Origin of the sequence: Streptomyces sp. NBC_01635, assembly GCF_045209715.1 — a bacterium.
Classification (GTDB): Bacteria; Actinomycetota; Actinomycetes; order Streptomycetales; family Streptomycetaceae; genus Streptomyces; species Streptomyces hirsutus.
Map to the genome: position 1 here is coordinate 7,761,820 of NZ_CP109277.1, position 57,671 is coordinate 7,819,490.

Genomic DNA, 57,671 nt, shown 5'->3' on the forward strand with positions numbered 1-57,671 from the left:
CCACCAGGGTCACGTTCTTGGTGACGCCCAGCTGCTGGAGCCCCGACTCGAGGTCGCTGACGGCGCTCTCGACCTTCCACGGACCGGGCACCACGTCGCTCTTGCCGAGTCCGGCCCGGTCGTAGGTGATGACGGTGGCGCCGGTGGCCGCGTGAAGCCTGGGGACGAGGTCCTTCCAGTAAGAGGAGTCCTCGCCGCCGCCCGAGTCCAGGACGATGGTGGAGCCGTGGCCCCGCGTGACGTGGAAGGCCAGACGGTGACCGCCGTTGTCGATCATGTGCAGCTTCGCTTCGTCCGCCCGGCTGGTTCCCGGCGAGGCGGACGAGGGGGCGGACGGCGAGGGCGGGTGCTTGGAGGCGGAGTCGTGGTCGCTGCAGGCCGTGACGGTGCCAGCCGTCAAGGTCAGCAGGGCGAGGGCCGATAAGGCCCGGTGTGCGGACCGGCGGTCGGGCGTGGTGCGGGACATGGCTGATCCTTTGGACTACGGGTGCTGTGGAGACTGCGATATCCATCATTCGGTGAACTGGTTGACCGCAGAATCCGGCTGGCACGCGTGTCGGTGGTGCAGCTGAGGCGAGTGTGCGCGGTGGGGTTGTCCCCCGCAAGCGATCACTGGTCCGGTGCCTCCGGGCGCTGCCCGCGTAAGTGCCTGTCTGCGCCGCCGGCCTCGTTGGTGAGGCCTTCACCGCCTGGTCACCGAGGCCGGCGGAACCTGGAGCAGATACGTTCCTGGGGATCACGCTCGGTGAGGATCAGCCCCTGACGGACCGTGCGATGCGAAAGCCCACGTCGTCGACCTGGAAGGTCGGGTGGCTACGGCGGCGCACGGAGGCCCGGCAGCTCCAGTGTTCGTCGAACCAGCCACCGCCGCGCAGCACCCGGTAGGCGCCATAGGCCTCGGCGTCGTAGATGTCCCAGCACCACTCCCAGACGTTGCCGAGCATGTCGTACAGGCTCCACGGGTTCGGCCGCTTGCCGCCCACGTCATGCACTCGTTCCTGCGAGTTGCCTCGATACCAGGCGGCCTCGTCGAGCGGCCCGTAACGCGGTCCGGTCGTCCCGGCACGGCAGGCGTGTTCCCACTCGGCCTCGGTCGGCAGCCGGTACCCATCGGCGGACGGGTCCCACGCGATGCCCTCACCCTCGGCGGGGAAGCGGTAGGCGAGTGTGAACCCGTCACGCTGCGACAGAGCGTTGCAGAACCGGACCGCGTCCCACCAGGAAACACCCTCCACGGGTAACCGGTCCCCCTGAGAGGTTCCCGGCCGCTTCCCGGTGATCTGTGCGTACAGCGACTGAGTCACCTGGAACGCCGCCAATTGGTAAGGCGCGAGCTCGACCGACCAACTGCGTTCTGTCCGCCGGTCCGAGAGCGTCACCTGCCCCGGCGGGACGGCGATCATTTCGCTTCCTGCGCCCGTGTCCATGAGCAGGTAATCCTAATCCCGCCCACTGGCGGCCCGCACGGCCCCTCGCCATGCGGTCCGGCCGCTCGACACTCACCGTGATGAAGGCGGCGCGCCGCCTGCCGACTACGCGCCACCTCGACATGCGAGCTCATCAGTCCCACACCCGTGTATGGCGCGGTGCGTGCGCGGACAAGAGGATCAGATCACTGTAACCATCTGCAACGAGTGCAAATGCGACGTCGCCGAGTAGGGGGTGCGGGGGACCGTGGCCGCCACCGGCGGTCAGGGTGTGCCGCTTTGATCGATCGGGCCACTGCGGTGGTAGACGGGCGGGTTCGCTTCCTCAGTCATGTTCCATGGGCAACTACCGCCGTTCGGGCTGCCTCAATCGTGTTGATCATCATGCTGTGGTGTTCGTTCGCTTGAGCTACGTTCTCTGAGTGATCGACTCTCAACTCCCCAGTGAGTACAGCCGTTCGTCCGCGCTCCAGACCGTTCTCTTCGGCACGCAGGCCGAGCAGCTCCATGGGCCATGGCGCGAGCTGTTCAGCTCCGCTCCCTTCGCCTTCCAGGAAGGGCTGACACATCGAGAGCGCACCGAACTGTCCTACCAGCGACTCCACTTGGTCAATGAGGCTGTTCCCGATGCTCGGGCTCTGGTTGCCGACGCCGCTTCCCTGACCGCGTTGCACGAATGGGCAGGGGCCGCCGATGCCGGCATGGCGACGATCGCGAGCATCCACTTCAATCTGTTCCTCGGCAGCCTCCTGGATCACGACCACGAGGACCGGGACCTGACGCCCTACCTCCGGATGGAGCGTCTGGGGACCTTCCTGTGCACCGAGCAGGCGCACGGCAATGACGCTGCACAGCTGGAAACCACCGCCACGTTCGATCGGGCGTCAGGCGGCTTCGTGCTCGACACCCCGTCCGACGGCGCCCGAAAGTTCATGCCCAACACAAGCTCTGTAGGGGGTGCGAAGGACGCACTCGTCGCGGCCCGGCTGATCGTTGACGGGGAGGACAGGGGCGTGTTCCTGTTCCTGACCCCTCTCAGTGACAAGAGCGGGCGGCATCTGCCGGGTGTTGAGGTCCGGGACCTGCCCCAGACCGGAAGCGCTCCCGTGGATCACTGCACCACAGCGTTCCGCGGCGTCCCCCTGCCGTTCACCGCCCTGCTCCAGGGGGACCACGGACGGCTCCGCCCGGACGGCCGGTTCGTCAGCTCCCTGGGCAACAGCCGCAAACGGTTCCTCCACTCCATCGGGCGCGTGACCATGGGCAAACTCTGCATGAGCGCCTACAGCCTGGGAGTGACCCGGCACGCCTTGGGCATCGCCGTGCGGCACGCCCACAACCGGCAGACAGCAGGAATGACCAAGGGGCAGCGAGTGCCCTTGATGTCACATCGGAGCCACCACACACCGCTCCTGGACGCCCTTGCCTCGACTTACGCAGCCACGTTGCTGCACCGGTCCGTCGTCCGGCAGTGGAGCCGGTCCACGGAGGCCGACCGTGAGGACTGCGAACGGCTGATAGCCGTCGCCAAGGGGTGGATCACCTGGCGGGCCCGGACCGTCATGACGGAGTGCCGCGAGAGGTGTGGCGCGCAAGGGCTCGCCCTGGCCAACGGCATAACGTTCCAACTGGCCGCCAACGAGGGAACGATCACCGCCGAGGGAGACAATCTCGTCATCTGGACCAAGGCGGCAGGGGAGATGCTTCTGGGGGGCCTCACCCCGAAACCGGCCAATGAGACACTGCCCGAAGAGCGCTCGCTGCGCGATCCGCAGCACTTGCAGGACCTCCTGGCGGACGTAGAGCGAATATGGCACGAGCGGGCGCGTACGCGGCTGCGCACCAAGGGGGCTCGCTCACCCCTGGAGCGATGGAACGCAACGGTCACCTCGGCCCTGAAGCTCGTCGACGCGCATGCCCACCGTCTGGCCGCCGAGGCTCTGCTGAGTGCGTCCGCCCAAGCCGCATCAGCGCATGCCCGGTCGCTGCTCGTGGACCTGCACGGCCTCTTCGCCCTTCGAGAAGTGGCTGCTCACAGCGGCGACCTGCTGGCGCAAGGGCGTCTCACTGCGGATCAGGTCCTGGTTCTGCCGGACGTCATCGAGAGTGTCGTCACGGACCTCGCACCTCATGCGCTGGAGATGGTCGAGGCGTTCTCCGTGCCTCATGAGCTTCTGGACCGCCACCCCATACTGCACCTGGACGGTTCAAGCAGCCTCGCCTCGGCCCTGCCGTGACTCCTGCGTACCCGACGGACCTCGCTGCGACTGGTTGAAGCAAGGTTCCCCGCCGTCGACAAAGCCCGTGAGGGCGGTTGCCGTACGTGCCTGACGACCTCTCGGGTATGCGTGAGGCACGTACGGAGGACGGCACTTGCCTCACGCCTCGGCGCATCCCGAGACAACGCGCGGGCGGGCCCTTCGGGCACCGGGTTCAGCAGTACAGTGCGCGGTGGGATGTGTGGGTGAACCCGTCACCGGCGCTCAAGGCGTACACGACGCGTCCGCAGAAGTCCTGGTACTCGGCTTCCTGCGCCGCATCCAGCGTGATGGCCGGCACCGGCCCGGTCCGCACTCCGCGCCCCATGGCCTTGAGCAGGCCGGGCGGCGCCTTGAACTCCATCACATCCAGCACGCGTCCGAAGTTGTCGACGAGACACCGTATGTCCGTCTCCTCCGCCAGCTCGTCGAGTGCCTCGGTGAGCCGGCCGGTTCCCTGCTCCGCTCGGGCGAGCATGGTGTGGCAGGCCCGCAGGGTGTGCAGATGCTCCGCCGGAATGTCCACGGAGTACAGGCACGTCAGCTGCCGGCCCCGCGAGTCGTGCAGGGCATAGCCTTTCCGGCCCTCCTGCCCTCGGGCCGCCGGGACCAAGGCCTGCCAATGGAGTTGGGACGGAAAACACTGCTGGATTTCGCTCCACTTGTCATATGCGGTGCGGATCAACAGGTCCTGTCCCTCACTCAGATCGTTCCGGTAGAAGTAATACAGGTTGTACAGCAAAGGCTGTTCGATCCCGATGAACATACCGAGGAACACCGGATCGTCCGGGACCAGGAACCGCATCGAAATCCTCCTTTCTGACATGGGTGGTACTACTGGGCGGCGGGCTCGAAGAGGATGGTCAGGACGCTCATCCCGGCGGCACGGCCGGCCATGAACCGAGCCGTTCCCTCACCGCGCATCGGATGGCGCAGGGGGTACGCCCGGTCGTTCAGGCCCCGACTCGGCTCGGCAGTGATCTGCTGCGGATCCGGGTCACGGACGGCGTCCGCATACAGAGCCCCCGCACCGTTTCGTCGGCGGGAAACCGGTAGCGAGTCAGTCTCGACTCGGTGATCGGGTCCGGCGCTAGGTCGGTTCCCGCTGGAGGTCCCGATGGAGTCCTCCGGCGGCCGCGTGGGTCTGCACCATGAACTTCACGGTGGACAGCAGCGCTCCGGTGCGCGGGTGGCATGCGGTGAGTCCTGTTGCCGAGAACGCGCCGTCGTGGATGCGCAGGGTGAGGCGGTCCTGGTGCGGGACGTCCCGCACGTCGAGAATGTGCCGCGTACCTCGCGTACCTCGCACAAGGCGGAACATCTCGGAGACGTGCACGGTGTCGCCCGGCCGCGCGTACGTGAGCAACTCGCCGGACTTCATGCGCTGGAGCGGGTGGAGGCGGCTGGAGGCGCCGGCCTCGGCAAGAACGAGGTTCTGACGGTAGGTCGACTGCTGGTCGGTCGACACCCGCTTGTAGGCCGGATCGGCCATGCTGCTCCCCGCTCCTGTGGACGGATCCGACCCCAGCCGTCGTCGAACGATGGCGAACTCAAGTGGTCGGCGCGTCACCGCTGTTCAGGAGATCAGCGTAGACCTCTGCCGGAGTGCGACGTCCATGGGTCTTTCGCGGACGATGGTTGAGCTCATGGGCGAGGGAGTCCAGGTCGGCCTGGCTGAACGTGCGGAGGTCCGCGCCCTTGGCGAGGTACTGCCGCAGCAGCCGGTTGTGTTCTCGTCGGTGCCACGCTGCCATGGGCTGCGCGGCTTGCAGAGGTAGGGCTGAGCCTGTCCAACGCTCACCGGCCGGTGACCTGCCGCGATTTGCTCCCGCCCTCGTGAGCGCCGCGGCGGGATCGGAGCGCTCACGAGGGCGGGGTCGCGCACGATCACGGCCGTGGCCCGGTTCCGGTTACCGTCTCGGTCCCGCGACGGCGTAGGCCGCGGTGCCGGCGACTGTGAGGACCAGGGCCGTCCAGGTGCCCGCCGCCGTGCCGGGTGGCAGCAGCATCCAGGTCGCCACCTGCATCGGCACACTCGTCGGGGGCGGGGCGAAGAACGAGAACGAAAGCCAGGCGAACGGCAGCGTCCACGCGTACGGGCCGCCCGAGAGCGCCGCGCCCAGGGCGACCAGTCCCATCAGGCCCGCGCTGTCCCGGACGACGAACGCGATGGTGGCCATGTCCTCGCCCATGGTCTGCACGGTCAGCAGGACCGTGCCGACGACCGCGCCGGCGAGCAGCACGTGCGCCGCTCTGCGGGGCACCCAGCGGATCGCGGCCGTCCGGTCCAGCGCGAGGTCCTGTCCGCCGAGCCCGATCGACACCGCCATGGCCCCCGCGGCGAGGACGAGCACGGGCAGCCGCAGATCACCGGGCTCCTCGCCCCCGCTCCGGGAGAGCGCCCACGCCGCCACCGCGCTGATCACCACCGCGGCGAGCGACGCGGGCACCTGACGCGAGCGCGCGTACAGCGTCAGCCACCTCACCGGGACGCACCGCCGGACAGGGCGTCGAAGGCGTCGCCCCTGCCCTCGCAGGAGAGCGCGGCGGCGCGCATCGCGTTGATCCGCGAGAGCTGCTCGGCCCGCGGCAGCGCCGTGAGATCCTTCCACACCGGACGGGTCTCGGCTTCGACCTCGCTGCGCAGCCTCGCCGACTCCGTGCCGGGAAGCGGCCTGAGGTCCCCGAGGACCCAGCCCACCGCGACGGCCTGCGCGAAATCCTCGCTCCCCCAACTGCTCCAGCCCACAGGGGTGCACCCCGGCACCATGGCTTCGGCGATCAGGGCCCGGGTCAGCTCCTCGCCCTTCGCGGCGGCGATGACGCCGTCGTCGAAGTCGAAGAGCACGGTCTGGGCGGACCACTGCGGCATGGCGCCGTCCGGCAGGACGGCGGTGTTCTCCCGGACCGAGACCGGTGCCCGGTCGCCCAGGGCGCCGTGCAGCAGGCGCAGTGCTTCCTTACCGGGCCCCGCGAGGTCGGCGAGTCGTGCCCGGTGCGTCCTGGTCACGCACACCGGGCCGTCGCACACCAGCTCCGCGGCGGCCTCGTCCAGGACGTACATCCGGCGCGGGTCGGAGGGGAGGACGAGCAGGGCGAGTACCGCGCCCGCCAGGACGGGCGTCAGGGCGACCAGCCGGGCGCGCCGGGTCGTGGCGACCAGCAGCGCGAAGCCGGTCGCGGCCAGGCCGAGCAGCCAGATCGTCTGCCCGACGTGCACGGAGGCAGAGAGCGTGACGAGCACATCGCGCACCTCCTCCACCGCCGGTGACAGCAGGGAGACCCGGTTCGGCTCCGTGCTTGAAACCCCCGCCGCGGTGGTCGTCTCCGTCCGGCCCAACGACATGTGCATGAGGGCCGTGAACACGAAGGCGCCCATGGCCAGCGCGGGCGGGGTGAGTACGGACGGCAGGGCCCGCCCGGCCCCCATGCCCAGCACCGCACCCGCGACGAGGAAGAGCGCCCCCACCAGCGAGATCGGCAGCCATCCGAGGTGCGTGTACTCGGTGCGGGCGAGCACCTGGACGCCGCCCACGAGGATGAGGAGCGCGAAGGCCGAGGCCAGGGTGATCGCCGTCGTGCCCGCCAGCATGGCCGCGCGGTGCCAGGCGGGCCGTGGCGTGGTCGTCAGGAGCTCCGGCATCCTCGAGCGGTGGTCGCGCAGGCCCTGCAGCGCCCCGAGCCCCACGGCCAGCGGCCACAGGTAGAACAGCAGGCTGCGGGTCCACATCGCCAGGGACGTCCACTGGGCCGTCCACGCCGTGGTGCCCCTCCACCACGAGGCGTCCACCAGGTACAGGAACGCCAGCGCGCTCGTGACGACCACGGCGCCGGCCCACGGGGCGACGGAGCGCCTCAGCTCGATGCGCAGAACGCGGAGGTTCACCAGGTGCCCCTTTCCCGGTCGGAATCCTGCAGCAGCGCCGAGTAGCCGCGCTCCAGGGGGCTGTCGCCCACGTGCTCGGGGCCGCCCGCCGCGGCCAGTTCGTCCGGGGTGCCCTGGAAGACCAGCCGGCCCTCGGCGAGGAGCACCACGTCGGTGCAGGCGGCGGCGACGTCCTCCACCAGATGGGTCGAGACGAGCACGCAGGTGTCCGTACCCAGCTCCTGCAGCAGCTCGCGGAAGCGCAGCCGCTGCGCCGGGTCCAGGCCGACCGTCGGCTCGTCCAGCAGCAGGATCGTCGGGTCGTTGACGATGGCCTGGGCGATGCCGACCCTGCGCACCATGCCGCCCGAGAGGGCCTTCAGCTTCTCGTCGGCGCGGTCCGCCAGACCCACCCGCTCCACGGCGCGCTGCACCGCCGCGGGGATCTCCGCCTTCGGCACCTCCTTCAGCCACGCCATGTACTCGACGAACTCGCGCACAGTGAAGCGCTTGTAGTAGCCGAACTCCTGCGGCAGGTAACCGATCCGGCGGCGCAGCGCACGGTGCTCGCCCATGCCGCCCACGGACTCGCCGAGCATCTCCAGGGTGCCCTCGGTGGGGCGCAGCACGGTGGCCAGGGTCCGGATGAGGGTGGTCTTGCCCGCCCCGTTGGGGCCGAGGAGTCCGTGTACGCCGGTGCCCAGCGACAGGTCGAGGCCGTCGACGGCCATGCGTTTCCTGCCGACCCTGACCTTCAGCCCGGTGGCCCGGATCTCCCAGGCGTAGGCCGTCGGTGCGATGTCGGCCGCGCTCACGGCGGACTTCATGCGGTGTTCCTTTCCGATGGTCATCGATGGACTCCCAGCACGGAGTACGCGCCTCTGCGGGCGATCACGACCCCGATACCGAGTGCGAGGAGCAGCCCCCACGCGGGCAGACCGCCCGTCTGCAGGGCGAAGGTCGTACGGCTGGTGGCCAGGGTCGGCGCCACGACCACGGCGGCCCACACGGCGGCCAGCACGACGGCGGCACGGGTCACACCCACGACACCGCCGAGTGCCAGCGTCGCCGCCGTGAAGGCCAGACAGGGCAGCAGCCACTGAGCCACCATCACCCCCGTCGCCCATCCGCCCACCAGCAGCGCGGGGACGACCACGCCGAGCACGGACGCGGTGCGCCGCAGCACCAGAGGGAGCCCGGCCCTGGGCACCGAGGCCGTCAGTTCGTACGCCGGGTCCAGACCGCGCGACCAGGACGCCGCGACGCCGAGCACGGGCAGGACCGGCGCGAACAGCAGCACCAGCGACACCTCGCCCGAACCGGTGTCGCCCAGGTCGAGCAGCAGGGCCAGCAGCGTCACACTCACGACCATGGCCAGCCACGGCACCATCGTGGGTGTCATCCACCTCGACAGCCGCGCCGGCCGGCGCCGTCCGCGCGGCATCGTGGCGGTGACCGCCAGCCGGGGTTCGAGGCCGGACCACACGGCGTCGACCAGCGACGCCACGGCGGGCACCTCGGCACCGACAGCGGCAGACAGCCGGTCACGGCACACCCGGCACGCCTCCAGATGGGCCTCGACGGCCCACACCTCGTCGGCGGCGAGGTCCGTGCCGCCGCGGGCGTACCCCTCGATGATCCGCATCGACGCATGTTCCACATTCACGCCAGCGCCCTCCGCATCGCGATCCGGGCCCGGCGGGCACGGGTCTTGACCGTGCCCTCGGGCAGTCCGAGCAGGACCGCGGTCTCCCGGACGGACAGCCCGTCGAGCACCATGGCCTGCAGTACCTGTCTCAGTTCCGGCGCGAGGCACCGCAGTGCGTCCCCGACATCACCGCCGACGGTCGCCGCGAGCGCCTCCTCCTCGGCGGCGGGCGCCGCGTCGGGCACGGCGGCGGCCGGCGGCGGCTCCGCATGGTGAGCCCTGCGCCGGAACGCGTCGACCAGGCGGCGCGCCGCAATCGCCCACAGCCAACCAGCGGCCGTCCCTTGGACCGCGGCCCCGGCGAACGCCCCCGCCGCGCGCCACACCGCCAAGTAGGTCTCCTGCATGACCTCCGCGACGATCTGCTCGTCCGCGCACCGGCGGCGCAGCCGCACCGCCAGCCACGGCGACGTACGCCGGTACAACTCCTCGAACGCGGCACGGTCGCCCTTTGCCACCAGCCGGACGAGACGCTCCTCGTCCACCTCGTGCAACGCTGCTCTGACTGATCTCACACCCGCTAGACGCCCGAGCCGGGCCGCAGGTTTTCCCCCCGACGTGACCCCCGACACATGGGGGAGAGCCCGCGGGTTCCACTCGACTGAGGTTTCGCCGTCACGCAACGGTGGCTTCGCCGGTCCGGACGGTCTCGCCGAAGAGGGCGGGTGCGGCAGGACCTGCTGCGCCGGGAGCCGTCGCTCGCGGACCGGACGCCGGCCTCGTCCCTCGTGAAAAGCCGTGGCTCCACCCGCCCACCCCTCCCTACACTCGGCAACGAGCAGGAGCTGCCTCGATGGGGGGTTGCGCGTGCGAGACCGTGAGGGGAGTCCGGCCATGCGTGACCACACCGCCGCAGCAGCTCTCCGGACCCGGTCCGTCCGCTCCGAGGTGCTCCTCGTGTCCTCGGCCGTCCGGTGCCCGCTGCGCGGCCGGTACCGGATGCCGTGACGGGACAGGGTTATTGACGACCAGTCAATTCACGTGGTGACGACGGTTCTCGGACGCTCATGTGTCCCCGTTGTCGACCGTGGGTCTCGTCCGGGAATCGCGCTGCCCTGTCACAGAGCACCGAAAGGCCACGGGCCATGCGCAACCTCCGGCACGCCAACCCCCTCGCCGCCGTCCGCAACCTCGGCATCCTCGCCCACGTCGACGCCGGCAAGACCACCGTCACCGAGCGGATCCTGTACGCGACCGGCACCACGCACAAGCGGGGCGAGGTCCACGACGGCACCACCGTCACCGACTTCGACCCGCAGGAGCGCGACCGGGGCATCACGATCTTCGCCGCCGCCGTCAGCTGCGCCTGGGACGGTCACCGGATCAACCTGATCGACACCCCCGGGCACGTCGACTTCGCCGACGAGGTCGAGCGCTCGCTGCGTGTCCTCGACGGCGCGGTCGCGGTGTTCGACGCGGTCGCCGGAGTGGAGCCGCAGAGCGAGTCGGTGTGGCGGCAGGCCGACCGGCACGGTGTGCCGCGCATCGCGTTCGTCAACAAGATGGACCGTGCCGGTGCCGAGCTGGACGCCGCCGTCGCCTCGATCCGTGAACGGCTGCACCCGGTGCCGTTGGTCGTGCAGTCGCCCATCGGTGCCGAGGACGCTTTCACCGGCGTCGTCGACCTGGTGCGCCTGCGTGCCCTGACCTGGACCGACGACGACACCGACGACGACACTGCCGCGGCCGCCCACGAAGGCCCTGTGCCGGACGACCTGCGAGAGGAGGCGAACCGTCGGCGCCGGCTCCTCGAGGAGGCCGTGTCCGAGCTGCATCCGGCCGCACTGGAGGAGTTCTGCGCCGCGGGTTCGCTCGGCGCCGGCACGCTCACGGCCGCCCTGCGCGACCTCACCCGCAGCGGTGAGGGCGTCGTCGTGCTGTGCGGCTCGGCCTACCGCAACCGCGGGGTCGAACCGCTGCTGGACGCCGTCCTCGCCTACCTGCCGTCGCCGCTCGACGTGCCGCCCGTGCGCGGGACGCACGACGACGGCGGTGAGCGGGAACGGGCCGCCGACCCGGAGGCACCCCTGGCCGCCCTCGCGTTCAAGGTGAACGCCACGGCCACCGGACGGCTGACCTACCTGCGCCTGTACTCGGGAACGATCGAGAAGGGAGACACCGTGTGGGATGCGACCGCACGCCGCACCGAACGCATCGGCCGCATCCTGCGGGTCCGGGCCGACCGGCACGCCCCGCTGGACCGGGCGGTCGCCGGGGACATCGTCGCCGTCGTCGGGCTGAAGTCGGCGCGTGCCGGCTCCACCCTGTGCACGCCGTCCGCCCCACTGGTCCTCGAACCTCCCGGTGTCGCCGAGCCCGTCGTCTCCGTGGCGGTCGAGGCGCTCCGGGGCACGGACACCGGGCGACTGGCGTCGGCACTCGCGCGGCTCGTCGAGGAGGACCCCTCACTGGTGGTGCGGACCGACCGGGAGACCGGCCAGACGGTGCTGTCCGGCATGGGTGAACTGCACCTGGAGGTCGCGGTGGAGAAGATCCGGCGCGACCAAGGACTGGCCGTCGACGTGGGCCGTCCCCGGGTGAGTTACCGGGAGACCGTCGGACGTGAGGTGTCCGGCTTCGTGTACCGGCACGTCAAACAGGACGGCGGGGCGGGACAGTTCGCCCACGTCGTACTCGACGTCGAGCCGCTGGACACCCCGGACTCCGGGTTCGAGTTCCGCTCGGCCGTCGTCGGCGGGCGCGTGCCGCAGGAGTACGTCCGTGCGGTCGAGGCCGGCTGCCGGGACGCCCTGGCCGAGGGGCCGCTGGGCGGTCATCCGGTGACCGGTCTGCGCGTCACGCTCACCGACGGGGCCACCCATGTGAAGGACTCGTCGGACACCGCGTTCCGCACGGCGGGCCGGTTCGGTCTGCGGGACGCCCTGCGGGCCTGCGCGACGGTGCTGCTGGAACCGGTGGTCGAGGTCACCGTCACCGTGCCCGAGGACGCGGTGGGCGGGGTGCTCGGCGATCTGGCCGCCCGCCGCGGCCGGGTCACCGGTTCGGACACCCGGACGGGCGGCACGGCCGTCACCGCGACGGTCACCGCCACCGTGCCGCTGGCCGAACTGTTCGGCTACGCGACCCGGTTGCGCAGCCGCACCCAGGGCCGCGGCACCTTCACCGCCCGCCCCACCGGGTACGCCCCGGCGCCGGCACCGGCGTCGAAGCCCTCGCCCGCGTCCGCGCGGTAGCCGGTACATCCGGTAGCCGGTACGTGCGGTGCGTACGGACGGCGGGCCCTCCCGGTCACTCATCCGGGAGGGCCCGCCACCGGCGTGGTACCGGTGCCCGCCGCGACCGCCGGCGCCGGTCGGAGCGGGCACCGGGCACCGGACGCCGGGATCAGGGGTAGGACACCACCTTCGACGGCACGGTGTTCGTGCCCGACGTGGGCGCGCCGGTGTCGTTGATGACGCACTCGTACTGCCCGTTGCCGCTGAGCGACACGACCAGCAGGTGGTGGAAACGGACACCCGGGCGGTTCGGGGCGGCGAAGCCGTGGTGCTGCACGATCGTCGGGTTGACGTTGTAGTAGCAGTAACTCCCCATGCCCCAGCCCTCGTGGGTGGTGACACGGTCGCCGACCTTGTACGCGGCGTAGCCCTTGAGCGGGCCGTTCTGGATGGCGGCCTGGTTCGGCGCGTCGTACGCCTTCTCGTTCTGGAAGAAGATCGTGCGCCCGCGTTCGCCGTTCCACTGCACGTCGTACTTGTTGAAGTGTTCCACGAACAGACCGGTCGCCAGGACGTCGTGGCCGTTGACGACGACGCCGTAGTCGCAGCGGTTGGTCTCCCAGCCGACGCCCTCGCCGTGGTCGGCACGCCAGATCCAGGTGTGGTCGACGATGGTGTGCCGGGCGTTGATCACCATGCTGGTGGTCGCCTTGCCGGGGCCCGCGCCGCCGATCCGGATGAACACGTCCTGGACGGTGATCGGGTCGGCGGAGTGGTCGCGGGAAGCTCCGTTCGGGCCGATCTCCACCAGGGTGCGGGAGTTGACCGGTCCGGCGTCGACGAGGAAGCCCGCCAGACGTACGCCGTCGACGTCGGCCACCTGGAGGGCGGTGGCGCCGTTGTCGGGGATCAGGGTGGCGTAGCCGAGACCGAGGACGACGGTGCCCGCCCGGTTGACGCGGATCGGCTGGTCGATGTGGTAAATGCCCGGTGTCAGCAGCAGGTTGAGGCCCTGGCCGAGCGCCTGGTTGAGGGTGGCCGCGGAGTCGCCGGGCTTCGCCACGTAGAAACGGTCCAGGGGCAGTGAGGTGCCGCGCGGAGTACCGCTGCCCCAGGTGACGCCGCGTGCGTCGCGGCGCAGCGCGGGCAGGAACACGCGGTAGCCGGCGCCGTCCAGGTACAGGAACGGCTTCTCGCGGGAGATCGGTGTCCGGGCGAGCGTGGTGTACGGCGGCTCCGGGAAGCTCTGCGCGGGGGCGCCCTCGACACCCGAGAACACCATGTTCCACACGGCGTTGGTCCATCCGCCGACCGAACTGTCCCGGGTGTACCACTGCTGCTGCGAGTACGGGCCGACCACGCCGTCGATCCGGCTGTCGGCGATGTAACCGCCGCTGGCCCAGCCGTAGCCGGCGGGCGCCAGGTTGAGGCCGCCGCGGATGTGCATCCGGCGGAACGGGGCGGCCTGGGCGACCGCCCAGCGGTTGGTGCCGTTGACCGGGACGAGGGCCAGGTTCTCCGCCGAACGCCAGAAGTTCTGCGTGGCGTTGCCGTCGAACCAACCGGCGTCGACCGTCACGTCGCCGTTGATGGTGGTGTCGTCGGGGGAGAGTCCGAGGCCCGAGATCGAGGTGTAGAAGCCCAGTTGGGCGTTGAGCCCGTGGTAGGTGCCCGGCTTGAAGAAGAACTGGTAGCGACCCGGGCCGAACTGGTCCGCCTCCTGCCGGGCGAAGACCTCGTCCAGCTTCGCCTGGATGCCCGGGGTCGACGGGTCGAAGACGATCACGTTCGGGCCGAGATCGCCGCCGGCCTGCAGCCGGCTCTGCTTCCCGCGCTTCTTCGCGGCGTCAGGGGCGGCCGGCGCGGTGGGGGCGGTCTGCGCGGCGGAGGCGGTGGTGGTCAGTGCGGCCAGTACGGGTACGGCGGCTGCGGCTCCGAGCACGGCCCGGCGGCGGACGGCGGCGCGGGGGCCGTCGGCGGGCGGCTGGGCGGAGGGGGAGTCGGAGGTCATGGGCGGCTCTCCTGGTTCAGGAAGTGAACGGTGTGGGGGAGGTGGGAGCGCTCTCTCGCCGCTGATGGTTCATCCGTGGAACAGATGAGTCAAGAGGTGCGGCGAGAGTTGGGCGACTCCGTCCAAACCCTTGACGCCGCCCCTTCGGAGGGTTTAACTCACGTCCTAAATTAAGTCATGAGTCGCCTCCCCGGCGTCCCCCTGAGTCCTCCTTGCGTCTCCGTTGCACTCTCCTCGCACCTCTGCCCTCGCGGAAAGGCACACCAGAAGCCATGCGCAGCATCCGAGCCGCGGCCACAGGCGCCGTCATCCTGTCTCTCGCACTCACCGCCACGGCCTGCGGCGGCGGATCCACCACGGACGGCGGGTCCAACGACTCGCCCAAGGAGCTCACTTACTGGGCCTCCAACCAGGGCGCCAGCGTCGAGATCGACAAGAAGGTGCTCCAGCCCGAGCTGGACAAGTTCGAGAAGCAGACGGGCATCAAGGTCAAGGTGGAGGTGGTGCCCTGGTCCGACCTGCTGAACCGGATCCTCACCGCGGCCACCTCCGGCCAGGGACCGGACGTGCTCAACATCGGCAACACCTGGTCCGCCTCGCTCCAGGCGACCGGCGCCCTGATGCCGTGGGACGCGAAGGCCTTCGACAGGATCGGCGGCAAGGACCGCTTCGTCGACTCCGCCCTCGGCTCCACCGGCACCGAGGGCCAGGACCCGGCCGCGGTACCGCTGTACTCGATGGCGTACGCCCTCTACTACAACAAGCAGATGCTCGCCGACGCCGGTGTCGACGCGCCCCCCGCCACCTGGGACGAGCTGGTCGCCGCCGGCAAGAAGGTCTCCAAGGACGGCAAGTGGGGGATCGGCATGGAGGGTTCGAACCCCTCCGAGAACATCCACCACGCCTTCGTCTTCGCCCAGCAGCACGGCGCCGACTTCTTCACCGCCGACGGCGAACCCGACTTCACCAACGACGGTGCCGTCACCGCGGTCAAGCAGTACGTCGACCTCATGGCCAAGGACAAGATCATCGCTCCGGGCAACGCCGAGTACGCCCAGAACCAGTCCGTCAGCGACTTCGCCAAGGGCAAGACGGCGATGCTGCTCTGGCAGTCCGCGTCCGCCAACCTCAAGTCCCAGGGCATGGCCGACGATTCCTACGGCATCGCCTCCGTGCCCGTGCAGTCCGGCACCCCGGGCGCGGGCAAGCAGGTCAACTCGATGGTCGCCGGCATCAACCTCGCCGTCTTCAAGAACAGCGACAACATCGACGGCGCCACCGACTTCGTGAAGTTCATGACCAGCGACGCCGAGCAGAAGATCCTCAACACGGCCTACAGCTCCATACCGCCGGTCAAGGCGGCCCAGGAGGACGCGGCCTTCAACTCCCCTGCCAACTCCGTCCTGAAGGACACCCTCGCCCAGAGCGCCGTCGCCCTCCCGCAGGTCCCCGACGAGTCCCAGTTCGAGACCGCCGTCGGTACGGCCGTCAAGGAGCTGTTCGCCGACGCCGCCAACGGCCGCGAGGTGACCACCGCATCGGTCGAGGCCGCCCTCACCAAGGCCCAGCAGCAGATGCCCAAGAAGTGAGCCCGGACACCGCCATGACCGCCACTGCCCCCGCGGCGGAGGCCGCCGCACGGAAGACCTCCCCCGGTGCGGAGCACGGCCCCCGCCGCCGCACCGGGCGGATCCGCCGCATCGGACTGCCCTACCTGCTCCTCCTGCCCGCCCTCCTCCTCGAACTCCTCGTCCACCTGGTGCCGATGGTGATCGGCATCGTGATGAGCTTCAAGGAGCTCACCCAGTTCTACATCCGCGACTGGGGCGCCGCCCCCTGGGCCGGCCTCGACAACTACAAGGTGTCGGTCGACTTCGACGCCCCCGTCGGCCAGGCCCTGCTCCACTCCTTCTTCGTCACCCTCGCCTTCACCGTGCTGTCGGTCGGCCTGTGCTGGCTCATCGGCACCGCCGCCGCGATCTTCATGCAGGACACCTTCCGCGGCCGCGGCCTGCTCCGCGCCCTGTTCCTGGTGCCGTACGCGCTGCCGGTCTACGCCGCCGTCATCACCTGGGTGTTCATGTTCCAGCACGACAACGGCCTGGTGAACCACGTCCTGCACGACCAGCTCGGCCTCACCGACAAGCCGTCCTTCTGGCTGATCGGCGACAACAGCTTCTTCGCCCTGCTGACCGTCTCCGTGTGGAAGGGCTGGCCGTTCGCCTTCCTCATCGTCATGGCCGGCCTGCAGAACATCCCCCGCGAGCTGTACGAGGCCGCCGCCCTCGACGGCGCCGGGATGATCCAGCAGGTCCGCCGCATCACCCTGCCGTCGCTGCGCCCGGTCAACCAGGTACTGGTACTGGTCCTGTTCCTGTGGACGTTCAACGACTTCAACACGCCGTTCGTCCTGTTCGGCAGAACGGCCCCCGAGGCCGCGGACCTCATCTCGGTCCACATCTACCAGGCGTCCTTCGTCACCTGGAACTTCGGTACCGGCTCCGCGATGTCCGTCCTGCTCCTGCTGTTCCTGCTCGTCGTGACGGGCGTGTACCTCGTTTTCACCTCGCGCCGACGGAGGCCGTCACATGGCTAGTTCACCGACGGCGGTCCGAGTGCCGCCGGCGACCTCGACCTCCCCGGCATCGCCCATGGCCCCGCCCCGCTCGTTCCTGTGGTTCCGGCGGATCTTCCTCACCCTGCTCACCGGCTTCGTGATGATCCCGGTGTACGTCATGGTCTCCAGCTCGCTGAAGCCGCTCGCGGACGTCACCGGCACGTTCCGCTGGCTGCCGAGCGAGCTGACGTTCCGCCCGTACATCGACATCTGGTCCACGGTCCCGCTCGCCCGGTACTTCGTGAACTCGCTGATCGTGGCGGGCGCGGCGACCGTCTGCTCGGTGGTGATCGCGGTCTTCTCCGCCTACGCGGTGAGCCGCTACAACTTCCGCGGCAAGCGCGTCTTCACCGTGACCGTGCTGTCGACGCAGATGTTCCCCGGCATCCTCTTCCTCCTCCCGCTGTTCCTCATCTACGTCAACATCGGCAACGCCACGGGCATCGCCCTGTTCGGCTCGCGCGGCGGCCTGATCCTGACGTATCTGACGTTCTCCCTCCCGTTCTCCATCTGGATGCTGATCGGGTACTTCGACTCGGTGCCCCGCGACCTCGACGAGGCCGCGCTGGTCGACGGCTGCGGCCCGCTCGGCGCGCTCTTCCGGGTCGTCGTCCCGGCCGCGGTCCCCGGCATCGTCGCGGTCGCCGTCTACGCCTTCATGACGGCCTGGGGCGAAGTCCTCTTCGCCTCGGTGATGACCAACGACACCACCCGCACCCTCGCCGTGGGACTCCAGGGCTACTCCACCCTCCACGACGTGTACTGGAACCAGATCATGGCGGCCTCGCTCGTGGTGAGCATCCCCGTGGTCGCCGGCTTCCTGCTCCTGCAGCGCTACCTCGTCGCCGGCCTGACGGCGGGAGCCGTCAAGTGACCAGCTTCCCCGCACCCGAAAGGACTTCTGTGGCCATCGACTATGCCGCCCTCCCCGAGGACTTCCTGTGGGGCACGGCCACCTCGGCGTACCAGATCGAGGGAGCTGTGGCCGAGGACGGCCGTTCGCCGTCGATCTGGGACACCTTCGCGCGCGTCCCCGGCACGATCGACAACGGCCACCACGGCGACACCGCCTGCGACCACTACCACCGCTGGCGCGAGGACATCGACCTGATGCGCCGCCTCGGCACCAACGCCTACCGCCTGTCCCTCGCCTGGCCCCGGATCGTCCCCGGCGGCGACGGCCCGGTCAACGTCAAGGGGCTCGACTTCTACGACCGGTTGACCGACGGCCTGCTCGAGGCCGGCATCACCCCGTCCGTCACCCTCTACCACTGGGACCTGCCCCAGGTCCTCCAGGACCGCGGCGGCTGGCCGGAGCGCGACACCGCCGAGCACTTCGCCGCGTACGCCTCGGCGACCGCCGCACGCCTCGGCGACCGCGTGCACCACTGGGCGACCCTCAACGAACCCCTGTGCTCGGCCTGGATCGGCCACCTGGAAGGCACGATGGCGCCCGGTCTGACCGACCTGACGGCGGCCGTCCGCGCCTCCTACCACCTGCTCCTCGGCCACGGCCTCGCCGCGCGGGCCATCCGCGCCGCCGCCCCCGACGCCCAGGTGGGCATCGTCAACAACCTCTCCACGATCCACGCCGCCACCGACAGCCCCGAGGACCTGGCCGCCGCCGCCCGCATGGACGGCCACACCAACCGCTGGTGGCTCGACCCCGTGCACGGCCACGGCTTCCCCGCCGACATGCGCGAGGTCTACGGAGTCGACCTCCCGGAGCGCCCCGGCGACCTGGCGACCATCGCCGCCCCCCTCGACTGGCTCGGCCTCAACTACTACTTCCCCCAGGTGGTGACGGCCGACCCCGACGGCCCGGCCCCCCACGCCGCCACCGTCCGCCGCGCCGACGTGCCGCGCACCGGCATGGACTGGGAGATCGACGCGAGCGGCATCGAGACACTGCTCCTGCGCCTGACGAACGAGTACGGCGCCCGCAAGCTCTACGTCACCGAGAACGGCTCCGCCTTCCCCGACACGGTCCGCCCCGACGGCACGATCGACGACCCGGAGCGCCAGGACTACCTGGAGCAGCACCTCGCCGCCTGCGCCTCCGCCGCCCGCAAGGGCGCCCCGCTCGCCGGCTACTTCGCCTGGTCCCTGCTGGACAACTTCGAGTGGGCCTACGGCTACGACAAACGCTTCGGCCTCGTCCACGTCGACTACGCCACCCAGACCCGCACCATCAAGGGCTCCGGCCACCGGTACGCGGACATCATCCGCGGCCACGGAGACCGGATACGGCGGGCGGCCTGACCATCTGGACTACCACCCACGTCCGGCGTTCCGCCTGCCGCCCAGGGCTGATCTGCTGTGGGATGACGTGAAGTGCTTCTTCGACCCGGACCTGATGGGGTCGCTGCCGGACGCGCGGGTCCCGAATGCCTCGGTGGAGGACTGGCAGGCGGTCCTCGATCTTGTCCTGGAGAAGGGTTGGAAGTGCCGGTACTCCGAGGGGGAAATGGCACCTCCGGTGCCCCGGGCGAAGGCCAGAACGCCCCGGGCCAGCTCCTCATCGTGCCTGCCCCGTTGGTCGGTCTGCAGCAGCCGGGTTCCGTCCGCGGTCAGGGTTCCCGCGAAGTGCGTGTACCGGGTTCAGGCTCCGCTTCCACGCCCGGTCCAGGCCGTCGAGCGGGGCAAGGTCGGGAAAGTCCACGACGGCGGCCCGCGGGGCCGCGGTTCCCCCGGGTGAGCGCCCGCTCCTCATGCATCGACTCCCTGCATCCGGCAGACCCCCGGTGCCCACAGGGACGCCCGCTCCCGCGGTCGTGCGCCGCCCGAGGGACTCCGGCCTCCCGTCTTCTGCCCACCGCTCTCGGGTCGCGGTACGGACCGAGCGGGGTGTCGCTCACGCGCGTGACCCCGCAGACTCACTCCCGGAGTGTCCAGGCCGGCGATCCGGGTGCGGGTACGGGGCGCACCTTCAGCGCGGAGAAATCGATGTCCTCGTCCTCGTCCTCGTCGCCGGAGGGCAGACGGCCCGCCGCGTCCGGGTAGTAGTAGAGGCCGTATGCCCAATACTCCGGGAACTCGTGACACATGAGGTCGGGGTAGGGTGAAATCTCGGCTTTCTCGTAGCGTTCGTTGATTCTCGCCACGGCCTCGGAACGGGATACTCCGAATCGTGACACCATTTCATCCGCGATGTCTCGGAAGTATGCGAGCATTCCTTCGTCGAGACGCATGAGAAATTCTTCTGTCATGATGTCGGGGGGCCCACCCTTCGATGAATCGAGTTGGAGAACAACTCGGCGGCGCGCTCACTGAATATGGCGATCTGGTGGCCTTCGAGAACCGGCGGCTTCCCTCCCCTCAGGAATCCTTGGAGGTTGAGGAGCATCGGTCCCTCCACCATCTCGTGGTTGTGCATGGCCCCTCCCCTGCGATGATGCCGGATGAAGTCGGCCACCTCGTCGCCCGGGCCATTGAATATCTTGCTGCCCAGCTTGTCCAGTTCGGCCTTGGGGACCTTGAAGTGGATTACCGCCGGCACACCACTGTTGCGGTCCGCCAGCTTGTTCGCCCAGTCCAATGCCTGCCGTGGATCATTGGTCACGTAGAAGCCGCCTCGGCCGAAGTCCATCTTCCGGGTCGACGCATGGATGTCGATTCCGTTCGCCATGATGTTGTCGGCGTGCTGGCCCAAGGTGCCGTGGTAGAGGTCCACCGTGCAGGGCGCTTTGAGCCCCAGTGGATCCTTCCACTGCAACGGATTTTTCACGTAGGCGTAGTGGTTGGGCGCGGGCGTCCGCCCCAGGGGATCGGGGCTCAGGTATCGAGCGGTGCCCGGCTCGTAATAGCGGTGATGGTTGTAGTGGAGCCCCGTTTCCTCGTCGAAGTACTGACCGGGAAACCGGAGCGGGCAGTCGGCCGGGTGGTCGCCGGACGGCACGGGTACGCCCCATAGGGTCGAAGACTGTGTCCACGCCAGGTTCCCGCTCGCGTCGATCAGTTCCGTCGGTGTGCCGAGGAGGTCCGTGACGATGGCGTAGAAACGCTCGTCGATCTCGTTCTGCCCCGCGTCCGGCCCCAGGGGGCCGACCGCGCGTTCGCGCTGGCTGACCGGGACCGGGCCGTCGATCCAGTCCCACGAGGTGCTGACGGTTCCGTCCGTCTGTTCGGCGAGCCGGTCACCGTCCCAGAAGAAGGAGACCTGCTCCACGACGCTCGCCCCGTCGTCCGCGAGCAGCTGCTTGGCCACACGCCTGCCCACCGGGTCGTAGACGTAGCGCCAGTGGCGGCCGTCCGGGGTCAGGACGTCGGTGAGCTGATCCTCGGCATTCCACCTGTAGCGCCACTCCCGTCTGCCCCCCGACAGTAGCTTGGTGACCCGGCGGACCACCCGTCCCTGGCCGTCGTGGCGGTAGAAGGTGCGTCCCGCCCGCTCGATGACGGTCCCCGAGTACGTGCGGTCCCCGGGACCCGGCGCGTCGTCGTCCACGGGCCCCGAAGTGGCGAAGGCGGTCAGGTTGCCCAGGACGTCGTAACCGTAGGTCTCGTCCCAGCCCGCTCCGCCCCGAGCGGCCGTCACCCGTCCGGCCCGGTCGACGGCGAAGGTTCGCTCACCGTGCCGGGAGTCCGTCACCGAGGTGAGGGCACCGTCCGGCCGGTGCTGGAAGACCCGCTGCCCGGCCTGGCCCGATCCCGTCGAGAACCGCTGCGTCGTGCGCAGCCGCTCCGCATCCCATTCGTGCGTGAGGCGCGCGACGTCACCGAACACGCGCTCGATCTCGCGGCCCGCGACGTCGTACCGGAAGTCCATGCCGTGGCGGCCGGCCCGCTGCACCAGTGTGCGCCGTTCGAGTTCGTACGACCACCTGGTGACCGCGCCGCTCGGGGTTCTGCGTCCGGTGCGCCGTCCGGCGATGTCGTATTCGGACCGCACTTCCCAGCCGTTCCACGACTCCGCGAGCAGCCGGCCCGTCGCGTCGTGTTCACGCACCAGGTCGACGTCGGCGTTCCGGGCCCGGACGATCCTGCCGAGCAGGTCGTAGTCGTACGTGGTGGTGATGCCGGCTGCCTCCATGGTCACGACGTTGCCGAGGGCGTCGTGGTCGAAGCGCGTGCTCTCACCGGCCCCGTTGGTCCGCTCGACCAACTGGCCGGCCGCGTCGTACCGGTAGGTCGATGTACGACCCTCGAAGTCGGTCTCGGACACCAGCCGGCCGACACCGTCGTAGGTGTAGCTCCAGGTCTGCCCCGCCGCGTTGGCGACGCTGAGCAACCTCAGCTCGGTGTCGTACTCGAAGTGTTCCCGCGTCCCGTCCGCGTCCTCCCGCATCGTGCAGAGATCGAAGTGAGTGTTCTCGTATGTCGTGCGGCGACCGTTCGAGGAGCGGTACTCCAGTGGGTTGCCCTCGGCGTCGTACGACCAGTGCTCCATCGTCCCGTCGGGGCGTCGCCGCCACGAGATCTGGCCCTCGAGGGTCCAGCCCACCCGCGTGGCCCGTCCGAACGTATCGGTGAGCTCGGTGACGCGGCCGAAGGCGTCCCGGACGAGGGTGGTGGTCGCCCCCAGGGCGTCCGTCGTGGCGACCACCAGACCGGAGGCGTTGTTGACGGTGCTCTGCTGAGTACCGCCCAAGGCGTCGGTGATGCCGGTGAGTCCGCCGTGCTCGTCGAAGGTGAAGGACGTCGTGGCACCGAGCGGGTCGACGGCGGCCACACGGTTGCCCCGGTCGTCGTAGACCGACTCCCAGGTGCTGCCGTCCGGTTGCACGACTTTCGTGACCTGGCCGTACTCGTCGTACTCCCGGCGAACGACCCCGCCGTCCGGGCGGACGACCTCGGTGATGTTGTCCTCGGGATCGTGGCCGAAACGCGTGGTGCGGCCGAGCTGGTCGGTGAGCGAGACGAGGAGCCCTCGCTCGTCCCAGCTCCGGGTGACGACGTGTCCCAGGGGGTCGGTCTCCGTGACGGGCAGGTAGTCCTCGTTGAACGTGTACGTGACCGTGTGCCCGAGGGAGTCCGTCGCCGTGGTGGTGCGCGTGTCGTCGTCGTACGTGTACGCGTAGGCGAGCACACCGCCGTCGCCGTCGGCGCGGACGCAACGTCCCCGGTGGTCGTAGGTGTAGCCGTACCGGTACCCGTCCCTGCCACACCAGCCGGTGACACGGTGCCGCTCGTCGTAGTCGTACCGCTGTGCACGGGAGGAGGAATCGACCACTCCGGTGAGGCGACCGTGGTGGTCGTACTCGTACGCCAGAAGCTGTGGTCGGCCGGGGGCGCTGAGGAGAGCGAGGGCGGTCACACGGCCGGACGCGGTCGTGACACCGATGCGGTACCCGCCGTGATGCACCAGTTCGCAGGGGGCTCCGTCCGGGGCGTAGTGCAGATCGATGCTGTTGCCGTGGCGGTCCACGAGGCCGACCAGAGGAAGTTCGGCCTCGCGCGCTCCCGGCACGTGCCGGAAGCGCAGCGTCGTACCGGTTTCGGGCTGGAACACCGTGATGCCGGAAGCCGGTGAACCGTCCCAGGTGAGCGTCCAGTCGGGGCCGACGAGCGGTCTCATCCGTTCTTTCGGCTCCGGAACCGCGTAGTGCAGCACCGTGCCGTCGGCCCCGACGAACCGGATGCCGTCGTCGTCGAGCAGGAGTCGCTGGTCCAGGGTCGACGTCCAGCTCGCCCCGAACCAGCCTCCTGCCGTCACCCCGGTGCGGTGGCTGCGTTCGACGATCAGAGGCAGGACACCCGGCAGTGCCACGTCGGTGATCGACATGACCATCTGGCCGGTGGCCATGTCGATGGGGTCACCACAGGTGAAGAGGCTCTTCATCTGCCGGCCCAGGCCCTTGAGACGCGGGCCGAGCCCTTTGACGCCGAGGGCCATGCCCTTGAGGCCGGTGCTGCCGAGAGCCTTCACTCCCTTGGCAAGACCGCCGAGGGAGGTCAGGCCCTTCATGCCGGGTATGCAGTCCAGCGCCGCCAGCCCCACATCCCATAGCGACGCCTGTCCCTTGGAGTACTTGTAGAGCGTGTCCGCGAGGACGACGAGGGCCGCGATCAGGACGATCGCGCCCAGGATCGGGCCGCCGATGATCAGGGCGACGATGCCGACGACCGCGACGACGACCTTGCAGGCGGCGACGATGGTGTCCCAGTTGTCGGTGAACCAGTCACCGATCTCCCCCCACACCGACCGGTTCTGGATACCGGCGTCCGAGGCCTCGTCGATCTTGCTCTTCGCGTCCCGGGCGGCCTCCTCGCGCATCTTCCGCGCGTCGGCGGCCATCTTCTTCGCCGCGGCCAGCGCGTCCTGCGCGTCCGAGACGTCCGCGCGGGCCGAGGTCTCGGCGGACCTCGCGTTGCGCACGTCCCTCGTCGCGGCCCGCACCTTGGCCTCGTCCGGCCTGTCCGCGTCCGACTTGCTGCCGGTGGGGTCGTCCTTGTACTGGTCGGCCTCCTTCGCCGCCCGGCCCACCCACGACTCCGCCGACGACAGCCGGGACCGCGCCGAGGACAGATCGGCACGCGCCTCACGCGCCTTGACCAGCGCCCGGTCCGCCAGCGCCTGCGCCCGTTCCAGCCTCGGCCAGTAGGCGGCGAGCGCGTCGCCGCACATCCCGTAGGACTTCTCCAGCTTCTTGAGGTTCTTCGGGACGCCGGAGAACTCCTCCTTGAACACGGTCGCCGACTTGCCGGCCCACTGCTCCAGCGTGCCCTCGCCCGCCATGCCCTTGACCAGGCGCAACGCCTCGGAGACATCGTCGGCGAAGTCGTGCAGCACCTTCGCGAGCCTGCGCACCCGCTCCGGGTCACCGGGGGTGGGGTCCCTGTCCAGGTCCAGGACATGCCAATCCGTCGGCCTGTGGCCCGCCATCCCGCAACCCCCGTCACGCGCACATCATCAACCACCGTATGCACACGTGAACTTACAAGGAACAATAGTTCGGGGAAAGTTCGGCTTCCTCAAGCGGCGGTTCGCCGGTCAGCTTCTCCGACGCGCCGTGGGACCGCCCTGCAGGGCACCCGTAGGCGATAGGCCTCGACCCGGACGACTACCGCCTGCACACCGAAGACCGCACGCTCGAGCGGCACTGCTGACCTCTTGTCAGCCGACGGAAATTCTGTCTGTACGGCGCGTCAGCGTACGGGTGTGGCGGGTGGGTTGTACGAGTGTCCTTTGAGTCGCCCCGGGCGTTTCCCCAGAGGGAGCTGGTGTGCGAGTACCTGGAGGTGGGCCTCGAATGACGACCGACCATGTCGAACCGGCGGTGCCGGGCGGGGAGTATGAACGGGAACCGGATCCGTCGGACAGCCTGCGGACGTTCGGGGCCGTCGTCCAAGCGCTGCGCGAGCACACGGGGCTGAGCCGGGCGCAGTTCGGGGAGATCGTTCGCTCACGCCTGCACCGCTTCCACGGGCGGGGCGTCGCGGACCTGCTCGTCCTCTTGGCCGAGACGCAGCCCAAGAAGAGCATCGGGGTGATCGCCGCTTCCAAGCACACCCAGTTCTCCCTGCTCGGCAGCATCCGGAAACGGGCACCGCGGCTCAAGCCCCGACTGTACGCATCGCAGTCGAGGGACGGGCAGTACCGCAACCTCGACCTCGACCTCGGTCGGCCCGGCATCGTGATCGTGCACCGCCGGAGCGCCAAGGGACTGGGGTTCGACACGGTCGTCATCCCCGACACCCATGAGGACGCCGCGACCGACCCGACCTCCGCCGCACTGCGGATGTCCTACTACGTCATGGCCACCCGGGCGCGGCGGGAGCTCCACCTCGGCTACGAGGGGCAGTCCGAACCGCCGCTTCTCGCCCAGGTGAACCGCGGAGATCTGCAACGAGGGTAGACCGGTGCCGGGCAACCCGCCTGGTACGTCGTACAGATGGACGCCCTACGGGGTGCCCCCGCCCGAGGGTGGGTTCCCGGCTCCGGTCAGCAGTCGCAGGAGGTGCGTGCAGGCCGATTCCTCCCGCGTGTGCTGGGTGACGACCTCCCAGATGCCCCGTTCGTAGGCCCCGGTCTCCCACATGCCCGGGGCCGTGCGGGAGCGGCGCAGGTAGAGGAAGTCGGTCGGCAGGGGAGAGGGCTCGTGCACGCCCTCGATGTAGTAGTGGCCGTCCCGCACGCCCAGGGTGCGCAGGACGGTGTGCAGCGTGCCGCGGTCCACCGGCGGGCCCGGGTCAGTCCGCCGCGTGAGCGAGGTAGCCGTGGTCCAGGAGCCACTTGACGTTCAGACGCTCGCCGTCGCCCGGGTTGAGGAGGGTGGGGTCGAGCTTGATCTGCTGGCCGCCGCCGGGCTGTTCGAACCAGGGGGCGATGCCGCCCTGCCAGACGGCGAAGGCCTGCGTGACGGTGTAGCGGTGGTAGTCGCACGGGGAATCCGGCTCGCGGGTGTTGAGGTTCTGCGGCGGCAGCGCCCGTTCGGCGTAGAGGTCGCCGGCGGGGGCGAGGTAGGAGCCGTACTCGGAGCCGAAGCGGTCCAGGTCCTCACCCGGCTCCAGGACCTCCACGTGCTGGTCGACCTCCCCGTTGACCTCCGCGAACCCGTCGTTGGGCGGGTACTTCCACCCCGCCGGTCCCTCAGGGTCCTCGTCCTTCCAGTACTTGGCCAGGAACGCGCTGGGGGAGAGGTCGCCGGTGCGCTGGTAGTTCTTCAGCAGCGGCCCCACCGGGGCCTCCCAGGGACGGGGCAGGGTCTCCGGACCCAGCCGGGCGTCGCCTTGGTACGCGCCGGTGCACGGGGCGGGACGCGGGGCCGTTTGTTCCGTCCGGTGATGCTCCTCGGCTGCGGGGGTCGCGGCGGTCGCGGTCGTCGGGGACAGCGCGGTGGCCAGGAGCAGGGTCAGGGCGGACAGGGCGGCGCGTGAGCGGTTCTTCACGTGTTGCACTCCGGTGCTTTTCGGGGCGCCCTGGCTCGTACGAGGCCACCCGCTGGGGCGCGCAATGGCAAGGTGAAGAGCGGCGGTGGCGCATGCCAGGGCCGCTGTTGTCGGGGCGTTGTCGCCCGGCGTCCGCAGTCAGGAGGTGGCCGTCCCGGCCGGTTCGGCGTTTCGACGTGGAGATCAACGATCGCGTGACGGCAAGGACACGCGGTCTCGTGACCGACGACGCGGAAAAGGCGGACCGGACCGTCGTGGGGTGCTCGTTTCCGCCGCTCAACTGCTCCCGGCGGGCAAGCGGATGAAGCGAAGAGCAGGAGAGACCGGGAGAGACGTCGACAACCGCTCCCACCGGCGGTCGTGCACTGTCGGGCCGTCCGCAGGGATGTCACCATGAGGCGGGGCCACGGTCGACGATCCCGACCGGCAGGCACCGGCCCAGTCCGGTCGCACCGTTCATGCAGTGAGGAACCGAACCGCGGGGAGCCGCCGTGATCGCGCACGTGACCGCCGTCCTGCACCCTCGAGCCGGCCTCCCGGTCGTCCTCGCGGTCCTGCTGCTCGTCGTCCTCGCGCCGACCGCACCGGCGCTCGCCACCGGCGCGCCTGCCCTCGCCGTGGACGGGACCGCCGACACCGCCCGGCCCGCGAAACAGCGTGGCGGGGCCGAGGTCGTCGCGGTCACCCAGGTCGCCGAACGGCAGGTCGATCTGTCGGTCCGTTCACAGGCCCTGGGCGGCCGTACCGTCAAGGTGCGGCTCCTCACCCCCGACGGCTGGGACCCTGGCGACCGGCGTCAGCACTGGCCGACCCTCTGGCTGTTGCACGGGTGCTGCGGCGACTACACCTCGTGGACGAGCCTGACCGATGTCGCCGGGATCGACAGCTTGCGCGACGACGTGCTCGTGGTGATGCCGGAGGCCGGCTGGAACGGCTGGTACAGCGACTGGTGGAACCACGGCCGGGGCGGCGACCCCGCGTGGGAGACCTTCCACACCGTCGAGCTGCGGCAGCTCCTGGAGCGGGACTGGGCCGCCGGCCGCGACCGTGTCGTCGCCGGGCTGTCGATGGGCGGCCAGGGAGCCCTGCAGTACGCCGCCCGGCACCCCGGCATGTTCAAGGCGACCGCCGCGTACTCCGGCTCCGTCCACCCCCTGCTGAACGACGAGTCGGTCGACCGCATCATGGGCTTCTTCGCCGGCCAGGGCGACGACCCGCTGCGCGTCTGGGGCGACCCGGTGGCGCAGCGCCGCATCTGGGCGGCGCACGACCCGTTCCACCTGGCCAAGCGCCTCAGGTCGATCCCGGTCTACCTGTCCTGCGGCGACGGCACCACCGGCCCCCTGGACCCACCGGGCAGCACCAGCGCGCTCGAGGCCGACTTCAACCGGCAGAACCACGCCCTGGCCGCCGAACTGGAACGGGTGGGCGCGAAGCACGTCACCACCCGCTTCTACGGACCGGGCACTCACGGCTGGGCCTACTGGGAACGCGAGCTGCACACCTCACTGCCGATGCTGCTCGGTGCGCTGCGGGTCGAGAGCTGACCCCCGCCCCGTAGAGTCCGACGACCGCACCGACGCACGGAACCGCCCCTGCGAAGTCCGTGGGCCGCACGGGGAGGGAAGCCCGCTCCGTACGACAGTCCGCTGACGGGCCGCGCCGGCCCCTTGTCCGGCCCTCCGTCTGGCCCTTGTCCAGCCCCGTCCGGTCGTTAGCCCGCCCGGGGCGCCCGAACCACCCGGTCGCGATGGTCGCGATGCGGTCCCGGGCCGCCGACCGCACCATGGGCCATGGTGCCGACCGGCAGACCGGTCGGCACCGTCCGGATGCGAAGGAGGCCCCGCGGTGGGCGAGCTGTACATCGACGGCGAGTGGACACAGGCCGCGGCCGGCGGACGGCGTGAGGTGGTCAACCCGTACGACGCCTCCGTCATCACCGCCGTCGACGAGGCGGACGCCACCGATGTGGACCGCGCGGTGCGCGCCGCCCGGCGTGCCTTCGACGAGGAGGAGTGGGCGAACACCCCCACCCGTCACCGCGCCGACCTCCTGCTGCGCGTCCACGACCTGCTGCTGCGCGACCGGGACGAGATCGCCCGCACCGAGACCCTCGACACCGGCAAGACGCTGACCGAGTCCCGCTTCGACGTGGAGGACGTGGCGAATGCCTTCCGCTACTTCGCCGAACTCGCGGGCAAGGACGGCGGCCGGGTCGTGGACGTGGGCCCGGACGTCCTCAGCCGTGTCGTCTACCAGCCGATCGGGGTGTGCGCGCTCATCGCCCCCTGGAACTATCCGCTGCTGCAGGCCTCGTGGAAGGTCGCGCCGGCGCTGGCGGCCGGCAACACCTTCGTCCTCAAGCCCAGCGAGGTCACACCGCTCACCACGATCGCCATGATCCGGCTGATCGAGGAGGCCGGCGCGCCCCCCGGCGTCGCCAACCTGGTGCTCGGCTCCGGGGCGACCGTCGGCGCCGCCCTGACGGATCACCCCGAGGTCGACCTGGTGTCCTTCACCGGCGGCCTGGCCACCGGACGCGCCATCATGGCCGCCGCCGCCCGGGGGCCGAAGAGCATCGCCCTGGAACTGGGCGGCAAGAACCCCCACATCGTCTTCGAGGACGCCGTCTTCGACGCCGCCGTGGACTACGCGCTGGACGCCGCCTTCCTGCACTCCGGGCAGGTCTGCTCCGCCGGCTCACGTTTGCTGGTCCAAGACTCGCTGCACGACCGGTTCGTCGACGCCCTCGCCGAGCGCGCCCGGGCGATCCGCCTCGGCAACGGCATGGAGGAGGGCACCGAGAGCGGCCCGCTCAGCTCCGCCGAGCACCGTGACAAGGTCGAACGCCACATCGCCTCCGCGCAGGCGGAGGGCGCACGGCTCGTCACCGGCGGCACCCGCCCCGACGACCCGGCGCTGAGCAGCGGCTTCTTCCTCCTGCCAACGATCTTCGCCGACTGCGACCGGTCCATGAACATCGTCCAGGACGAGGTCTTCGGACCGGTCGTCACCCTCGAGCGCTTCCGCACCGAGGACGAGGCGGTGGAACTGGCCAACGACACCCGCTACGGCCTGGCCGGCGGCGTGTGGACCTCCGACGCGAGCCGCGCCCAACGCGTCGCCCAGCGGCTGCGGCACGGCACCGTGTGGATCAACGACTTCCACCCCTACGTACCGCAGGCCGAGTGGGGCGGCTTCGGCCGCTCCGGCGTCGGGCGCGAGCTGGGCCCCACCGGGTTGCGCGAGTACCAGGAGGCCAAGCACATCTACCAGAACCTCGCGCCCGCACCCTCCGGCTGGTTCAAGGGCTGACCGGGCGCGAACACCGCCCTCCCGCCGCCCTTCCCCCACCCGACGGCTCCTTCCCCCACCCGACGGCTGCCGAAGAAAGGCATCCCATGGCCCCCACCACCCCGCACGGCGCCGAGTCCGCCTACGACTACGTCATCGTCGGCGGCGGCACCGCCGGCTGTGTGCTCGCCGCCCGCCTGAGCGAGGACCCCGACTGCCGCGTCTGCGTCATCGAGGGCGGCCCCAGCGACGTCGGTGACGACCGCATCCTGCGCCTGCGCAACTGGATCAACCTGCTCGGCTCGGAGTTCGACTACGGCTACACCACCGTCGAGCAGCCGCGCGGCAACTCCCACATCCTGCACTCACGTGCCCGCGTACTCGGCGGCTGCTCCTCCCACAACACGCTGATCAGCTTCCTGCCGCTGCCGCAGGACCTGGACGACTGGGTGGCCCACGGCTGCACCGGCTGGGACCCGGCGACGATCCTTCCCTACCGCGACCGGCTGCTCACCCGGATCGTCCCGGTGGCCGAGGCCGACCGCAATCCCATCGCCAAGGACTTCGTCACCGCCGCCTCCCGCGCGACCGGCGTCCCCGTCGTCGACGACTTCAACGCCGAGCCCTTCGCCGACGGCACCGGGTTCTTCTCCCTGGCCTACGAGCCGGAGGGCAACCTGCGCTCCTCCGCCTCCGTCGCCTACCTCCACCCGATCCTGGACCGCCCCAACCTCACCCTCCTCCTGGAGACCTGGGCCCACCGGCTGCTCGACGACGAGTCGGGGAGGCTGACCCGCGTCGCCGTCCTCGGCGCCGACGGCGAGCCCGCCACCGTGCGCGCCGAGCGCGAACTCCTGCTGTGCGCCGGCGCCATCGACACCCCGCGCCTGCTGATGCTGTCCGGCATCGGCCCGGCCGACGACCTGCGCGGCCTGGGCATCGAGGTGCGGGCCGACCTGCCGGGCGTGGGGGAGAACCTGCTGGACCACCCCGAGTCCGTGATGGTCTGGGAGACCGACGGCCCGCTGCCGCCCAACTCCGCGATGGACTCCGACGCAGGCCTGTTCCTGCGCCTCGACCGCGGCCAGCCGCGCCCGGACCTGATGTTCCACTTCTACCAGGTGCCGTTCACCGTCAACACCGAACGCCTGGGCTACCCCGTTCCGGAGCACGGGGTGTGCATGACGCCGAACGTGCCGCGTGCCCGCTCCACCGGCCGCATGTGGCTGCGCAGCGCCGACCCCGCCGAGCACCCCGCCCTGGACTTCCGGTACTTCACCGACCCCGAGGGCCACGACGAACGCACCGTCGTGGAGGGGCTGAAGATCGCCCGCGAGATCGCCGCGACCGATCCCCTGAGCGGCTGGCTCGTCCGCGAGGTCGCGCCCGGCCCGGACGTCACCTCCGACGCCGGCCTGTCGGAGTACGGGCGCCGCGCGGCGCACACCGTCTACCACCCGGCGGGCACCTGCCGCATGGGCGCGGCGGACGACCCGATGGCCGTCTGCGACCCGGAGTTGAGACTGCGCGGCGTCGAGGGCGTGCGCATCGTCGACGCGTCCGTGTTCCCGACGATGCCCACCATCAACCCCATGGTGACCGTCCTGCTCGCCGCCGAACGCGCCGCCGACCTGCTCACCGGCAGCCCTGGGCCCACCGGCCGGGCAGCAGCGCGGTGACCGGTCCGCGGCCTCCCGCAGGGCTGGCCGCCGCGCGTGTGCGCGTGAACGGCTGCCCGGAGGGCGACACGTCCGGTCGGTCCCGGCCGGGGGCACCGGGCCACCAGGACACCGCCTCGTCCCCTGCGCCCCGGGCGCTCGAGCGATGACAAGAGGTCTCCCGAGCCCCACGGCCCGCGGCGGATGCCGCCGGGAGCAGACATCCTCGCCCTCAGCCAAGGAGGAAGACGCCCGTGTCGACCGCTGGAGAGAACGACCCCGGAACGGCGCTGGAGGAGATGGCGGCAGAGGAAGTACCGATGGGCACGGTCCGGCTCAAACCCGTGGTCTTCTTCGGGGCGGCCCTCCTCGTCCTCGCGATCTCGATCTGGGCGATCATCACCCCCTCCGGTGCGGAAACGGTCATCGGAGTGGCGGTCGGCAAGATCTCCCGCTGGTTCGGCTGGTACTACTTCCTCGCCGCGACCCTGTATCTGCTGTTCGTCGTCTTCATCGCCGTGTCCAAGTACGGCACGGTCAAGCTGGGCCCCAAGCACTCCAAGCCCGACTACGGCCTCTTCACCTGGGGGTCGATGCTGTTCGCGGCGGGCATCGGCATCGACCTGATGTTCTTCTCGGTCTCCGGACCCGTCAGCCACTACCTCGCGCCGCCGCAGGGCGACCCGCAGACGCTCGGGGCCGCCCGGCAGGCCGTGGTGTGGACCCTGTTCCACTACGGCATCACCGGCTGGGCCATGTACGCGCTGATGGGCATGGCGCTCGCCTACTTCTCCTTCCGGTACCGGCTGCCGCTCGCGATCCGCTCCGCGCTCTACCCGATCATCGGCCGCCGGATCCACGGGCGGATCGGTGACGCCGTCGACCTGGCGGCCATCATCGGCACCGTGTTCGGCATCGGCGTGACGCTCGGCATCGGCGTGGTGCAGCTGAACTACGGACTGAAAGTCCTCTTCGGCGTGCCGGAGGGGCTTTCCGCGCAGACCGCCTTGATCGTCGTCGCGGTGGCGATGGCCACCGTGTCCGCGGCGTCCGGCGTGGACAAGGGCATCCGGCGGCTGTCGCAGCTCAACGTCCTCCTCGCCGCCCTGCTGATGCTCTACATCCTGGTCGTGGGTGAACCGTTCCGGTTGCTCAACGCCCTGGTCCAGAACGTCGGGGACTACATCAGCCGTTTCCCGTCGATGACCCTGAACACCTTCGCCTACGACCAGCCCATCGAGTGGCTGGACGCGTGGACGCTCTTCTTCTGGGCCTGGTGGATCGCCTGGGCGCCGTTCGTCGGGCTCTTCCTGGCCCGCATCTCCCGCGGCCGCACCCTGCGCGAGTTCATCGCGGCGACGCTGGTCATCCCGTTCCTCTTCACCGGCCTCTTCCTGTCGATCTTCGGCAACAGCGCCCTGTTCCTGGTGCGCGGCGGGAACACCGAGTTCGGCGAAACGGCCATGAACACCCCTGAGCACGGCTTCTACAACCTGTTGGCACAGTACCCGGGGTTCCTGTTCAGCGCCGGACTCGCGACGTTCGTCGGGCTGCTGCTGTACGTCACCTCCGCGGACTCCGGGGCCCTGGTCATGGGCAACCTCAGCGCCGAACTGCCCACCCCGGTGACCGACGCTCCCTCGTGGCTGCGCATCTTCTGGGCGGTGGCGACAGGGCTGCTCACCCTCGCCATGCTCATCGTGGGCGGTGTGCATGCGCTCACCAACGCCACCATCATCATGGGTCTGCCCTTCTCCTTCGTCATGTTCCTGATCATGGCCGGGCTCTATCTGGCGTTGCGTACCGAGCGGATGCGGGCGGAGGCGAGAATCGCCACGCTGCCCGGGAGGCTCTCCGGACGTATGGCGCAGCACGGCCTGCCGGGGGCGCCGACCTGGCGGCACCGGCTGGCACGAACGATGGCGTTCCCCGGCAGGCGGGCGGCCGTGAGATTCGTCGACCACGTGTGCCGTCCCGCCTTCCAGGAGGTCGCCCAGGAGCTGCGGGAGCAAGGAGCGGAGGCGGAGGTCCTGGAAGGCATCGCCGAGGAGAACGGCCTTCCCCACGTCGGCCTGCGGGTACCGATCGGCCCCAGCGAAGAATTCCTCTACGAGGTCTGGCCCGTCGAGCTGCCGACCCCCGCGTTCGCCACCCGGTCGGTCAGCACGCACGACAGTTACGTACGTTTCGAGGTCCGGCTCGCCGAGGGCAACCAGGACTACGACGTGATGGGTTACACCAAGGAACAGCTCATCGCCGACGGCCTCGACCAGTACGAGCGGCACCTGGAGTTCCTGCGGGTGCAGCACGAGACGGCCACCCGCTCGGGCTTCCCCGGCCATCGCCCGGACGACCCGGAGGCACACCTGCCGGAGTAGCCCTCCATGCGATGCGATGCGATCCGATGCGATGGCGGCGGACAGTGCGGGTGAGCGGCTGAGTGGCTGAGCCGGCGGTCAGCGCAGCGTCTGGATGGCGTAGAGCGTCCCGAGGGCGACGGCGAGGGTACCCAGGGTGAGGCGTAGCGCGGTCTCGGGGAGCCTGGGCTGGAGGCGGGCGCCGAGGTAGCCGCCGACGAGACCACCGAGTCCGCAGGCCAGGCCGAGGCCCCAGTCCGGTGCGACATCGCCGGGGCTGACGAGCCCCAGAAGGGCGAAGGCGGCCGCGCCGACGAGGGACGTGACGAACGTCGAGGCGAGAGCGGCGGGCGCGACACGGCCGACGGGCATGCCCCGGCCCACGAGGATCGGGCCGAGCAGGGAGCCGCCGCCGATGCCGTACACGCCGCCGATGACCCCGACGGCGAGGGCGAGGGTGCTCACGGTCCGGCCGGACGGTTCGGCGTGGGGACGAGCCTGCCGCGAGTCCCGCCGCAAGGAGCCCTGCCGGAGGGTCCTGGCACACAGCCACAGCCCGAGCGGTACGAGGAGCGCGGCGATCAAGAGGCGGAAGACGGCCGGACTCGGCAGCGCGAAGACCCGGATCACCGCACCGATCACCACCCCCGGGACGGTACCGAGAACCAGCCGCCGGGCGAGCGGACCGCGCAAAGCCCCGTCCCGGCGGTAACGCCACAGGGCCCCCGGGCCGGCGACGACGTTGTAGAGGAGGTTGGTCGGAGTGACGGCCGGGCTCGGCACACCGAACAGGCTGAGTTGGACCGGCAGCAGGAACACCGCGCCGGAGACCCCGACGGGCGCGGTCACGACCGAGATCAGCGCACCGACGATCATCCCGGCCGCCAACAGTTCCACGAGCACTCCCGGAGCGGGTTCGAGGCCGAACGCATCTGGCCGCCCAGTGTGACGTGGAGCGGCCTCCGTTACGAATCTGCCGGACCCTTCCGGCAAGTCCGGCCAGGACACGCTCACATGGCCGCTGGTACGGCACCCGGAGCGTCGGCCACCGGCAGGGCGGTCCCGCTTCGGCGCAGGCGGCGATCCGGTGGTGGACGGCGATGACGAGGTCCGCCCGGGATGCAAGAGCCTGCTCACGCTGTTCGGGGCGGAGCACTCGCTCGGAAGGATCTACGGGTACGGGGCCGCCGCGACGACGGACGAGAACCCCGCGCGCGCGTGGCGCTGATCCAGAAGCTCACCGCGGCCTTCCTGCACAGCGCCCTGTACCCCGAGGACACCGGCTGGAAGGCCGCGGCCACCGCGCTGGACGAAGACCCCAGTCCGCTGGGCAGGTTGCAGCACAAGTAGGCGAGCCCCACCAGGACCGGCCGCGGGACCGACCGCACAGGAGGACGCGATGCCGGAGGCCGGCGGTTCGCGGGGAAGGTGCCGCAGGACCGGGCCGGCCAGGCGCGGCGGTCAGTTGGCCAGAGCGATGCGTTCCGCGTGGGCGACCTTCACGGACGCGATGTCGGACAGCTCGCTTTTCCCCTCGAAATCGCTGTACTCGTTGAACTCGCCCTCGTCGGAGTCGGTTTCGCCGGCGGCCAGGTGAGTCGTGCCGACGTAGGTCTGGCCGACGAAGTCGCCTTCCTCGTCGAAGGCGTTGACGACGACGGAGTAGTTGGCGGGCCCGTCCCCCTTGTTGGTGATCCGGTAGCTGAACTCGTACGTTTCGTCGGGGTCCGTGTCGCAGTCGTTGTACGAGTAGATGTCGTCGTCGTCGCAGTACGCGTCGTCGCTGTCGTCGGCGACGAGTTCGCCGCCCGAGACCTCGACGTGGTCCCTCACGTCGTCGTCCTCCTCGCCCAGCACCCACCAGGTGACACCGCCACCGGCGAGGAATGCCACGATGACGGCGGCGATGACGGCGAGTACGAGGGTGCGCCGTCTTGACCCCGGGCGGCGGCCGGCCATCGGCCTCGGAGCCTGAAAGGCCTGAAAGGCCTGGGGGTCCGGGGGAGTCGAGGGCGGTGTGGAGGGGAGCGGGGGCGAGGACGCCGGTTCCGGGTTCGGTGCTGGTGCCGAACCCGGTCTTTCGGGGGTGCTGTTGTCGGACATGGCGTGGCGGCTCCTCGTCGGGGTGGTGCGCGCCGTGGGCGGCACGGGCGAGTGGTCCATCGGGGCGAGCGGAGGCGGCACTTGTCCTTGGGCTGAGGTGTCCTGCGTTCTGTTCTTCCTGCCCTCTGTGTAGCGAAGCCCAACCCCGGCCAGCAAGGGCAGCGGGTTATGGACATGATGTGAACGAGCTCGGGCCACCGGGACCCTCTCGAATACCGGCTGCCCGTCGTGCTATCCGTCGTGATCGCGGCGCCACGACGAGGGACGCGTGGCGGATGCCGGGCGAGCGGTGGAGTCCTCGTGGGGCGGAGAGCTCGGCACGGGGTCGGCCGGCGACCTCGGTTTCCGCCTTCCTTGCGGAGGGAGGGCGCACCTACTGGACGTGAACACCGGCTCTTCTGTCGCCGTGCCGTGCCGTGCCGTGCCGTGCGGGGGCGGGCCGGGTGGCTCCGGTCCAGCCCGGACCCATCCGTGGTGCGGCGGTCCAGGCATCGGCTCACCCGGATCACCTCATCGCAGGGACAGACCCTCGGGTGAGGTGAGCCCCTTGGCGGGGTCGGCGCGGAAGGCCGCCGTCCATGCCACGGGCGAGCACGAAGTGCCGTTGGGGTGTTGCTCCGTCAACCGTGCGCGGCGGCTGTCGTCCACGACGACCCGGTCGTCCCGCGCCGCCGTCACCTTCAGCCACACCGGGACGGTGACGGCGCCGATGTCGTCCGGAAGCCGGACCGACACCCTTGCGATCGGGTTGTCCGCGTCGCCGGACTTCCGCTCCTCGCACCTGTCCTCCACGCACACGCGGATCACCGCCGCGTCCGTGCCGCCGAAGTCGGCGGGCCGCCACATCACGGCGACCGCGGAGTCCATGTCCGCCTGGGTGCAGGAGGCGTCCTGGCCGAAGACCGAACAACCGGTCAGGGCCGCCGCCGTGGCGAGGGTGAGCAGGATGCGTCGCATGTCAGGACCTTGCCATGGCGTAGGGGGAGTGGATGACGCGCCACCGCCTTTTCCGCGTGCACCGTCGGTCGTCGAGCTCCCCGAACGGCACGCGGAAGAAGCGGCGGCGTGCCGTCCGCGGGTCAGTGCGCTTCGAGCGCGCCCAAGAGCACGGGACGACGCGGGTGGCTGCGTCCCCCTGCTCGGTGGTGAATTCCGGGAAGTCTTCGGCGGCGGCGGAGGCCGGGACGGGGTGCCCTCGATGCGCCGCACCCGGTATCGGCCGCGACACCGGTCGGGAGCGCCTTCGCCCGCAGCAGGGCGAAGACGCTCCCGGACGGCTCGGCTCGGTCATCCGGGCCCGCAGCACCACACCGGATCCGGGGTGGGACGGAGGAGTCAGCTCGCCCTGAACTCGACGACGCGCCCGTGGTCCATGGTGAGCCGGGCACCGGTGAACCGGGACCGCATCCGGCGGTCGTGGGTGACGACGACCACGGCACCCCGGTAGTCCACCAACGCCTGCTCCAGTTCCTCCACCAGTACCGGGGTGAGGTGGTTGGTGGGCTCGTCCAGCAACAGCAGATCCATCGGGTCGCTCACCAGCCGGGCGATCTCGATCCGGCGCCGCTGCCCGTACGACAGGTCCTTCACCCGTCGCCGTAGGTCGGACGGGCTGAACAAGCCCAGGGAGAGCAGTTTCCCGGCATGGTCCTCCAGGTAGCCGTCCCGGCCGTGGGCGAAGGCCCGCAGCACGGTCAGCTCGGGCGACCAGGGCGTCCCGTCCTGCCGCAGGTGCCCGACCCGGCAGCCGACGCGCACCGATCCGCTGTCCGGCTCCAGTTCCCCGGAGAGCAACCGCAACAAGGTCGATTTGCCCGCACCGTTGGGACCGGTGATCAGCAGTCGCTCGCCCGGCCGGATACTCAGGGAGGCGACGGCGAGCCGGCCCGCGACGCGCACGTCGGTGAGTTCGACCACCGCCTCCTCCGTCTCCTCCGCCTCCGGGCCCGCGGTGTCGATACGGGCGGTGAAGGACAGCGGGGCCGCGGGGGCCGGGACCGGGTTCTCGGTCAACTGCGCCACACGTTGCTTGGCGTTGCGGATCCGCACCATCGCGCCGTGGTCGCGCCCGCGCCTGCGGTACGCACCGTGACCGAACACGGAGAGGGACATCTTGCGCGGGATGCCGTCCATCCGCGCCACGTTGGAGGCGATCAGCCCATGGTTGCGGTCGAGTTCGGCGCGCCACTCCTCGTACTCCCGCAGCCGCCGCTCGCGTTCCACGGCCTTGGCCGTCAAGTAGCCCTCGTAGCCGTTGCCGTAGCGGGTGACGCGGCCGGAGTCGACCTCCAGGATCGTGGTGGTGAGCCGGTCGAGGAAGACCCGGTCGTGGGTGACCGCGACCACGGTGCCGCGATGGCCCCGCAGGTGCTCCTCCAGCCATTCCGTCGCCCGGTCGTCGAGGTCGTTGGTCGGCTCGTCGAGCAGCAGCAGTTCCGGCGCCGAGGCCAGCGTCGCCGCGAGGGCGAGGCGGGAGCGCTCGCCGCCGGAGAGGGTCCCGAGCTTCCGGTCGCGGTCCAGGCTCGGCAGCCCGAGACCGTGCAGCGCGACCTCCACCCGCACATCGGCCTCGTAGCCGCCACGGGCCTGATACCGCTCGACGAGGCCGGCGTAGCGCTGGAGGGCGGCGGACAGCTCGGATGCGGGGCCGTCCGTGTCGGGGCCGTCCGTAGCGTGGCGGTCCGTGTCGTGCTCGGCCAGTTCCGCCTCGGCACGGCGCATCGCCGCTTCCAGCTCGCGCAGGTCGGACAGGGCCAGGTCGACGGCGTCCTGGACGGTGGCGTCGAGCGGCAGTTCCAGCGTCTGCGCCAGGTAGCCGACGCCGCCGGGGGCGACCACGGTGAGCAGGCCGTTGTCGGGCTGCTCGCGCCCGGCGAGAACCTTGAGCAGCGTGGACTTGCCGGAACCGTTGTCACCGATCACGCCGACCTTCTCGCCCGGCCTGAGGCTGAAGCCGACCCGGTCGAGCACGACGCGGTCGTGGTAGCGCTTGGTGATGTCATGCAACGCGAATTGCGCAATTGGCACGCGTGTCTCCTGATGCACCATGAGGATGAGGGAATGCGTGAGCGCGCTCGGCGAAACGGCCGTGGAGGGACGACGCGGACATCACCACAGCCGACGGAACCGGCCGGGCGGTGGCGTGTATCAGTGACGCGTCACGAGCACGCTGCTGGATGCGGCGACGGAGTCCAGCTCAACGCCGCGCATCCTCATCCTCACAGAGATCCCATACGAGAAACCATAAAGGGGCGGTTGGAGACCGGCAAGGGGATAGGAAGACAGGGGCCCTGACGCGGGCGACCGCGGGGCCGTCGCTCTTCCGGAAGACCGGCAGGCCGAGCCCTAGCTTGAGCTCCTCCTTGGTGCCCTTGACGCGGCCGGTGTCCTTGTCGAGCAGTGGGGCAGGGACCTTCCAGCGCGGACGGACGTGCGGGAAGGCGTCCGGGAAGAGCAGCAGCCAGCCCTCGCTCTCCCAGGCGGCGAGCGCGAGTGCCGTCCGGGACTGCGGGGACTGGCGGGCGAACTCGGCGGTCAGCGTGTTGCGGATCCGGTCGTACTGGGCGTCGGTGTAGCCGTCCAGGTCCTCGTGGACGACGAAACCGAGCAACTCGGCTTGCTGCTGGCGTTCCTTGGCCCGTGCCTTGCCGACCAGCGCCCCTACGGCGGCGGTGAGAACCGGGCCGGACTTCCGGCGCAGCCGTACCGGGTCGTTGATGCGGACCAGCTTGGCCGCCGCGCCGAGGTCGGGCCGGTGGGCGCGTATGAGCGCGGCCAGGATCTCGCAGTCGTTCCGGTCCTCGCCGGCCAGCACGATGACGCCCCGTTCCGGAGCCCGGGACGCACGCCCGCCGCCCTGCCGCCCCTTCGAGGTCACAGTTCACCCCCGGTGAGGTCGCCGCCCAGCACCCCGGAGAACCACAGCTCCCCGAGCGGTTGTTCACCGGACTCCTCGACGATGCCCTTCACCTCGTCGACCGTGAGGGCGGGGATGATCGAGGCGCCGTCCTCGTCGCGGTCGCAGACGACGAACTCCTCCGGACGCAGCCGGTTGACGAGCGCGGGTAAGTGGGCGACCGCGATGAACTGCGTCCGCTCGGCGGCCTCGCGCAGTCGCTGCACGACGAGTTCCAGGGCCTGTGGATGCAGCCCGTGGTCGATCTCCTCGATGCAGGTGAACGCCGGGGGGTTGGGGCCGTACAGCAGGGCGAGCAGCCCCGGGAGGCGGACCGTTCCGTAGGAGTACGGCTTAAAGGTCCACCTGATCACAGAGCGGACCGGTCTGCCCCTGCCCATCGGAATCTCGGGCGCCAACGTCCACGACAACTAGGCCCTGATCCCGCTCGTGAAAGGCATACCCCCGATCCGCTCCCGCCGCGGCCGGCGCCGACGCCGGCCGCGGCGGGAGCATCCGGCACCGCATCGCCCGTAAGGGCATCGAGACCTCGCAGCGACTGGGACGGCACCGGTGGACCATCGAACTGCAGGTTGGATGAGCCATGGCGGCTCAACGCGGCATGATCCGAGCCGTTGCTGCAAATCGAGAGCCTTCAGCCCGGCTGGCTCGCGTACCGCGTACCGCTCCAGGCGGACTGGGCGCCGAGCACCAGGCCCGCTGCGGTGCGTCATCGTGTGTATCTCCTTTGACGCCGACGAGAGTGAGACACCATAAAAAATATCGTCGTCAGGTCGATGGGATTTTGTCGACGATTATCATCAGTGGAGGATTCGAGGGCGTGGGAACTTGGACAAGGAAGGGAACAAAAATGATCCTCCCGCCTTCATTTAGTGGCCTGCGTGAAAGTCGATAGCACACAACTGAATACGGGTTCTGGATGGTTCTGTAACACTTGAGAGTCGACTCCGCAGGCTCGATCCGGCCATGCAGCGGCCAAGTGTGCGCCCCACTCTCCGGAGCGGCTGAAATACCTGCAGTTACGCAGAGGCAGGTTGCTGCGACAACAGAAAAGATTCGTAAAGTCGCCTTGCTCATACCGTTACCCTGACGTATGGAACTGAATCGTTTCGCATCCTGATGCATTGGTTAATCGGTCAATTGAATTTTTCGACACCTCTCGCGTCGAGGGCGGGGTCGGTGCATGCAGTGTCACCTTCAACTTCGAGAACAGCGAAGGAACCTGCTGTGGCGCCACTGTTGCAACAGATTTAATCCGCACTCTGTCCCCGCCGTAGGCGTGCATTGGTCGGCTGCCTCCGGCAGTGGCCACAGTGTCAAAATTTCAGGCCTCACGTTAGCCGGATTTCCTCATGGGTAACTGAAGCTTCCGGGGAAGGCTGACTCGTCACCTATCCGTAGCAGGTCAGAGCGGGCTGGTGACGGTCACGGAAACATCCTGCTAGTTTCATCAATCAACCCAGGAGTTGCGCAGAAGCGCTCCCAAGCTGAATGCGGTCAGATTAATGCTCGCCACTGGTGCTTGCAACCCTAGATGCGTCAGTGGAGTAGCCGAGTTAGGGTTCTGTTGTCCGGGTGGATATGCCTCCATTTGGCGAGTCGAAACACAGGCAAAGTCGAGTTGAAATACAGGCAAAGGAGAGTTTCATGCGAAGGAAAGCAGTGCTGGGTGCCGCCGTGACGGCTGTGCTGGTCGGAGGAATGGTTGCCGGCGTTGTGGAGCCGGCCTCCGCTGTCCCGAATCAAACCTGCCGGGTCGTGGGGGGCACTCTGACAGGAGAGGGTTTCGCTCCCAACGGGAACTTCACCGTCTCCCCTGGTAGGGAGACCGCACGTTCTTCTCCTGACGGCCGTATTGGACCAATGGTCGTCAGGGGCGCAGAGCCCTTCTCCGTGGGTTCCATGGCCTGCATGGGATCTGCAGGAGGGGCATCCACAGGAAGCACAGCACAGGCGTCCGCTGCCGTAGCAGCCGGAACGAGTGCAGCGCAAGCTGCTATAAGCCGAGGTGCCTCCCAGGAGCAGGCGAGGGCGCAGGGCGCAGCGGCCGCACGAGCCAAGGCGCAAAGCCTCAATCTGCCGTCAACGGTGGTGAACCAGGTTATCAACCAGACAACCAACAACGTGAACCAAATAATTGGTTCAATCATTACCGGGCCAGTCAACCAGCAGGCTGGCCAGACGCCGGCCGAGACGCCGGCCGAGACGCCGGCCGAGACGCCGGCCGAGACGCCGGCCGAGACGCCGGCCGAGACGCCGGCCGAGACGCCGGCCGAGACGCCGGCCGAGACGCCGGCCGAGACGCCGGCCGAGACGCCGGCCGAGACGCCGGCCGAGACGCCGGCCGAGACGCCGGCCGAGACGCCGGCCGAGACGCCGGCCGAGACGCCGGCCGAGACGCCGGCCGAGACGCCGGTCCAGACGCCGGCCGAGACGCCGGTCCAGACGCCGGCCGAGACGCCGGCCGAGACGCCGGCCGAGACGCCGGCCGAGACGCCGGCCGAGACGCCGGCCGAGACGCCGGCCGAGACGCCGGCCGAGACGCCGGTCCAGACGCCGGCCGAGACGCCGGTCCAGACGCCGGCCGAGACGCCGGTCCAGGCGCCGGGCCAGTAACCTGAGAAGGTATCCGCTTTTCGATCAGTGGGCTTGCCTGGTCGAACAAGGTTCCTGATCGGGTGATCGCGGTGCGGTCGGAGCGTGAAGGCAGGGCCTCTTGGTAGCTCGGGGTTGTTGAAGCCACCGAGCGGTTCCAGGAGGCCCTGTTGTCGCAATCTTGCGTGCCCGCGTCCGCGGAGTCCGACTGGCCTCGATCTTTCGTGATGGTCTGCCGGAGGAGTCGGTGGACCGTTTTCGTGTGCTGGGCTGAGGGTGGGCAGGGCGGCGGCCCGAGTGTCGCCTCGGGTGGGCGCCGGGTTCCACTGCTCCGAGTCGGGCGATGCTGTTGTCGAGGCGGGGAATCTGCTGATCAGCCAGGGTTTGGGAGTTGGGTGAGTCGGTCGAGGACGGTGGTGATGTGGCTGGTCCAGGGCCAGTGCCGGGCGGGGCGGAGGATTCGCCGACGGCCGGTGGAGGCGAGTTGTCCGGCCGAGGCGAACAGCCGGAGTCACAGGCGGCGGGGTCCCAGAGCCGGGTCTTGCCGGTCAGCGCGAGCATCGGCATCCAGGCCAGTAGGGTCGAGCGCGATCCGGACGGTCTCGAGCCAGATGTGGTTCTGGGCGGTGTGATGCAGGGGCAGGTTCCGCAGCCCAGTGGCCCAGGCGGCCCGGATCCGGTCCTCTGCGCGGGCCCGGAGGCGGTGGCGGAGTTCGAGGTCGGCGATTGGCCGGCCGGCGGTGTGGGTGGCGAAGCAGGTGAGCCGCAAGCCGTCCGCGTCGGTGATCCTCAGCCGGGCCCCTGGGTGAGGCCGAAGCGATGGCGGACTGAGCGCCCAACTGGGCTCCCTTGCAGGCAGTCGGATCTTGGTTGATCTTCTGTCCTATCGAGAGCCCCGTTGCCATGTCCCGAGATCATCTGCCACATCATCAGATCGGGGTGCTTCTATGTCTTTCGTCAAGCGGGGCGTGGGGTTCGGGGTTCGTAGAAGGTGCCGTCGCGGAGCATCGCGAACAGCACGTTGATGCGTTGTCGGGCGAGGTGGAGGAGGGCTTGGGTGTGGGTCTTTCCTCTGGCTGGCATCTGTCGTAGTAGGTGAGGGAGGCGGGAGCGTGCAGGGCGGCGAACGCGGACAGGAACATCGCGCGTTTGAGCTGCCGGTTGCCGCCCCGTGGTGCGTGTTCGCCGTGGATCGACGTTCCGGACGACTTCGTGGTCGGGGCGAGGCCGGCGTAGAAGGCCAGGTGGGCGGCGGTGGGGAAGCTGGTGCCGTCGCCGACGGTGACCAGCAGTGTGGCGGCGGTCCTGACCGCGATCCCCGGCATCGAGGTCAGGACCTTCGAAAGAGGGTGTGCCTCCAGCAGGACGCTGATCTGGGCTTCTGTGGCCCGTCGTTGTTCGTGGACGGTGCCGAGCGAGCGGGCCAGGGAGGGGATCACAATGTCGAGGGTGCCGGTGCCCGGGACCACGACGGTCTGTTCGTCGAGTGCCTCGAAGACGTCGTCGATCAGTCGTGTCGCCATGCGCGGGGCCTTGGGCCGGATTACTTCGACCAGCTTGCGGCGCCCGGCTTTGCGCAGTGCGGCCGGGGAGCCGTGGCGTTCCAGCAGCCAGGTCACCGCGGGGTGGTCCAGGCACGGGCCGAGGACCCGCTCGAGGCTGGGGTGGAACTGGGTGAGCAGGCCGCGGATCCGGTCGGAGGTGCGGGTGGCCTCGGCGGCGAGGTCCTGGTCGAAGCCGACGAGCACGGTCAGTTCGGCGGTGATCTCGTCGGTGAGGTGCAGCGAGCGCAGGGTGTGGGGCATGGTCCGGGCCGCGTCCGCGATCACGGCCGCGTCGCGGGCATCGGTCTTGGCCTCGCCGGGGTAGAGGTTGGCGATCCGTCGTATGGACAGGCCCGGCAGATAGGCGACCTTGCAGCCGGTGTCGCGGGCGACCGTCAGCGGGAGGGCGCCGATGGAGGCGGGCTGGTCGACGGTCACCAGGACGGTGTCGAACTTGGTCTTCAGCTTTTCGAAGACGTCCCGCAGCTTTGGTTCGGTGTTGGGCAGGGGCTTGTCGAAGACCTTCTTGCCGGCCGGGGTGAGACCGTGGCCGTGGTGGGCGCTCTTGCCGACGTCCAGGCCGAGGAAGACGCCTATCTCGTCGCTGTCGTTCACGCCGTCCTCCCGAACGGATGTCGTGTGTGCCGGCCTGGGCGTTGGCGTCGTGCGCGCATCCACGTCATGCAGACGTGCCGCCCGTGTACTGCCGGGCATTGCACCTGGCGGGGGGCGGTAGTCAGACCTCTCATCAGCGTCTCCAATGGCGCCTCGCAGGCCCGGCGGCATCCCCCCAGGTCATTGGTTCGACAGGGGGGAGCTCCCCGTGCACCCTGGGCGGCTACTCACCCAGAACCATCTTCAGCATGTACTCCACCTGCACCGATGCACTAAAGCGCCGGCATTGGGATCGCGTGCCGTACGGAGGACTTCTGTACGGGCGCGTCTGCGTGGACGGGGTGAGGTGGGAAGGCGCCGTTGACGGCCAACGGCGAGCAGGCGACGGGCATCCTCCGGTGTTTCGGACAGCAGGTGCGGCTGCTGCGGACGAGCCGGGCGGCATCGCGACGCGGTGAGGGGGCCGCTCCTCACCCGCACTGCTACCCACACCCTTCCGACCGTCCCCACCGCGTTGCCTCCATCCCCGCGTTTCCCCTGCTCACGCCTTGTTTCCCGGGCAGCCGCCCGGCGGGCAACAGGAAACCCGTCGACCTCCGTCGGCAGCGGGGCAAGTCTGGGTTCGTCGGCAAGCGGCAGCGAAGGGAGGTTGGGTCCATGAGACGTGCACTCGTGTCCTTGTGCGCGGTCGTGGCGGTCGTCACGACCGGATGCGGCGACGGCGGTGACGGCGGCGACGGCCGGGCACCACAGGATCCGCGTCCGCGTCCCCGGGCGCTGACCTGGCAACAGGAACTGCGCGTCGCCGACGCGCAGCAACGCCTGACCAAGCAGTGCATGCACCGCCAGGGCTTCACCTACTGGGAGGACCGCGGCCTGACGCTCCGGGAGAGCCGCCCGGTGCGCTACGTGCAGGACGACGTGGCCTGGGCCCGCACGTACGGGTACGGCGGCCGGATCGAAGTGAAGAGCCTGCGCGTCCGCGAGAGCAACCCCAACGGAACCTACCGCCAAAACCTCTCCCCGGCCCGGCGCGTCGCCTTCGACACCGCGCTCGACGGCGGCGGCGGCGCCCGCATGCTCACGGCACCGCTGCCGGGCGGCGGGGAGATGCGCAAACGCGTCGGCGGCTGCACGGAGGAGGCCGAGCGCGCACTCTACGGCGACCCGGCCGAGTGGTACCGCACCGGCAAGATCGCCACCGGCCTCAACGCCCTCTACGGCAAGGAGCTGATGGAAGACCGTCACCTGACCGCGGCGGTACGGGCCTGGTCCCGGTGCATGAAGAGGGCGGGCCGGCCCTACGAGGACCCCCAGGCGGCCCGGGAAGCCGTCCGGGCCAACGCCGTCCGGCTGGGTGCGACCCGCGCCGGCGAGGCGTTCACCGCCGAGCGGAAGACCGCCGTCGCCGACGCGACCTGTGCCCGCGAGACCTCCCTGCGCGCCGTGGCCACGGCGCGGGAGACGTATTACCTGGACCGCCTGCGCGACCGGTTCGGCAAGGACATCGACACCTACCGGCACCTCGGTCAGCGGGCCTACGACCGGGCGGTGCGCATCGTTCCGGAGCGAGGCTGACCACTTCCTGCTCCTGGGCGGACACCGCCCCCGGTGAGGGCACGCCGGGCCACCGGCCCGGTGCGCCGACACCGACGCACCACCGCCAACGCACCACCGCCAACGCACCACATTGTCAGAGGAATCGTCAGAGAAAACGAGGGGAAACAGCATGCGCAAGTTCACCGTCACGGCCGCCCTCCTCGGGCTCACCGCCCTGGGCGTCGTCGTACCCGCCACCACCTCGCAGGCGGCCGGGAACACCGTCGCCGGACCGGGCTGCGACAGCAAGTGGGGGCCGCGCAACGGCAACATGTACGCCTGGGAGGACCTGGACTGCTCGGGCGCCGAACTGATCCGCTCCGCGGGCAACAGCGACTGGTGGGTCGGCTCGCAGGACAGGGCGACATCCGTCATGAACCGCGGCTTCACCGGTGGCCTCGACCACGTCGCGTTCTACGAGAACTCCGGCTTCGGCGGCGGCCACGCCTGCCTCGCGCCGGGCGAGCTCTACGCCGACAACCTGACCGACAACCGGTTCACCAACGGTGTCAACGCGAACGACACCATCTCCTCGCACCGGTGGGTGGCCCGCAGCGCTTGCGGGGCCTTCCTGAGCTGACCCTTCCGTCCGTGCGACGGGAACGAACGTCCGGAACCGCTCCGTGGTTCCGGACGTTCGTGTTTACGCCACACGGGGGAAAGGTTTGGCTGCGCTCATCACCCCGGCAGTAATCTGGCCGTCCACCGTCTCACGGCCGTACTGCATGGGGGACACCGTGGGAGATCCGCAGCACGGGCAGGAAGCCGACCACCAAAGCGGGCAGGATCAAAACGCGCTGACCACGCACTCCTTTCCCGCGCAGTTGAGACGACTCAGACAGGCACGTGGCCTGTCGCTGACCGACCTGGCACGGCAGACGCATTACAGCAAGGGCTACCTCAGCAAGATCGAGACCGGCACGAAGCGGGCGACCGCCGACGTCGCCCGTATCTGTGACCGCGTACTGGGCGCCGAGGGGGAGTTGCTCAGGCTCGTACAGGAGAGACTGCCCGCCGACAGCGGGAGCGGCGCCGAGGCCGCCGCTTTCGAGCGGCGGTTCGACGAGGTGTGTCCGTACCGCGGCTTGTCGGCGTTCACCCCGCAGGACGCGCACTGGTTCTTCGGCCGGGAGCGCGCGACGGCCGCACTGGTGGAACGGGTCTTCGAACGGGTGGGAAGCGGCCCGCTGATGCTCGTCGCCCCCTCGGGCGCGGGAAAGTCGTCCCTGCTCAACGCCGGCCTGGTGCCCGCCCTGCGGCGCGGCGACTTCCCGATGCCGGGCGCCGACCGGTGGCCGGTGGTGACGTTCACCCCCACCTCGCGGCCCCTGGACGAGCTCCTGGAACGCACCGCGAAAACGGTGGGCGGGGACCTCGCCGTCACCGTCGAGGAGGTGCGCGAGAATCCCGACGCGGTGCTGGACGCCGTACGCGCGATGGTGGGCGATCCGCCGGAGCCGTCCGGGGAACGCCGGCCCCCGCCCTGTCGATCGGTGCTGATCGTCGACCAGTTCGAGGAGCTCTTCACCCTCTGCGCGGACGAGGACGAACGGCGCTCCTTCGTCCGGGTGCTCTGCGCGCTGGCGGCCTCCCGGCCGGAGGAGAGCGCACACGGCCCCACCGTCGTGGTGCTGGGCGTCCGGGCCGACTTCACCGGCAACTGTCTGGACCTTCCCGAACTGGCCCCGGTCCTCACCGACGGGCTGTTCGTGCTGCCGCCCATGTCCGTGGCGGAGCTGCGGGAGTCCATCACCCGACCGGCGGAACTCGCCGGCCTGACGCTCCAACCGGGCCTGGTGCCCCTGCTCCTGCGCGACGCGGGACTGCGCGACGAGCCGGGCGGCACACCGCCCGGCAGCACACCGAGGGGCAGCGGGAAGGACGCCGGTTCCGGAGCCGACGTGACACCCTCCGGCGTACTCCCCCTCGTCTCCCACGCCCTGCTGGCCACCTGGCAGCGGCGCGAGGAGTCCGCGCTGACCGTCGCCGGGTACGAGCGGGCCGGCGGCATCCGGGGCGCGATCGCGCGGACCGCCGAGAACGTCTTCGCCCGGCTGTATCCGGCCGAGCAGAAGACGATCCGCCGCGTCCTGTCCCGACTGGTGTACGTCGCGGACGGCGGCGGGGCGACCCGCCGCCGGACGAGCAGGGCCGCCCTGATGGAGCAGTTCGCCGACGCGGACGGCGCGGCCGCCGCGCTCGACGCCTTCGTGCGGGCCCGGCTCGTCACCATGGACAGCGACACGGTCGAGATCACCCATGAGGCCCTGCTGCACGCCTGGCCACGGCTGAGGGACTGGATCCACGCCGACCGCGCCGGGCTGCTCCTCCACCAGCAACTCGCGCACGCCGCCGCCGAATGGCAGCGCGAAGGCCGTGACCCGTCCGCGCTGTACCGCGGCACCCGGCTGAGCACCGTGCGCTCCTGGGCCGACGAACTGGACGGCTGGAGCCGGCTCGGCCCCGGCGAGGAAGCGTTCCTCGGAGCGAGCCTGGCCGAGCAGGAAGGCCATGAGAGGCAGGCCAGACGCCAGGTCCGGCTCCGGCAGTCGATGCTCGCCACGCTCGTCGTCCTGCTGGGGCTCGCCCTGACCGCCGGAGGCCTCGCCTACCAGCAGCGCGAGAGCGCCCTCGACCAGGAACGCGTCGCGCGTTCCCAGGCACTCGCCGTGCGTTCCCAGGCACTCGCCGGGGGCCGGCCGGAGGCGTCGATACTGCTGGCCGGGGAGGCCTACCGGGCCCACACCACCGCCGAAGCGCGCGGCGCGCTGCTGAGCACGCAGTCCCAGCCCTTCACCGGCCGGTTGAGCGGTCACCGGGGGCCGGTCAACGCGGTGGCCTTCGCACCGGACGACCGGTCCCTGGCGACAGCCAGTTCCGACGGGACGGTGACCCTGCGACGGCTGTCGGACCGCCGCACGACCGCCACGTTCGCCGTGTCCGGGCCCGTCCGCTCGATCGCCTTCAGCCCCGACGGCCGCACCCTCGCGGCGACGTCGACGCGCGGGCCCGTGAGTCTCTGGGACGTCGCCGAACGCCGGAGGAAGGCCGTGCTCGCCGACAGCACGAAAGGTGCCCGGGCACTGTCCTTCGACCCCCGTGGGCACCGGCTCGCCGTCGCGACCGCGCAGGGGCCGATCCAGTTGTGGGACACCGCGCGCACGCCCCGCGTCACCGCCTCCCTCAGCGGGCACGAGGGAACGGTCAACGCCCTGGATCACGCCCGCGACGGCCGGACCCTGGTCTCCGCCGGAGCCGACCGGGTCGTGCGGCTGTGGGACACAGACCGGGCCCAACTCCTTGCCGCACTCGAGGGGCACACCGACGAAGTGCTGGGCGTGGCGTTCTCCCCGGACGGCCGGAAGGTGGCCTCCGGGGGCATCGACCGGACCGTACGGCTGTGGGACGTGCGCGGCGGCCGGCTCAGGGCGACGTTGTCCGGGAGCAGCGACGACGTCAACGCCGTCGCGTACACGCACGGCGGCGCCACGGTCGTCGGCGCGGTCGGCGACGGGACGACCAGGCTGTGGGACGTCCGCAGCGGCCGGCAGACCGCCGTGCTCGCCGGTCACACCGACTACGTGATGGGGGCGGCCGTGACCTCCGCCGGCACCCTGCTCGCCACGGCCGGTTTCGACCGGTCCGTGGTCCTGTGGAACCTCGGCGGCCCGGCGCTGACGGCCCGTCCGTTCACGGAGGTCTGGCAGGCCCGGTACAGCCCCGACGGGAGACTGCTGGCCACCGCCGACGCCGACCACACGGTACGTCTGTGGGAGGTGGGCGGGCGCCGGCTCCTGGCGACGCTCCGGGGCCACACCGAGGCGGTCTTCTCGGTGTCCTTCGCGCCCGACGGGCGGACCCTGGCATCGGCGGGCTCCGACGGCACGATCCGGCTGTGGGACGTGGCCGCACGTGGGCCGCTGGCGACCCTGACCGGCCACACCGGGCAGGTCTACTCCCTCGCCTTCGCCCCCGACGGCCGAAGTCTCGCCTCGGCCGGCGCCGACCGCACGGTACGCCTGTGGGACGTGACGAAGCGCGCGCCGCTGGCGACACTGACCGGCCACACGGACTTCGCCAACGGCGTCGCCTTCAGCCCCGACAGCCGGGTTCTGGCGAGCGCCGCCGACGACCTGACCGTACGGCTCTGGGACGTCTCCTCGCACCGCCCGCTCGGCACGCTGAACGGCCACACCGGCGCAGTGCGGAGCGTGACCTTCGCTCCCGACGGGCGGACGCTGGCCAGCAGCGGCAACGACGGCACCGTACGGCTGTGGAACGTCCGCGAACGCCGCTCCGAGGCCGTCCTGACCGGTCACATCGGCTCCACCCGGGGCATCGCCTTCGCTCCCGACGGCCGCACGCTCGCCAGCAGCGGCAACGACCGTACGGTGCGCCTGTGGGACGTCGCCGGACGGCGTCCGTGGGCGACGCTGACGGGCCACACCGACGCGGTGTGGAGCGTGACCTTCGCTCCCGACGGGCGCACGGTGGCCAGCGCCGGCACGGACGGCACCGCACGGCTGTGGGACCTCGATCCCGGGGCCCGGCTGGCGGAGGTCTGCCGGCTGCGCGCGGGCATCGGTGCGGACGAGCGCGCGAAGCTCCTGCCCGGCACCCCCCTTTCCGACGGGGCGCCCTGCGACGTCCGGGGGTGACGGGGACTCACCTGCTCGAAGAGGGGTTTCCCAGGTGTTTCCCGTTGCCCATCGGCGGGAGGCGACGCCCGGATCTCGACAACCGCGAGGCACGGCCAGCAGGCTGCTGTGCGACCACTCCCTTCACCACCCACAGGAAACGGGGGTCCTGGCATGGTCCGCCGGACCGGTTCCATCCACACACTGATCGCGTTACTGGCCTTCCTCCTCTGGGCGCCGGTGTCCGCCGCCACCGCGAACACCGCGGCACCCGCGCAGCGTTCGGCCGCCGACGCGTGCGGCGTCCTCGCACCCGGAGCCTCCGCGGCGGCCGAACGCGCGATCGCCGCCGCCTGCGCCGAGGTCGCGGCCGGCACCTGGTACACGTGGGGCGGCGGGCACGGCGCCCAGCCGGGCGCCACGTACGGCCAGATCGACCCGACCGACCCGGACAGCGAACACGACCCCGAACGGCTCGGCTTCGACTGCTCGGGCCTGGTCCGCCACGCGTACGCCAAGGCAGCGGGCTCCGACATCCTCAACGGTGTCGCCAGCCAGCAGTACTACACGCACCGCGCCGCCGCCCGCTTCACCGCCGCCCAGGGCCTGGCCCCGCTGCTCCCCGGCGACCTGCTCGCCTGGGGCGCCCCGCAGGACCTGCACCACATCGCCCTCTACCTGGGCGCGGGCAAGATGGTCGAGGCCAAGGAATCCGGCACCAGGCTCATGGTCAGTGACGTCCGCCTGAACGGCGACTACTTCGGCGCCGTCCGCGTCAACACCGGGCCCGTCACCGGTCACATTCACCAGACCTGGGGCACCGACGTGTGGACCAAGTCCGAACCCTCCGTCAGGGCCGCCCGCGTCTACGCCTTCCCGTACTCCACCACCATCCGCGTCCACTGCCAGAAGCACGCCGAACCGGTCACCGCCGAGGGCTACACCAACGACGTATGGTCGTACCTGCCGGACTACAAGGCGTGGGTGACCAACATCTACATCAAGGGAGCGGCGTGGCTCGACGGCGTGCCCGACTGCAGGACGACGCCACCTCCGACGCCGTGAAGCGCCGGTGCCGGGGGCCGGTCTGAAACGGACGGTGTCCGGCCTGGCCGATGGCCACCGACGGCAGGCGCGTCCTCGCCCTGCACGGCCGCAAGCTGCACGCGCTGCCGGTGTGACGCACACGCCGGACGGCCCGCAGGTGGTCGGCGCCATGTGAGCCGACCACCTGCCACGAACTACCCGGGCGGTGCGATCACAGCGGACTCGCACGATCCTGGGATGTCATCCTGTGGCTCCCCGACCGGTGAGTGCGAGCGCGCCTACGCCGACGCGGGCAGCGCCGGGAACACGACCACCGAGCCGTCCTCGTCGCGGGCCATCTCGATCGCCACGTCTGTCGCGCGGCTGTCGACCACGACGCCGTCACCCAGCTGGTGAATCCGGTGTGCCGCGCGCATCAGGCGATCGACTTCCGCGGTCGTGAAGACGGGCCGCAAACCGTGCGGGCGGGCCAGTTCCAGCGTCGACAGGCGACCCAGGCCACCGGCGATGCTCGACTCCAGTTCGTCGAGGCGCTGCTGGTCGCGCTTGAGCGCGCGGGTGAAGTTCTCGAACAGGTTGCCGGGGTCGCTCTGGGCGTGCTCGACGGCCTGCAGGACTACGACCCGCCGCTTCAACGCAATGTCCAGGGTGGCGAGTTCGAGGTGGGTACGGAAGATGCCGCCATGGTCGTCGACGCCGGGGAACGACTTGGTCAACGTGCCGAGATCGACGGCCTTGCCCTCGGGCAGCTTGTCGAGTGCGCTCTGCCACTGGGCAAGGCGGCGATCGGCGGCGCCCAGCGCCGAGTTGATGGCATGCACTTGGCAGAGGGCGACGACCGACGACGCTTTTCTGGCGATGGCCGTCCTGAGCCGTCCTGAGTCGACCGCCCGCGCGGAAGGCCACCCAGACCGTTGTGTCAGTGGGGGTACATAGGGTCTGCGCATGGTTGATCAGAGGTGGGCCGGGGTGCGGGAGCGGGTCGCGGCGCTGGGCGCGCTGCCGGCGGGCAGCGAGGTGTTCGGTTCGCACGGACACCACTGGACCTTGGAGGAGCCGCTTACCGAAGACGAACTCACGGAGCTGGAAACCCAGCTGGGCGTAAGCCTGCCCGCGGAGTACCGGACGTTCCTCACCCAGGTGGGTGCGGGCGGCGCGGGCCCCGCCTACGGTCTCTTCCCGGCACGGCGCGTGCGGGGCCGCTGGCGTTGGGAGGGCGACGGCGCCGACCTGGCGGACCTCTCCACGCTGGCCCAGCTGTTCCCCGAGAAGGGCCCGGACCCGGAACTCCTCGACGCGCTCACGGCCGAGCGCCCCGAAGAGGAGGACTTCGACGAGATCGAGGACTTCGACGACGCCGTCGAGGCCTGGGACGAGCGGTGGGAAGCCGTCATGTTCGCCCCCGCGCGCACCGCCGGAGCCATCGTGATCTGTCACCTGGGCTGTGCCCTGCGGGAATGGCTGGTCATCAGCGGCCCTCACCGCGGCACGGTCTGGTCCGATCCCCGAGTGGACGACGCCGACCTCGAGCCGCTCCTGGACACCGAGGGAAGGCCGGTCACCTTCGCCCGCTGGTACACCGACTGGCTGGACAAGGCCGAACGCGCCGCACGGCAGCAGGTGGCAGGCGTATGAGGAAGGGGAACAACTCGCTGTTCCCCCTCCCGCCCCGTAAGGAATGCTGTACGAGTGATTCAGCGAGAGGCCGCCGTCCGGATGGTCGAGGAAGAGCTCGAGCGCACCTTTCAGGAGGAGCTGTCGGCGGGCCTGCATCCGAGGCGCACGACGGTGGAGTCCGTGGAGCAACACGAACTGGTGTGGATCGTCCACTGGACGTCCGAGGAGTTCGTGCGCACCGGAAAGCCGGAGTTCATACTGGTCGGGAACGGGCCGTACCTGGTCGACCGCATCGACGGAAGTCTCCATGAGGTCGGTGTCGTCGACTGGGTCACCGGGGCGTGGGAGGCCGACTATCGCGTCCGTGTCCGAGGGCTGGCCGAGCGGACCGCCGTGGACGATCTGCACGACGAGGTGCGCGCGGTGGCCTCCACTCGTGGGCGCATTCACGCCATGCACGCCCTGCGTCGGCGGCTGCCGGTGCTGTCCCCCGCCGAGACGATCGCCTACGCGACCGCCTTGCTGGAGGGCGATGCACCGGAGTACCTCGTGGAGGTCGCCGCTCGAGAACTGGCGCCGCAGCCTGTCGGCCGGGTGCCGTCCGTCCATACCATCCGCGGAGCGGCGCCCAGCGAAACACACTGATTTCAGCGGGGAGCCTCTATGCGGCGCGCCCACCGCCCTCGCCGCCGCGGCGTTGGCACGGGCCCGCCTGCAGGTCCCCTACGGCGAGGCCCGCACCAGCGTGCAATGAGCCGCGCGTCCCGCCCGCCCAACCGCTCCGGGCCTGGGCAATGACCACGAGGAAGCTATTTCGGGCCGTTGGACATGTAGTTCCACACCGCGTGCTCCAGCCCTCCGCGATCGTGTCCTAGGAGGTCGGCGGTCCTTTCGTAGACCCGGCGAAGCCCCTGATAGGTGGTTGTCTCCACACCGGCCTGCCGGGCGAAAGCGCGTAGATGAACGTCCACCGCCACATGAGATCCCCCGACCAGAGCGCCCAGATAGTCGACCGTCTTGGGCCCGACACCGTGCACGGCGAGAAGCGCGGAGCGGTGGGGGCCCTCCTTCAGCCAAACCCTCAGTTCATCGCGCGTCTCCACCCCATCCGCGGCGACAAGGTCAGCGATCGCGGCGATGGCGGCGAGTTTCCTCTGGTGGGTTGTCCGAAGGACCGCACTCAGCTCGCCTCCGGACACACGCGCACGGAAACGGCTCACCGTGTCCGCTTCGGGCCAGCTCTCCTGCAGTTGCTCGATGCGCGGCCGTACCCATCGTCTGTAGTGCCGGGCCTGCTGGAGGACCGCGTCACAGATCACCGCTCCCATGTGATGCCAGCCGCCGGCGGCGCGGAACGGGCCGTTGCCCAGGGTGGTTTGCACATGGGCCGTGAGCTTGGCGACGTCTTCTTCGATGGTCACGACCTCATGATGAGGGGGCGTTTCCCCTTCGTCGATGGCGCATCGGAGCCATACGCATTGCGCGGGAACGGGCCGTGCAGACGTCGTAATCCTCGGATTTCCGTCCTCGAGCCGCCGATGAGCGACACACTTGACTGGAAGAAACATGGAGGTGCGAGTGGTGCGTCAGGCATGTGACGGTTGGGTCCACGGCCTCAAGGGGGAAACACTTTGCTTCACCGGCAAGGTCGTCGTGGATGGCGAGTGGCTGGTGCGTGCGGAGTGTGGCCGAAGGGCCAAGCAGCGGGGTGCGACAGCAAAGACCGACTTCTCCGGTGGAGTCAGCCTGGTAGTCCACGGAGACCTCAGCAGCAAGCAGGTGTCCGACACCAGGCGCAACTACAGCGACACTCTGATCGCCGCCGACCGTGAGCGCGGGCTGGGCCGTCACGTCCACGTCGTGAACGAGGACGGTTTCGGCAACTTGATTCATGGTTTTCCCGCACGATGCCTGGAACTACGGGCTTCCTCGCGCGGTGGCACCCCCGCAGTGGTGCCTCCGCATCCCACGTATAACATCCTCGGAGCTCCTCTTCAGGTGCAGAGGCGCGGTCTGTCCACCGTCCAGGAGTTGAACGTGGACCTCAGTTCCCTGGACAAGGGAACCGCGGCGCACGAACGAACGGTGGGTCTGCTGATCCAGCACCTGGCCCACCGTGGGCATAAGGCTCACACCTTTGCCAGGAACAGCCCCAGGTTCGACGCGGGTTGGGCGGTCGAAAAGGAAATCTTTGTGGCGGAGGTGAAGAGCCTGACCGGTACGAGTCAGGACCAGCAGATTCGTCTGGGTGTGGGGCAGGTACTCGACTACGCCCATCAGCTTCGGGCGCGCTCCGGCACCGGCCCGTTGATACGGCCGGTCCTGGTGCTGGAGAAGAAGCCGGCTGACGACAGGTGGAACACCTTGACCCAGGCAGTCGGAATTCAGCTGACTTGGGCACCGGGTTTCCAAGGGATTTGATCTGCGCCCACGGTGGCGTGCCGACACGCCACCGGCTGGTGTTTCGGACCGTGCGCGGTTCACCCCGGCAAGCTTTGCGTAGGGCTTGGAGCAGGCTCCGTGGGGCGTAGCGTCAAGCCCGCCCGGCGTCCGGAGCGAGATCTATCAGGCGATCAGCGGCAGCGCGGTGGGTAGGCTGCCGAGTGGCGCTCGCGCAGCGCCCTCGCGGGCGGACACGGCCAGTTCCTCCGAGCTACGCCACTTCGTGCCGGGTGGGTGCATCGTCAAACAGCCATGGGGATACGCGCCCTTGGTGACGAGCCCGCTGACGGGGCCCGGATTCGAATGCATGACTGTGCCGTCCATGAGGAACACGAGCTGGTGTGGATCATCTCCTGGGCGTTCGAGGCTTTCGGGTGCGGAAACCGGACTTCGTGCTCGTAGGGGAGCGGGTCGTGCCTGAGCGACCGAGTCGACGGAGGTCTGGCCGGATATGTAAGGGCCATGGCCGGATCTGGACCAGAGGCGAGGGGCCATGGGCCAGCTCATGGCCGCCGAGGTCGAGCCGGCTCGCGCTCGGCGGTGGATATCGTGTCAGCAGTAGATCACTCGCAAGCTGGGGGCAGCATGGGGCTGGCAAACCAAAAGATCATTTCTCAGGTCGAGGACCTGCTGCACGGCAGGGTCGTCATTCCCTCCATTCAGCGCGACTTCGTCTGGATGAGGCCCGATGTACGCGACTTCTTCGACTCCCTCTACCGGGGCTACCCGGTTGGTGCGCTGCTTCTGTGGAAGACGAATCTGACCGTCCCCTTCAAGACGGCTGCCGTCGTGCAGGCCGACAAGTCGGCGCACCAGCCTCTCTATCTGCTGGACGGACAGCAGCGGCTGACTTCCCTCGCCTGGGTGTACCGACCGGAGTCGAAGGCCGACGGTCGCCTCATCGACCTGCGCTTCGACGTGCGTACCGAGGAGTTCGTCAACCCTAGCGCCGTGCAGCGGAAGGACCCGCTGCTGATCCCGGTATCGACGCTGCTGCAGGAAAACGTGCAATTCTACCAGGTTCTGCGCAAGGCCGGCATGTCGATCGACGACCCGAGTTTCGACTCGTGGATTCAGCGGCTGCAGAAGGTGAACAACATCAGGCAGCACCAGATCGCTGTCATCACCTACGAGTCCGACGACTACGAGGAGGTCGCCGAGCTCTTCGCCCGGTTGAACAAGGGGGGCCGACGGCTCTCCAAGGGCGATCTCGTGTACAGCGCCATCGCGGCTCGCTGGTCTGAGGGCCTGGACGTCATGGACTCATTCCACCAGGAACTGCAGGACAGCAACTTCGCTTTGAACCGAGAAGCTGTGCTGCGGCTCATGAGCCTCCTCGCGGGAACCGGCGCGC

Annotated in this window: 39 protein-coding genes and 8 pseudogenes (2 of these 47 only partly in view); 22 read left to right on the top strand and 25 right to left on the bottom strand. The window is 69.9% G+C overall.

Going from position 1 to position 57,671, the window contains the following annotated elements; genetic code table 11:
* Positions 1 to 466, bottom strand: the start of a protein-coding gene (locus OHB56_RS35930; protein ID WP_406357984.1) for an alpha/beta fold hydrolase. 470 nt of this gene lie to the left of the window's left edge; 466 of the gene's 936 nt are visible here — the first part of the coding sequence; the start codon lies at positions 464 to 466; its stop codon lies beyond the left edge, outside the window.
* 286 nt (positions 467 to 752) lie between these two features.
* Entirely contained in the window at positions 753 to 1,427 is a 675-nt protein-coding gene (locus OHB56_RS35935; RefSeq protein ID WP_406357985.1) for a formylglycine-generating enzyme family protein, read from the bottom strand.
* A 422-nt stretch (positions 1,428 to 1,849) separates the two neighbouring features.
* On the opposite strand from OHB56_RS35935, the gene OHB56_RS35940 reads away from it, so the two are divergent.
* Entirely contained in the window at positions 1,850 to 3,664 is a 1,815-nt protein-coding gene (locus tag OHB56_RS35940; protein ID WP_406357987.1) for an acyl-CoA dehydrogenase, read from the top strand.
* A gap of 196 nt (positions 3,665 to 3,860) precedes the next feature.
* Here OHB56_RS35940 and OHB56_RS35945 read toward each other — a convergent pair whose 3' ends face one another.
* From OHB56_RS35945 to OHB56_RS35980, 8 genes and pseudogenes are all read right to left on the bottom strand, one after another.
* Complete coding sequence (locus OHB56_RS35945) at positions 3,861 to 4,490, bottom strand: hypothetical protein (protein ID WP_406357989.1); 630 nt, start codon at positions 4,488 to 4,490, stop codon at positions 3,861 to 3,863.
* A 285-nt stretch (positions 4,491 to 4,775) separates the two neighbouring features.
* Positions 4,776 to 5,177: a hypothetical protein gene (locus OHB56_RS35950; protein WP_326755898.1), complete on the bottom strand. Its 402-nt coding sequence runs from the start codon at positions 5,175 to 5,177 to the stop codon at positions 4,776 to 4,778.
* 58 nt (positions 5,178 to 5,235) lie between these two features.
* A pseudogene (locus OHB56_RS35955) lies at positions 5,236 to 5,468 on the bottom strand (transposase); the annotation flags it as partial.
* 127 nt (positions 5,469 to 5,595) lie between these two features.
* Positions 5,596 to 6,171: a hypothetical protein gene (locus OHB56_RS35960; protein WP_326755899.1), complete on the bottom strand. Its 576-nt coding sequence runs from the start codon at positions 6,169 to 6,171 to the stop codon at positions 5,596 to 5,598.
* Positions 6,168 to 7,571: a hypothetical protein gene (locus tag OHB56_RS35965; RefSeq protein ID WP_406357991.1), complete on the bottom strand. Its 1,404-nt coding sequence runs from the start codon at positions 7,569 to 7,571 to the stop codon at positions 6,168 to 6,170. Before OHB56_RS35965 ends, OHB56_RS35960 begins: the two co-directional genes overlap by 4 nt.
* A complete protein-coding gene (locus OHB56_RS35970; protein WP_406357993.1) occupies positions 7,568 to 8,401 on the bottom strand; it encodes an ABC transporter ATP-binding protein in 834 nt (277 codons plus the stop codon). Before OHB56_RS35970 ends, OHB56_RS35965 begins: the two co-directional genes overlap by 4 nt.
* Positions 8,398 to 9,216, bottom strand: a complete 819-nt coding sequence (locus tag OHB56_RS35975; RefSeq protein WP_326755902.1) for a zf-HC2 domain-containing protein — start codon at positions 9,214 to 9,216, stop codon at positions 8,398 to 8,400. Before OHB56_RS35975 ends, OHB56_RS35970 begins: the two co-directional genes overlap by 4 nt.
* Positions 9,213 to 9,716: an RNA polymerase sigma factor gene (locus OHB56_RS35980; protein WP_406359284.1), complete on the bottom strand. Its 504-nt coding sequence runs from the start codon at positions 9,714 to 9,716 to the stop codon at positions 9,213 to 9,215. The genes OHB56_RS35975 and OHB56_RS35980 overlap by 4 nt, the downstream gene beginning before the upstream one ends.
* 627 nt (positions 9,717 to 10,343) lie before the next feature.
* Here OHB56_RS35980 and fusA point away from each other — a divergent pair.
* The gene (gene fusA / locus OHB56_RS35985) at positions 10,344 to 12,452 is read left to right on the top strand and encodes an elongation factor G (RefSeq protein ID WP_406357995.1); all 2,109 of its coding nucleotides are present in this window, start codon (positions 10,344 to 10,346) and stop codon (positions 12,450 to 12,452) included.
* Positions 12,453 to 12,603: 151 nt separating this feature from the next.
* On the opposite strand, the gene OHB56_RS35990 is transcribed toward fusA, so the two are convergent.
* On the bottom strand, positions 12,604 to 14,445 hold the full coding sequence (locus OHB56_RS35990) for a coagulation factor 5/8 type domain-containing protein (RefSeq protein WP_406357997.1): 1,842 nt from the start codon (positions 14,443 to 14,445) through the stop codon (positions 12,604 to 12,606).
* A 272-nt stretch (positions 14,446 to 14,717) separates the two neighbouring features.
* Between OHB56_RS35990 and OHB56_RS35995 the strand changes: the two genes are divergently transcribed.
* Genes OHB56_RS35995 through OHB56_RS36010 form a run of 4 tightly spaced genes read left to right on the top strand, consistent with a single transcriptional unit; the run spans position 14,718 to position 19,324 of the window.
* A complete protein-coding gene (locus OHB56_RS35995) occupies positions 14,718 to 16,034 on the top strand; it encodes an ABC transporter substrate-binding protein (protein ID WP_406357998.1) in 1,317 nt (438 codons plus the stop codon).
* A 14-nt stretch (positions 16,035 to 16,048) separates the two neighbouring features.
* On the top strand, positions 16,049 to 17,041 hold the full coding sequence (locus OHB56_RS36000; RefSeq protein WP_406358000.1) for a carbohydrate ABC transporter permease: 993 nt from the start codon (positions 16,049 to 16,051) through the stop codon (positions 17,039 to 17,041).
* 55 nt (positions 17,042 to 17,096) lie between these two features.
* Entirely contained in the window at positions 17,097 to 17,936 is an 840-nt protein-coding gene (locus OHB56_RS36005) for a carbohydrate ABC transporter permease (protein ID WP_326757234.1), read from the top strand.
* A 29-nt stretch (positions 17,937 to 17,965) separates the two neighbouring features.
* Positions 17,966 to 19,324: a GH1 family beta-glucosidase gene (locus tag OHB56_RS36010; RefSeq protein ID WP_406358002.1), complete on the top strand. Its 1,359-nt coding sequence runs from the start codon at positions 17,966 to 17,968 to the stop codon at positions 19,322 to 19,324.
* A gap of 614 nt (positions 19,325 to 19,938) precedes the next feature.
* Here the strand turns inward: OHB56_RS36010 and OHB56_RS36015 are convergent.
* Together OHB56_RS36015 and OHB56_RS36020 are read right to left on the bottom strand one after the other, a co-directional pair.
* Positions 19,939 to 20,253, bottom strand: a complete 315-nt coding sequence (locus OHB56_RS36015) for a hypothetical protein (protein ID WP_326755909.1) — start codon at positions 20,251 to 20,253, stop codon at positions 19,939 to 19,941.
* Positions 20,254 to 20,267: 14 nt separating this feature from the next.
* Positions 20,268 to 24,887: an RHS repeat-associated core domain-containing protein gene (locus OHB56_RS36020; RefSeq protein WP_406358004.1), complete on the bottom strand. Its 4,620-nt coding sequence runs from the start codon at positions 24,885 to 24,887 to the stop codon at positions 20,268 to 20,270.
* A gap of 367 nt (positions 24,888 to 25,254) precedes the next feature.
* On the opposite strand from OHB56_RS36020, the pseudogene OHB56_RS36025 reads away from it, so the two are divergent.
* Positions 25,255 to 25,419 (top strand): annotated as a pseudogene (locus tag OHB56_RS36025) (transcriptional regulator); the annotation flags it as partial.
* A gap of 486 nt (positions 25,420 to 25,905) precedes the next feature.
* Here OHB56_RS36025 and OHB56_RS36030 read toward each other — a convergent pair.
* Both OHB56_RS36030 and OHB56_RS36035 read right to left on the bottom strand, forming a co-directional pair.
* A complete protein-coding gene (locus tag OHB56_RS36030; RefSeq protein WP_406358006.1) occupies positions 25,906 to 26,181 on the bottom strand; it encodes a hypothetical protein in 276 nt (91 codons plus the stop codon).
* 13 nt (positions 26,182 to 26,194) lie between these two features.
* Entirely contained in the window at positions 26,195 to 26,893 is a 699-nt protein-coding gene (locus OHB56_RS36035) for a TNT domain-containing protein (protein ID WP_326755912.1), read from the bottom strand.
* A gap of 491 nt (positions 26,894 to 27,384) precedes the next feature.
* On the opposite strand from OHB56_RS36035, the gene OHB56_RS36040 reads away from it, so the two are divergent.
* The 4 genes from OHB56_RS36040 (at position 27,385) to betT (ending at position 34,223) form a co-directional block, all read left to right on the top strand.
* Entirely contained in the window at positions 27,385 to 28,440 is a 1,056-nt protein-coding gene (locus OHB56_RS36040; protein WP_406358008.1) for an alpha/beta hydrolase, read from the top strand.
* Between the two features lie 301 nt (positions 28,441 to 28,741).
* On the top strand, positions 28,742 to 30,208 hold the full coding sequence (locus OHB56_RS36045; RefSeq protein ID WP_406358010.1) for an aldehyde dehydrogenase family protein: 1,467 nt from the start codon (positions 28,742 to 28,744) through the stop codon (positions 30,206 to 30,208).
* An 86-nt stretch (positions 30,209 to 30,294) separates the two neighbouring features.
* Positions 30,295 to 31,866, top strand: coding sequence for a GMC oxidoreductase (locus OHB56_RS36050; protein WP_326755915.1), 1,572 nt, complete (start codon positions 30,295 to 30,297; stop codon positions 31,864 to 31,866).
* A 233-nt stretch (positions 31,867 to 32,099) separates the two neighbouring features.
* Positions 32,100 to 34,223 carry a choline BCCT transporter BetT gene (gene betT / locus OHB56_RS36055; protein ID WP_326755916.1) on the top strand — a complete coding sequence of 708 codons (2,124 nt, stop codon included), beginning with the start codon at positions 32,100 to 32,102 and terminating at the stop codon, positions 34,221 to 34,223.
* A 78-nt stretch (positions 34,224 to 34,301) separates the two neighbouring features.
* Here betT and OHB56_RS36060 read toward each other — a convergent pair whose 3' ends face one another.
* On the bottom strand, positions 34,302 to 35,078 hold the full coding sequence (locus OHB56_RS36060; RefSeq protein WP_326757235.1) for a sulfite exporter TauE/SafE family protein: 777 nt from the start codon (positions 35,076 to 35,078) through the stop codon (positions 34,302 to 34,304).
* A gap of 238 nt (positions 35,079 to 35,316) precedes the next feature.
* Here OHB56_RS36060 and OHB56_RS36065 point away from each other — a divergent pair.
* Positions 35,317 to 35,552 (top strand): annotated as a pseudogene (locus tag OHB56_RS36065) (chlorophyllase); the annotation flags it as partial.
* A gap of 111 nt (positions 35,553 to 35,663) precedes the next feature.
* Here the strand turns inward: OHB56_RS36065 and OHB56_RS36070 are convergent.
* The 5 genes and pseudogenes from OHB56_RS36070 to OHB56_RS36090 all read right to left on the bottom strand — a co-directional run.
* Complete coding sequence (locus OHB56_RS36070; RefSeq protein ID WP_406358011.1) at positions 35,664 to 36,161, bottom strand: hypothetical protein; 498 nt, start codon at positions 36,159 to 36,161, stop codon at positions 35,664 to 35,666.
* 654 nt (positions 36,162 to 36,815) lie between these two features.
* Entirely contained in the window at positions 36,816 to 37,262 is a 447-nt protein-coding gene (locus tag OHB56_RS36075; protein ID WP_406358013.1) for a hypothetical protein, read from the bottom strand.
* A gap of 378 nt (positions 37,263 to 37,640) precedes the next feature.
* Entirely contained in the window at positions 37,641 to 39,332 is a 1,692-nt protein-coding gene (locus OHB56_RS36080) for a TlrC/CarA/OleB/SrmB family ABC-F type ribosomal protection protein (protein WP_406358015.1), read from the bottom strand.
* A 169-nt stretch (positions 39,333 to 39,501) separates the two neighbouring features.
* Positions 39,502 to 40,182 (bottom strand): hypothetical protein, encoded by a 681-nt coding sequence (locus tag OHB56_RS36085; protein ID WP_406358016.1) that lies wholly within the window; start codon positions 40,180 to 40,182, stop codon positions 39,502 to 39,504.
* Positions 40,179 to 40,547 (bottom strand): annotated as a pseudogene (locus OHB56_RS36090) (AAA family ATPase); the annotation flags it as partial. The gene OHB56_RS36085 and the pseudogene OHB56_RS36090, both read right to left, overlap by 4 nt.
* Before the next feature lie 4 nt (positions 40,548 to 40,551).
* On the opposite strand from OHB56_RS36090, the pseudogene OHB56_RS36095 reads away from it, so the two are divergent.
* Together OHB56_RS36095 and OHB56_RS36100 are read left to right on the top strand one after the other, a co-directional pair.
* Positions 40,552 to 40,795: pseudogene (locus tag OHB56_RS36095) on the top strand (IS5/IS1182 family transposase); the annotation flags it as partial.
* A gap of 1,517 nt (positions 40,796 to 42,312) precedes the next feature.
* The gene (locus OHB56_RS36100; protein ID WP_406358018.1) at positions 42,313 to 42,837 is read left to right on the top strand and encodes a hypothetical protein; all 525 of its coding nucleotides are present in this window, start codon (positions 42,313 to 42,315) and stop codon (positions 42,835 to 42,837) included.
* Positions 42,838 to 43,189: 352 nt separating this feature from the next.
* Here the strand turns inward: OHB56_RS36100 and OHB56_RS36105 are convergent.
* Both OHB56_RS36105 and OHB56_RS36110 read right to left on the bottom strand, forming a co-directional pair.
* Positions 43,190 to 43,630, bottom strand: a pseudogene (locus OHB56_RS36105) (transposase); the annotation flags it as partial.
* A gap of 143 nt (positions 43,631 to 43,773) precedes the next feature.
* Positions 43,774 to 44,975: pseudogene (locus OHB56_RS36110) on the bottom strand (IS110 family transposase).
* A gap of 657 nt (positions 44,976 to 45,632) precedes the next feature.
* On the opposite strand from OHB56_RS36110, the gene OHB56_RS36115 reads away from it, so the two are divergent.
* The 4 genes from OHB56_RS36115 (at position 45,633) to OHB56_RS36130 (ending at position 52,276) form a co-directional block, all read left to right on the top strand.
* A complete protein-coding gene (locus OHB56_RS36115; RefSeq protein WP_406358020.1) occupies positions 45,633 to 46,553 on the top strand; it encodes a hypothetical protein in 921 nt (306 codons plus the stop codon).
* A gap of 151 nt (positions 46,554 to 46,704) precedes the next feature.
* Positions 46,705 to 47,154: a peptidase inhibitor family I36 protein gene (locus OHB56_RS36120; protein WP_326755924.1), complete on the top strand. Its 450-nt coding sequence runs from the start codon at positions 46,705 to 46,707 to the stop codon at positions 47,152 to 47,154.
* A gap of 145 nt (positions 47,155 to 47,299) precedes the next feature.
* Positions 47,300 to 51,232, top strand: a complete 3,933-nt coding sequence (locus OHB56_RS36125; protein ID WP_406358022.1) for a helix-turn-helix domain-containing protein — start codon at positions 47,300 to 47,302, stop codon at positions 51,230 to 51,232.
* 153 nt (positions 51,233 to 51,385) lie between these two features.
* Positions 51,386 to 52,276: a C40 family peptidase gene (locus tag OHB56_RS36130; RefSeq protein WP_406358024.1), complete on the top strand. Its 891-nt coding sequence runs from the start codon at positions 51,386 to 51,388 to the stop codon at positions 52,274 to 52,276.
* A 260-nt stretch (positions 52,277 to 52,536) separates the two neighbouring features.
* On the opposite strand, the pseudogene OHB56_RS36135 reads toward OHB56_RS36130, so the two are convergent.
* A pseudogene (locus OHB56_RS36135) lies at positions 52,537 to 53,079 on the bottom strand (hypothetical protein); the annotation flags it as partial.
* A gap of 124 nt (positions 53,080 to 53,203) precedes the next feature.
* Here OHB56_RS36135 and OHB56_RS36140 point away from each other — a divergent pair.
* Both OHB56_RS36140 and OHB56_RS36145 read left to right on the top strand, forming a co-directional pair.
* Positions 53,204 to 53,893, top strand: a complete 690-nt coding sequence (locus OHB56_RS36140; protein WP_326755927.1) for an SMI1/KNR4 family protein — start codon at positions 53,204 to 53,206, stop codon at positions 53,891 to 53,893.
* A gap of 54 nt (positions 53,894 to 53,947) precedes the next feature.
* Complete coding sequence (locus tag OHB56_RS36145; RefSeq protein WP_406358026.1) at positions 53,948 to 54,520, top strand: YrhB domain-containing protein; 573 nt, start codon at positions 53,948 to 53,950, stop codon at positions 54,518 to 54,520.
* A gap of 164 nt (positions 54,521 to 54,684) precedes the next feature.
* Here OHB56_RS36145 and OHB56_RS36150 read toward each other — a convergent pair whose 3' ends face one another.
* A complete protein-coding gene (locus OHB56_RS36150) occupies positions 54,685 to 55,296 on the bottom strand; it encodes a hypothetical protein (RefSeq protein WP_406358028.1) in 612 nt (203 codons plus the stop codon).
* Between the two features lie 145 nt (positions 55,297 to 55,441).
* On the opposite strand from OHB56_RS36150, the gene OHB56_RS36155 reads away from it, so the two are divergent.
* Both OHB56_RS36155 and OHB56_RS36160 read left to right on the top strand, forming a co-directional pair.
* Positions 55,442 to 56,296, top strand: a complete 855-nt coding sequence (locus OHB56_RS36155; protein ID WP_406358030.1) for a hypothetical protein — start codon at positions 55,442 to 55,444, stop codon at positions 56,294 to 56,296.
* Between the two features lie 606 nt (positions 56,297 to 56,902).
* Positions 56,903 to 57,671 carry the start of a DUF262 domain-containing protein gene (locus tag OHB56_RS36160; protein ID WP_406358032.1) on the top strand. It continues 1,157 nt past the right edge of the window, so the window shows 769 of its 1,926 coding nt (coding positions 1–769); it begins with the start codon at positions 56,903 to 56,905; the stop codon falls past the right edge of the window.

Excerpts from the sequence above, each read along its gene's own strand:
- OHB56_RS35935 (WP_406357985.1), bottom strand. The coding sequence starts at position 1,427 with ATGGACACGGGCGCAGGAAGCGAAATGATCGCCGTCCCGCCGGGGCAG.
- OHB56_RS35945 (WP_406357989.1), bottom strand. The coding sequence starts at position 4,490 with ATGCGGTTCCTGGTCCCGGACGATCCGGTGTTCCTCGGTATGTTCATC.
- OHB56_RS35950 (WP_326755898.1), bottom strand. The coding sequence starts at position 5,177 with ATGGCCGATCCGGCCTACAAGCGGGTGTCGACCGACCAGCAGTCGACC.
- OHB56_RS35970 (WP_406357993.1), bottom strand. The coding sequence starts at position 8,401 with ATGACCATCGGAAAGGAACACCGCATGAAGTCCGCCGTGAGCGCGGCC.
- fusA (WP_406357995.1), top strand. The coding sequence starts at position 10,344 with ATGCGCAACCTCCGGCACGCCAACCCCCTCGCCGCCGTCCGCAACCTC.
- OHB56_RS35990 (WP_406357997.1), bottom strand. The coding sequence starts at position 14,445 with ATGACCTCCGACTCCCCCTCCGCCCAGCCGCCCGCCGACGGCCCCCGC.
- OHB56_RS35995 (WP_406357998.1), top strand. The coding sequence starts at position 14,718 with ATGCGCAGCATCCGAGCCGCGGCCACAGGCGCCGTCATCCTGTCTCTC.
- OHB56_RS36000 (WP_406358000.1), top strand. The coding sequence starts at position 16,049 with ATGACCGCCACTGCCCCCGCGGCGGAGGCCGCCGCACGGAAGACCTCC.
- OHB56_RS36005 (WP_326757234.1), top strand. The coding sequence starts at position 17,097 with ATGGCCCCGCCCCGCTCGTTCCTGTGGTTCCGGCGGATCTTCCTCACC.
- OHB56_RS36015 (WP_326755909.1), bottom strand. The coding sequence starts at position 20,253 with ATGCGTCTCGACGAAGGAATGCTCGCATACTTCCGAGACATCGCGGAT.
- OHB56_RS36020 (WP_406358004.1), bottom strand. The coding sequence starts at position 24,887 with ATGGCGGGCCACAGGCCGACGGATTGGCATGTCCTGGACCTGGACAGG.
- OHB56_RS36050 (WP_326755915.1), top strand. The coding sequence starts at position 30,295 with ATGGCCCCCACCACCCCGCACGGCGCCGAGTCCGCCTACGACTACGTC.
- OHB56_RS36060 (WP_326757235.1), bottom strand. The coding sequence starts at position 35,078 with ATGATCGTCGGTGCGCTGATCTCGGTCGTGACCGCGCCCGTCGGGGTC.
- OHB56_RS36070 (WP_406358011.1), bottom strand. The coding sequence starts at position 36,161 with ATGGCCGGCCGCCGCCCGGGGTCAAGACGGCGCACCCTCGTACTCGCC.
- OHB56_RS36075 (WP_406358013.1), bottom strand. The coding sequence starts at position 37,262 with ATGCGACGCATCCTGCTCACCCTCGCCACGGCGGCGGCCCTGACCGGT.
- OHB56_RS36115 (WP_406358020.1), top strand. The coding sequence starts at position 45,633 with ATGAGACGTGCACTCGTGTCCTTGTGCGCGGTCGTGGCGGTCGTCACG.
- OHB56_RS36120 (WP_326755924.1), top strand. The coding sequence starts at position 46,705 with ATGCGCAAGTTCACCGTCACGGCCGCCCTCCTCGGGCTCACCGCCCTG.
- OHB56_RS36125 (WP_406358022.1), top strand. The coding sequence starts at position 47,300 with ATGGGGGACACCGTGGGAGATCCGCAGCACGGGCAGGAAGCCGACCAC.
- OHB56_RS36130 (WP_406358024.1), top strand. The coding sequence starts at position 51,386 with ATGGTCCGCCGGACCGGTTCCATCCACACACTGATCGCGTTACTGGCC.
- OHB56_RS36140 (WP_326755927.1), top strand. The coding sequence starts at position 53,204 with ATGGTTGATCAGAGGTGGGCCGGGGTGCGGGAGCGGGTCGCGGCGCTG.
- OHB56_RS36155 (WP_406358030.1), top strand. The coding sequence starts at position 55,442 with ATGGAGGTGCGAGTGGTGCGTCAGGCATGTGACGGTTGGGTCCACGGC.